This window comes from Exiguobacterium sp. Leaf187 (assembly GCF_001423925.1).
Lineage (GTDB): Bacteria > Bacillota > Bacilli > Exiguobacteriales > Exiguobacteriaceae > Exiguobacterium_A > Exiguobacterium_A indicum.
The window spans coordinates 1627104-1684774 of record NZ_LMPR01000009.1 but is presented as its reverse complement, the minus strand read 5'-3'; the positions used below and the strand labels follow the sequence as shown (position 1 = coordinate 1684774).

Sequence of the window (57671 nt, the reverse complement as noted above, 5' to 3'; positions counted from 1 at the left end):
AAAACACGAGCAGATCCTCTTGAACGAGATGCGCAAGTTGCTCGGATCCGAGATGAAAATCGTCCTTGAGCCTGTCGAACAAGTCAAACAGGAACCGAACGGAAAAACGTTGATCGTCAAACAGTCGATGAAATAGGAGGAACCCACCATGAACAAGGCAGTCAAACACATCGTAGATACGACAGCAGCCCAAACTGGTTCACTTCCCATTGCCAACCGTTCGATTGCCGTCGTTGGACTCGGATACGTCGGTCTTCCCGTCGCTGTCGCCTTCGGCGAAAAAACAGCCGTTGTCGGCTTTGACATCAAGGAACAACGCGTTCAAGAACTGCAAGAAGGAATCGACGCGACACTCGAACTGAGTCCGTTCACGTTGAAGAACGCAACCGTCGACTACGTCTCGGATCCATCAGCACTGCAAGCGAGTGACTTCATCATCATCGCCGTTCCGACACCGATCAATGCGCAGAATCAACCAGACTTGACGCCGCTCTTACGCGCCTCACACCTCGTTGGTCGCCAGCTCAATAAAGGCGATATCGTCGTCTATGAGTCGACGGTCTACCCAGGAGCGACGGAAGAAGATTGTATCCCGGTCCTTGAAGAAGCATCCGGCTTACGCGCTGGTGTCGACTTCTTCGTCGGCTACTCACCGGAGCGGATCAATCCGGGTGACCACGAGCACACGTTCAAGACGATTAAAAAAATCGTCTCGGCTCAGGATGAACAGACACTCGATATCGTCGCGGAAGTTTACGAAGCGGTCGTCGAAGCCGGTGTCCACCGGGCTTCGTCGATCAAGGTTGCAGAAGCCGCAAAAATCATCGAAAACACACAGCGCGACCTCAACATCGCCTTGATGAACGAACTGGCAATCATTTTCGACCGGATGGACATTGATACGCTCGAAGTCCTCGAAGCAGCCGGTACGAAATGGAACTTCCTTCCGTTCCGCCCGGGTCTCGTCGGTGGTCACTGTATCGGCGTCGATCCATTCTATCTAACGATGAAAGCCGAGTCGCTCGGCTATCACCCGGAAGTCATCCTCGCCGGACGCCGGATCAACGATACGATGGGACGCTTCATCGCAACAGCGCTCGTCAAGAACCTGATTAAACAGAACATGCCGGTCCTCGGTGCTCGTGTCACGATCCTCGGCTTATCATTCAAGGAGAACGTCAGCGATATCCGGAACTCGAAAGTCGCGAACCTCGTCCGCGAAATCGAAGAGTTCGGCATTGACGTCCAAGTGACGGATCGACTCGTCGAAAAGAGTGAGGCGAAACGCGAGTACGGCATCGACTTGCTCGAGATGAGCGAACTCAAACCAGCCGACGTCGTCATCTTCGCCGTCTCACACGAAGAATACGTCGAAGGCGGTTGGAATCTAGCGCAACACTTACTGAAGGTCGGACGCGGAATCGTCGTCGACATCAAAGGCATGTTGCCACGGTCAGAACAGCCAGAGGGGGTCCACGTATGGCGCCTTTAAAAATTCTTCAGGTCTGTGCCCTTGATACGACGGCAGAGACGATGTTACAGCCGCTCTTACTCGCTTTACAAAACGCCGGGCACGACGTCGGCATTGCTTGTGCCGACACCGGTGCCTCGGTGAAACTGGTTGCAAAGGGATTCCGGATGCACGACATCCCGATCGAGCGCCGGATCGACTGGACGAGTAACTGGCGGACGATCCAAGAAATCACACGAATCTTGAAGGAGGACGGCTACGACGCCGTCCATGTCCACACACCAGTCGCTGCCGCCCTCGGACGCGTCGCCGCAAAACGGGCCGGAACGAAGCATATCGTCTACACGGCACACGGCTTTTACTTCCACGAGAAGATGGGGCGGGTGACGTACCAGCTGACGTATTCCGTTGAAAAGTGGCTAGCTCGTTTCGCGACCGATTACCTTCTCCTCCAAAGCGAAGAAGATTATCAACTCGCTCAGCGCAAACGCTTTAAGGCGAATACCCGCCTGATGCACCTTGGAAATGGGATTGACTTGACCCGCTTCTACCCACGACCACGTGAAGCCGGAGCGCCGTTTACGTTCCTCTTCATCGGTCGGATCGTCGAAGAAAAGGGGATTCTCGAACTGCTCGATGCGTTCGAGGACGTCGTCTATCGCCACCCGGAAGCCCGTCTCGTCATCGCTGGTGAGATGATGGCAAGCGAGCGGGATCAGACGACGAAACACTTATTCTTACGACGGATTCGCGAGATTCCGAATGTCGATTACCTTGGGTTCGTCGAAGACATACCGAGCTTGTTCCAACAAGTCGATGCCTTCGTCTTACCGTCGCATCGCGAAGGCGTCCCACGTTCGATCATCGAAGCGATGGCGAGCGCAAAGCCCGTCATTGCAACAAACATCCGCGGCTGCCGCGAAGAGGTCGTCGAGGGGAAAACGGGGTATCTCGTTGAAGTCCACGACATCGCGAAGCTCACCAACCGGATGAATACCCTCGTCGAACAACCGGACCGTGCCAATGAGATGGGACGGAATGGATTTGACCGTGCCATGAAACATTTCAACGAAGCCGACGTCATCAAACGACAACTTGATCTCTTTTCAGCTATGTAAAAGGAGGACGTCATCATGAAACGCACATTTGACTTCACGGTTAGTCTAATCGCCATCCTCATCCTGATTCCTGTCTACGCCGTCGTCACCTTAGTCATCTATACGAAGCTCGGACGACCGATCTTCTTCAATCAAGTCCGCCCTGGCTACAAGGGCGAGCTGTTTAAAATCTATAAATTTCGCACGATGACGAATGAAACGGATGACGAAGGAAAACTCCTTCCGGATGCGGACCGGATTCCAGCATCGCTCGAGTGGATTCGTCGCTTGAGCCTTGATGAGATCCCGCAGTTCTTAAACATCCTCCGCGGACAGATGAGTTTCGTCGGACCGCGTCCGTTACTCGTCAGCTATCTGAACCATTATACGAAGGAGCAGATGGCACGACACGATGTCTTACCTGGTCTGACAGGCTGGGCACAGATTCACGGTCGCAACGCAACGACGTGGCAGCAACGCCTCGAGCAAGATCAATGGTATGCAGCCAATCATACATTCCGACTGGATCTCTACATCCTATTCAAGACGTTCAAAATGGTCATCTCGTCAGAAGGGAACTCGACGGCTCACCAGACCGGCATGGGTGAGTTCAAGGGTCTCGACGGAGGTGTTCCCCATGATGTCGCTAAGCGATGAACGGTTGATTCGGGATCCACGCGAATGGGACGCACTCGTCGCGACCTATCAACTCGATTGTTATTACGAACATGCTTACTTCGAACTTGCGAAGGGGCCCGATGAGATTCCTGAATTATTTTATTATCCGACGGAGTTTGGGACGTTGATCTATCCGTACTTGCGGCGACCGATTCCAGGCACACGCTTTGAGGACATCACGACGCCGTACGGCTATGGTGGTCCTTATTTCATGGGTATCTGGTCACTTGATCAGATTCGCGAAGCCCGCGCGCGATTCGAACAGTACTGTCGTGAAACCGGAATCGTCACCGAGACGGTTCGTTTCCACCCTTTGCTACACAATCAGGAACTCGGTCAACACTGGTGCCATCAAACGGATATCTTGCAGCCGACGGTGACACTTGAGCTGACGGATCCGTTCGAGACGATTGAAGGTGGATTCTCGCAAATGACGCGACGTAACATCCGGAAAGCACGTCGCGAAGGCGTCTCGATTCGCCTCGGACGTCCGGAAGAGTACTCGGACTTCGCCCGTCTCTATCAGATGACGATGGACAAACATCAAGCGGATGCGCGGTATTATTTTGATCAGACCTACTTCGATCACTTCGCTGAAGGACGGATCAAAAATATCCTGTTGCTTGCTGAACAAGAGGGGCGGATCATCGCTGGGTGCATCGTCCTGACGGGTCGCCAGTTCGCACATTATCATCTCGGTGCTTCAGATCCTGCCTACTTGTCGCTTCGCCCGAATCATCTATTATTCGCGGAGATGATTCGCTGGGCAAAACAAGCTGGTCTTCAAGCGTTACATCTCGGTGGCGGAACGACACGATCCGATGCAGATAGCTTACTCGCCTACAAACGATCCTTTGGTGAAGCGAATCGAACATTTTTTGGACTCGGGACATCGATTCTTGATCCGACGATTTATGACCGGCTCGCGCGACAAATCAAACAACAACATCCGGAAATCGAGACAGGACAGTGGTTCCCGATCTACCGGACGCCGCTCCGTCAGCTGTCACCTCGAAGGGAGGAAACATCATGAAACACATCCCGCTCTCCATCCCGCACTTAAGTGGTCAAGAAGCACGTTACGTCACGGAAGCACTCGAGACGAACTGGGTCGCACCGCTTGGACCGAACGTCGACGCCTTCGAACGAGAGATGCAAGCCTACACGGGAGCTCGCGCAATGCTTGCAACGAGCAGTGGTACGGCAGCCATTCACTTGGCACTCGCGACGCTTGGTGTCACGACGGGGGATGACGTCTTCTGTCAGTCCTTGACGTTCATCGCTTCGACGAATCCGATTCGTTACGTCGGTGCTCGTCCCGTCCTGATCGATTCGGAAGAGGAGACATGGAACATGTCACCCGTCGCACTCCGACGCGCGTTGATCCAGGCGGCAACGCGAGGAAAACTTCCGAAAGCCGTCATCGTCGTTCATCTATACGGAGTCGCGGCACAAATCGAGGAGATCGCGGCGCTCTGTGAAGAGTACGATGTTCCGTTGATCGAAGACGCGGCAGAGTCACTTGGAACACGCGTCAACGGGCGGATGACGGGGACATTCGGGACGTTCGGGATCTACTCCTTCAACGGCAACAAGATCATCACGACGTCAGGTGGTGGAATGCTCGTCGCAAATGATCCAGCCTTGATCGAACGTGCCTTCTATCTCGGGACACAGGCGAGACAACCGGTCCCCCATTACGAGCATACGGAAGTCGGCTACAACTACCGGATGAGCAACGTCGCTGCTGGGATCGGACGCGGTCAACTCGAAGTCATCGATCAACGCGTCGATGCGCGGCGGAAGATCTTTGATCGTTATGAACGTGCCTTTGCACCGGGCGGCGTCACGTCGCAAGTCGAGCAGACCGGAACATTCGCCAACCGTTGGCTCAGTGCTTTTCTCTTACCAGGTGGTCAAGTGCAACGCGACGAAATGATCCAGACGCTACAACAGGTGAATGCCGAGTCCCGTCCGGTCTGGAAACCGATGCACTTGCAGCCCGTCTATCGCGACGTACCATTCATCACAGCAGAAGGGATGGATGTCAGCCGTCGTCTGTTTGAAGACGGAATCTGCCTCCCGTCTGCTTCACAAATGACGTTCACCGAACAAGCCGTCGTCATCCGAAACGTTCGTCATACCTTACAGACGAACGTACGCCGGAACGTCCAGTCATGAATATATGGGAAGGGGACATCGTCATGCGCGATATGGAGGAAGCGATCCACGCACTCCGTCTCGCTGCGAACGGGAAGAATGAATTGACGGCCAATACCTATTTCCGCTGGCAATTGAACACCACTCATCCAAGCGTCGCGGAAATCCTGATGCTGTTTGGGTCGTGGCAGATCGCCTTGGAACGAGCTGGCATCGGACAAGCCCGCTTGACGTTCACGAAATCGGAAATCATTGACGCCTTGCGTCAGGCACGGGAGGAACTCGATCCTTTCACGAGCGCGACGTACCGCGAATGGGCGCAACAAAAGCAAGCACCTAGCCTGACGGATATCGTCCATCAATTCAACTCGTGGCAGCAGGCATTGTCAGAAGCGGATATCTTAAAGGAACGCATCCAGGAAATGGAACAACGGATCATCGAGTCATTACTTGAAGCGCAAGGTGCCTTGCCGGTCTTGACGAGCCAGACCTACACGAAGTGGGCGGCTGGTCAAAATCGTCCGACCGTCGCAACGATTGCTCGCCGGTACGGCTCTTGGTCAAACGCCCTTGAAATCATCGGCATCGAATTTCCGCGAAAACGCTGGCGGGAAGAGGAGGTACTCGACGTGCTCGCCGCAGCTGCAAAAGAAACGGAACATCTGACGATCGCAAGTTACCAACGGTTCAGCATCGGACGTGATGCGCCAAGCATCGGCGTCATCACCGCTTTGTTCGGTAGCTGGCGCAATGCGTTGCTCGTACTTGAAGCGCAGAGACCGTCCTGAATTCAGATCGAAGAAAAGGAGAATGGATGATGAAGAAGTGGAAATGGATCGTGTTGACACTGACGGGGATATGCCTGCTCCTTCTCTTCGGTTCAGGCGGGTATGTGTACCATAAAGCGAGCCAGACGATGAAAGAAGTTCAAGTCCAAGTGCCAGTCAAGGCGAGCGTCGAGACAGAGAAAGCCGTCGAACAGAAAAAAGGGCTCTCCTTTTTATTACTCGGCGTCGATCAACGAAAAAACGAGACAGGACGCAGTGATACGATCATCGTCGTAACGATTGATCCGAAGACGAATAAGAGCCAAATGATCAGTATCCCGCGTGATTTGAAAACAGAAATCATCGGCAATGGATCGAACGATAAGATCAATCATGCGTATGCCTTCGGTGGTCCACAGATGGCACTCGACACGGTTAGTCATCTGCTGGATATCCGACTCGACTATTTCGCAGAAATCAATTTAGAAGGGTTCACGGATCTCGTTAATGCCGTCGATGGTGTCACCGTCGAGAACGATATCAATTTCTCATATTATGAGATGCAATTTCCAAAAGGGGAACTGTCGCTGAACGGGAAAGAAGCACTTGCCTATGCGCGGATGCGCTATGATGATCCACGCGGTGACTTTGGACGACAGATCCGTCAACGGCAAGTCGTTCAGGCGGTCACCGATAAGATGACGGAGGACTTCTCGATTCGTCGCTTCAATGCTGTCCTCGACGCACTCGGGAAAAACGTCAAGACGAACGTACCATTTTCCGTTGCCCGGACCGTCGCGACGGATTACCGGGATGCCTTACGAAATGTCGAGACCTTATCACTCGACGGGAAAGGGGGAATCGAATCGGACGGAATCTACTACTGGCATCCGACGGATAAGTCGTTGAAAGAAGTTCAAGCTCAACTAAAGGAAGCATTGGAATGACATGAGGCAAGAACGAGCGTATGCTTTGTTCGTCTCGCATCGTTTTCCTGGGACAAGCATCGTGCCGCTTCGCTTCACTGCAGGGTCACTCTTGCTTGTTTTTCCCTAGGAAGCGATGTCGAGCGAACAAATTATTTTGCTTTTCGTTTGACGTATACTACAAATAAAACAAAAAAAGATGTCCACCTCCGATTCATAACCGAAAATGGACATCTTTTTTTGATGAATCGATGAGCGTATCACGACGACCGGATCGTCCGAAGCATCGAGAATTTCATCATCGTATAGAGGAAATAGACGGTAGTCAGAAGGGCAGCACCGCTCCATAACCATTGATACGCTGAACTGAAGTAGCCGAATCGAAGCCCGATCAGTGCCGGTACGATTAATGTCAACCAGCTCAAGACGAGGGCGACACGGGCAGTGATTGCATCAATCGGGCGATTCATTCCCATTCCGAGAAAGAACAGGCTCCAGAGCAACGCCCAGAACAACCACGTCACACCACCGATGATGTCATTCGTCGTGAAACTGACGAACGCATAAAACAAGGCGGCAATCGCAACGAACAAGGAAAACCAACCGACCCCGCTCCCGTCGAGATTAAACAAGAACGTGATCCCGACGTAAACGTACGTAAAGGCAAACAGATAGATGCTCGCGTATCCGAACGTCAACGCTGGATCGCCAGCGGCACCGATGACGAGATAGGTTGCGATGAACGTCTGCAATAAACCGGTGATGAGACTGAAGACACCCGCGCTACGGAGATCGACTTTTCCGAACAAGGTCAAACTATTTAAAAAGAGCGCGACGCCCCCAAATAACAAACTGACATTTCCCACGTAAAACTCTCCTTCATTAAGACGTCAGACGTCTGATTCTAAACTTAACTCTAAGATGAATTCGTTTTCAGCGCAAGCATAATTTTAGAGACAAAATGAAAAACAACCTGACTCCCGGAAAGGGAATCAGGTTGTTGATTGAGCAATTATTGTTTTAAGACAGAGCGGAGTGTCGTTTCCGTTTGAGTGGGAGTACCTTTGAGTGTGACCAATCCATAACGGACATTCCCCTTTTTAAGGAAAAAGACGCGCGTATTGTTCGCTTCAGGAGTATATCCCGTTTTACTCGCATAAATACGAGGTTCCTTAGGTAAGGTTTTATCCGTGTGATACCACTTTAACGTCCGAGCGTAAGGTCCTTTGATGCTTGCTTTATATGATTTTCGACCGCTTACTGTAATCAGGTAGCTATAATTCGCGTATGTGTTCGCGAGTTTTTGCATATCGGCAGCTGTCGTATAGTGATTCCATTCATGAAAACCATGTGGATTAGAAAAATGACTTGCTGTCATGCCGAGTGCTTGAGCACGACTATTCATTAACGAAACGAACTTTGATTCAGAACCCGCGGTCCGAACGGCAATCGCTTTAGCGGCATCATTACCCGAGCGAATCAACATGCCATTCAAGAGTTGGCGCATCGTGACACGATCTCCCGAGCGTAAACTCGCCACACTGCTACCATACGGTACTGAAATCATGGAATACGTGAGAGTAAAAGGTTGATCCAGTGTACCGTTTCGAGCGGCTACTTCGTATCCGACGATGGCAGTCAACAACTTGGTCGTACTTGCCGGATACCGTCGGACATTACTTTGTTTCGTCGTAATATAGGAAGTAGAACCGAGTTGAAAATAGCGTAAAGAGGCAACCGGGTATTTACTAGCTGCTGTTTTCTTTCGGACGACTTGATTGGAAACGTAGCGTGTCTTTCCTCCGTCTTTAATCTTATACCATCCTTTGGAATAGGAGACTGCTTGTAGCACACTCTTGTAAGCAGCACGCCGAACGATCGTCTTACTAGAGGACGTGCTTGGTTTGGAGCGAATGTTCGCGCCAGACTTAGAGGTGACGACGAGAGCATATGTACTCGGACCGGTCACTTTTTTTGCGACTTGATTGGACAGATAACGGTAGGTGCCGCCATCTTTGATTTTGTACCAACCGTTCGAATACGATACTGCTGTGAATTTCGATTGATACGCAGCGAGGCGAACGATAGTTGCAGAGGAACTCGTACTTGGTTTAGAACGAATATTTCCTCCGGATTTGGATGTGACGACGACTTGATAACTGGCAGCTTGCGCCGGTAAAGCTGGTAGGAAAAGTGTAAACAGGATCAGGAGTATCAGACTCATTCGAAAAAATGGCTTCATAAAAAATCATTCCCTCCTTTTTGAAAATATAGATTCATCATAAAACAAAAAAAGGAAATTCACTTGTTTTCAAAAAAATTGATGCATCCGAATATAATAGTTATGAAAAGGGAATAATGGAGCAGATGAATGGAGGAGATAGTAGATGAAATTAGCCGTAGTAGGTATCGGAGATATCGCACAAAAAGCATACTTACCTGTATATGCCGCAAGAGAAGACGTGGACATTCATTTGATTTCGCGCGAAGAGGAAAAAGCGAAAAAATGGCAATCGATGTATCGTTTTTCAGGTACGTTTCCGACTTTAGAAGCGGCGTTGTCAGAGGGAATGGATGCTGTCATGATTCATTCCGCAACAAAAGCGCATGCAACACAAGCGAAGCAAGCACTTGAAGCAGGGGTGCCTGTATTCGTCGATAAGCCGATTTCGATGAACATCGAGGAAATTCGGGAGCTGGTTCAATTGGCAGAGGAAAAGAAGGTCCCGTTCATTACAGGATTCAATCGACGATTCGCGTCTGCACATCGTCGCCTGTTAGAAGTTGAATCCCCGAATATGATCATCATGCAAAAAAATCGAACGCCTTCTGTTGAGGGCGCGCAACCTTTTTTGTTTGATGATTTCATCCATGTTGCGGATACGCTGCGCTATTTGACGGGACGTGGAAAAATCGAAAACCTGCATATCCGGAGTAAGCAGGATACGAGTGGGTTGCATCACGTTACGATTCAATTCGAATCAAATGGAATTACTGCCATCGGAGTGATGAACCGGAACAATGGTGTCACGGAAGAGCGGGTAGAAGTGATGGGACCGCATGAAAAGCGGATCGCTACAGACGTGACGATGCACGAACGACAAACGAGTGAAGGAACGCTTGTCTATCCGCTAGATAACTGGGAATCGACATTGAGTCGAAGAGGATTCATTGCCTTGATTGATGCATTCTTGAAAACGATAGCGGGTGATCCGTCTGCGTCCGTCACGGCTTCAGATAGTTTAGAAACTCATGAACTCTGTCATCACATCTATCAACATGTGATGAGATGAACGAAAGCCGTACTCTGGAATCAAGAAGAGTACGGCTTTTCTATGGATGGAATCGAGGAATGGGTCTTCTACCATCACGTCACCTCATAAAGCTGATACGTCTTTTTTCCGCCTGGTCCTTCGAAGGTCAGACGAAGCGAAGAACGAACGAATCGATAGGTCACACTTCCTTCTGAAAAGAAAAGGCGAGCTGAAAGGTCAGGCTCGAATCGAATGACCTCTGTATCGTTTCGAAAAGATCCAGCTGTTCCGAAGTGATCGAATTGAAGGGATGCGACAAAGGTATTTCGTGAATCAAACGAAACGTGGATACGACCGCTCCCTTCAAACGGTTCATTTTCGAAAGTACTTCGCTCCACTTCATACGTTCCTTCAAACTGCCGGACTTGCTTGATTTTCTCTTGAGCGGTTTGTTCAATCAACTGAGCCCGTTCACGAATCGGGTGATCCGGCGCTAAATCAGACTGTTCAATCGTACGGGCAGTTCGGATTACTTCTTTGAAATGATAGCTAGCGAACTGTTGCTCCAACTTCACCATCGTTTGAGCCGCTTGACTATCCTGCTCAGTTGTCGCGCGCTCGACGACTTGAGTGTAGGCATCGTTCTCCATTTCCCTTTGAACGTTAGAGGGTGTCTCTTTACAACCTGATAAAATCAAACAGAAAAGAAGCATCCATGTATATCTCATGTTTTCACCTCAGTTCGTGTAGTGTGCGTGATTTGGAGATGATCCGTATGCAGTTGAATACGATACTGCACGCGATAGGTGACAAATGAAGGCTCGTTTCCTTGTGTCGTTTGATACGTTTCTAGCGTACGAAGTTCATAGATGGAACCATCGGATGAAAAATCCTGGAATTCAACTGTGTGAATGCGGGGTGGTGCAGCAGAAGTTGCTTTTTGGCGTAGAGCGGTCAGTGCCTGAAGTTCAGATTTGAATGCGCGAGAAGACATATATTGAATCGAAGAGAATGTCTCGATCGAATCATAACGTGTTGAAAAGGTGATGAGTTCAGGGACGGTTCCTGTATACTGACGGACGAAACGTAATACATCATACGATGTAGGCGGTTTATTTTTCGAATAGGTTTGATTATAGGCAACCTGTTCATCTGACCATTCCGAGAGACTCCATGTCTGGACTGGAGAAGGTACGACCTCTGAAGAAGAGGCATCTTTCGTCATATACCAAAATAAACTCGAGGTCATTAAGACGAAAAAAATGATTATGCATAGTAGAACAGGACGAAATGCAGATGAAGTCGGTTCCGTTTCAGGACGCTTCCGTGCGATGACGGGATGCTGGCAATAGGAGCACGCGTCATCCTCGTAGCCTAGAGGTGTTCCGCAAAGTGAACAACGTTCCATAAGACAAGTCCTCCTAAGTGTATGAAATTCAATTTCTTGTCGGTATCTTATTTATTGAAATCATTTCCATCTTATCATTAATTGAAAACGTAATCAAAGCATGAAAAAGAACTCATCCAGCTTGATAATGGATGAGTTCTTTACTGTTTCATTTACGTACTTTTCAACGGATCCGTTACGAAGATTCCTTCCGCTGTCTCGGACGCTTCGAGTGGAGCATCATCCAAGAAGTAGGTGCGTACTACGCGATTAGCGGCAAGTCCATCCTCTTTCGCACAGAACGTTTCCCGAAAATGATCGAGCTTTATTTGATAATCCTTCGACCAAGACGGAATCGTCGCCAGTGCCTCGTAAAAGGACAGTTCCTCTTCAATGATCGGACCAGGTAAGTCCTTTTGATAGTCCAAGTAGAAACCGCGCAACGTATCGCGATAGAGCTCTAGGTCATAAGCATAGAACAGGACTGGACGATTAAGATTGGCGAAATCAAAAAAGACGGATGAATAGTCAGTGATCAATAAATCAGTTAATAAATAGAGTTCTTGGATGTCGGGATAGTTGGTGACATCGAGGAACTGTTCTCGATACTCACTTGGAATTTTCGGTTTTTTCGTCACGAGTACATGGGTCCGAATGAGGAATACATAGTCATCCCCTAGTGCTTCAGCGACACGACTGAATTCGAACGGGTAATCAAAGAAAAATTTTCCGTTTCCTAATGCATGATGATCTCGGAACGTAGGAGCATATAAAATGACCTTCTTATCCGGCGAAATGTTCAATTGTGCACGCAAGTCGTCGACCTTTTTCGTAGCATCTGCAAAGAATAAGTCATTACGTGGATAGCCGGATTCAAGGATCGTTCCTTCATACTGGAAAGCACTTTTAAAGATCGCTGTCGCATAACTACTCGGCGAAAGAAGCACACTCCATTGTTGGATCGAACGGGTGACGCGGTCGACATACCCGGCGTCTCGACCATGAATTTCCTCTAAATCGAATAACATCTTTTTCAGTGGTGTGCCGTGCCATGTTTGAATATAGGTCGTTTCTTTACGACGGGTCATGTAATGAGGGAAATTTTGATTGTTCACCCAATACTTGGCCGTCGCTAAATGATAAAAGTAGCGAGGTGAAAGACGTTTGATGACGTTAACATGATCATCCCCGAGATAGAGTCGTTTATTATGCACCCAGATGACTTGATGGGTGCTGCCGAGGCGACGCAATTCTTCATAGATATAACGGGGACTATCACCGTACTGTTTACCGAGCCCGCTCTCGAACACGATTTTATTTTCTTGTACCGGTAATTTTTTCATCAAGCGATAGCTGATTTTCATGATTGGGAAATAGAAGCGACTCCGACGGAAAAGTCGGAATAACACGAGTGATGCTTCTTTTGTTTGTATCGTTTCCCAAACATGGCGCTGCTGTTTGTAATCAAGAATCGTTTGGTAGATATCTTCGGAATAAGACTGTTCTGTTGGTTTTAAGAAGACCGCAGCCCGCTCCTTGTAAGACGGAAGCATCGCAAAATCACGTGAGGCCGTCGCTTCGAGGTCAGCGATTAAATCATCGACTGTAGTCGAGATGGGACCGGGTAACTCTTTCGCTAAATCAAGGTGCGAACCGACCGGACCGATGAATCTGCGAGCATCGAATTGGAAATAGTGAACCGGTCGTCCTAAGAAACTAAAATCAAAGGCGACGCTCGAGTAGTCTGTAATGAGTAAGAGACTCTCCTTCAACAAACTTTGGACATCCCGTTCGCCTTGATAGATGACGGTCACTGGGAAACGCTCGAAATGGCTCGCGTACTGTTGCATATTCGGATGTAGACAGAACAGAATCTCCAAATCATGGTCGTGTGCGAGTTCATGGAGGCGCGGGTGTTCTAAAAGAGCGGAGTACTGTGCGAAATAGTCCGATTCCAAGAACTGAATAGGTGTTTGCAACCACGAACGCCACGTCGGAATGATCAAGATTTGCCGTTTGACGGGCGTGTCACCGTTCAAGAGGGCGTCGAAGCGTGAGAGCCCCGTAATTCGAATCTCGTCTTGACGATAGCCCATATCCTGCATGACCAATCGACGTTCCCGTTCAGAACTCACTAAAAAGAGATCGGTATCGAACGATAATGCGAATTTGCCGTACTGATTCTCCATATTTTTAGCGCCCAGTACTCCATGTTGAATGAAGATCCGGTCGGCTTTCATTTTTCGCTTGAATCGCGGTGAGCGAAGGGGATAAAGATAGTCGGCATGATGGGTTCCAACGAATTTACTTGCCATGAACGAATGATAAATATGTTCTTTCGAACGGAAAGGCAAGGTATTTCCAAGAATCGCGACCTTATCATACTCAGGTGAATTTGGATCAATCACGTAGTAAGCAGGATGTTCTGCATGTTGCTCGCGCATGAACCGGAAAAAGTGATACCCGTTATCTTGTGCTTTATAAGGTCTTTCCCCGATCAACCATGTTTTTCGGTCAGCAAAGAGACGATAGAGAGGGGCAAACGTCATCATATGCTCAAGGTAACGATAATTTTCGTTCGTGAACGCACTTAATTCAAACGAGAGGTTCCGATGACCGACAGTGAAATAAGGTGTGACATGCATCGTATGTGTCGCGTTGCGCCCAGTAAGTTCCGTTGTGAGATGACGTGTGATGTAACGAGCTCTTCCGAGTCGGACGAGGCGAGGGATCAGACGATGGTAGTAGGTCAGTTCCATGAAGCTATCGTAGATGCCTTCATGGAGAAGACGCTCCGATTGTAAGGCGGACCAATCAATCTGTGTGCGATACGTATAGCGATATAGACCAAACCGACGTTGACTTGCCTCTTGATCATAGAACCAATCAACAGGCAGTGCGATCCGATCTCCGGTTTCACGATGGACGAGGATGAGCTGTCCTTTCTTTAAAAAAGAATGACGTGAAAAAAGTTTCCCTTCGATATGTGTTTCGTGAGAGTGTTTTTTATCGATCCGATCAATCTGAAGCCGTGACTTAATGACGGGTTCCTTGTTGAGCAATAATCGGATGTTTCCTTTCAAGTCTGTGTATAAAAAGACGCGATGTTGCTTCGCTTCATCAAAAAGAGGCGAGAGTGGTGAAGGAATAGTAGTACGTAAGAAACGACCTAATGTAATTTCTCGTACATATGACTCATTAGTAATGGTCGATCGCGAAGGAAGACCGCTCTCTTGCCACTTCTCAAGTGTTTCCGGTGGAATGACCGCAAGCGGTTTACGATATTTGAGATATAGGGAAAATCGACCATGAGGCAGTAACGTCTCAGGTGTAAGAGCTGATTCTTCTAAAAAATCTTCTTGTTCTAGGTGAGTGTCTTGATGCTGAATGAGGTGGTCGATCAGAAGGTGAATATGGGATGGATTGAATTCGAATCGGAAAAAGGTTGAACGTGCTTGATGATTCACGAGCTCCGTGACGAGGAGCTGATTCCGGTCATAAATACAAAGGGACTCGACGACTAAATCCGGATCGGTCAAATGACCCGATAAGGATAAAGCATGTTCGTCCGACATAAGAGTGATCTGCTGTTTGCTAGTCTTCCGTTCTTTAGAAGAAGAGCGTTTCGGTAAGATCGTTTTACCGGACCGTGCCATTCTCAAAAACAGATGTGATACATTCATAACAAAACCTCCTAAGATGTAAAAAGAAGTAAATGGTATTTTCGACACACAATAACATACCATAAAAGTAAATGTAAGTGGTTACAGAAAAAGTCGGATTAACTTATAAAGAAGGTGTGAAGAATGCGTCATTTGATTTTAATGGACACGTTCAAAGGAAGCCTCGCTTCGAAAGAAGCGGCAGAGGCGGTCGCTGCAGGTATTCTTCAACGGGATCCATCCGCGATCATCGATCAATCGCCTGTCGCTGATGGAGGAGAAGGAACACTCACCGTGTACGCGGCAGGGGTCTATGAGATGCGGACGGAGTGGACGGTGGACTTAGCCGGACGCCCTTGTGAAGTGATGTATGCGCAACATGGACAAGAAGCCGTCATTGAAGTCGCACAGATATGCGGATTATCGATGAGACATGAAACAGACGATCCGTTTTTGCTACACACCAAAGGAGTCGGTCATCTCGTCCAGACGTTACGCCGAAAAGGCATGACAAAGATTCGAGTCGCTCTTGGAGGAACAGGAACGACAGATGGCGGGCTTGGTTTTTTACATGAAATGGGATGTTCTTTACGAGATGCGGAAGATCGTCCGATTCGGTTTCACACGAATCCGCTAGTCGAGACGCAACGGCTGACATGTATAGACGCTTCATTTTCGTTGGAGGCATTGGTCGATGTTCGTTCCCATTACTCTGGTCAAGACGGTCCAGCATATCTATTTGGACCCCAAAAAGGGTTGCGACGAAATGAGATTGAATATTTAGATCAACGATTGAAAGAAATGGAAACGATTCTTAAGCTAGAAAATATTCAAGGTGCAGGAGCCGCAGGTGGACTGGGTGGTGCGATTCATGCTGTCGGGGGAACGATCGTATCCGGTGCCCAGTCCATCCTCACGTATATAGGATTCGAAGAACGATTACGGAAAGCAGATTATGTCTGGACTGGTGAAGGGAAAGTCGATCACCAAAGTCAATTAGGGAAAATAACAGGAGAAATCGTGCGATCTGCTGGAGTTGCTCAAGTTCCATGTCTTATTCTTGCTGGTATCGTCGAAGAAAAGATACCCGGTGCGCTGGATTGTCGATCGATTCATGTCAACCGACCCGTTACGTTAGACAAAGAGCAGACGTTTGCTCGCTTAAAAGAGCAGGCCTCGATCTGGCTAAAAGAACTTTCACGGGAACAGGGATGAAGTCGGAAAAGTTTGGGTAAATAACTGTATATTGCCATACTTTTAGAGAAGGTAGGTCATCGTATGATCAATCAATCGATTCAATTATCGTTTCGCCAAGTCCGAGCACTGGTCGAACATACTCTGCTGTTGTTCAAAGAGCTCGATCAACAATTAGCAAACCGTGGATACGAACCGGTTCTCCCGGAAGTCGTCCAAACGGAGCATGGTCTGAGCATCCATCAGACAAAGGAGAGTGCGGAGTCACTCGTGCCGCACTTTTTAACACGGACGTATGTCCGGCAACAAGAAAAAACGAATCAACATGGATTGCTGATCTCTGTTCAATATACGCATCCGCTCCACGAACGATTCGATCCGGTCGTCCTCGTCGGCGATGTTTCGTTCAAGCAAGCGAAACATGCGCAAAAGATCTTAAGTGAAAAGCCGTGGCTCCTAAAATATGCTGCCTTTGAATCCACAATTGCGCAAGAGTTCGTTGCCGATGGTACACGCTATACGACGCAACCGATTGAAGAAATCGAAGAGCTGATCGTCTGGGGGCATCCGTTCACGGAAATGCGCGATATCGATGACGTCAAACGATTGGCGGAAGAGATGATCAGTCGTCATCTCGAGCCGGGGACAACATGAAAATAAGCTTCCGTTCCTTCAAGAGAGAAGGAGGGAAGCTTATTTTTTAGACTTGAACGAGCAATCGTTCGATCGCTGCCGTCAAATCAGTTGGATTCGTTTTTGGAGAGAACCGCGTCACTTCTCCATCACGGGTCACGAGGAATTTCGTGAAATTCCACTCGATGTCTGTTGCACCGTCTGTCGTTGGTGCTTGTGCTTTTAATTCCTCAAACAGCGGATGTGCTTGCTCACCGTTGACATCGATTTTTGAAAAGACGGGGAACGTCACGCCGTAGTTGATTTGGCAGAACGACTGAATCTCCTCGTCCGTTCCCGGGTCTTGGTTCGCAAACTGATTACATGGGAAACCAAGTACGGTCAATCCTTGCGAACGATAGTCTTGATGCAATTGCTCGAGTCCTTCGAACTGCGGCGTCAAGCCACATTTACTGGCTGTATTGACGATCAGCCATGCTTGAGCTGGGTAGTCAGTTAAAGATGCCGACGTTCCGTCGATGCGTTGAAATGAATGATCTTGTAACATATCGATTCCCCCTTTTTAAGTACTTCTCCAGTGTAACAAATCCGTTTTCTCGTCGTCTTCTCTCGTTACTTATGAGATGACAGAAACATCACAATCGAGTGTCAGCGACGCTTTTTCAACGAATCTTTGTTACGATGAAAAGGAATATGGAAGGAAAGGAGAGATGCCACATGAGAAAAATGTTGAAACAATCGCGGTTCGTCATGATCGCGACGCTTTGTCTCGTCCTGGTCGGAAGTTGTATCACGTTACTGACGCTTGGATTCGAACGCGATATTGTGATTCTTGTTTCTGGAGTGGTTGCCCTATGGGTGACGATGCTAGCTCCTTTGACGGTCCATGCCAAAATGAATCAGCAATCATAATCATTGTTTGTTCATGAAACCGCGGAACGATTCTCGCTAAAATGGAGCTCCTCCATTTTAGATGAAGGAATCGATTTCTGCGGTTTTTTTTCTTCTATAGCATAGGGACGAAAAACACTATTTTTCAAAAGTAAGTCATTAAAAAATCAGACTATTTTTTTTTCAACTTTTCTATTTACAACCTTAAAAAATCGGAGTAATATCCATCTCATCAACGAACACTAACATGTTAATGCTTCGATCTCAAAGTACGCCGAATTCATGATTGAAGCGGGGGACCCAACCGTCACGACATGTGACACGGGGTGAATCCTTTCCGAACGGGAAAGGTAGGGCGAATTCCTAGGTATGCCCGAATCCGACAGCTAACCTCGCAGGCGTTTTTAGGAGGGAACGACTCTTTTTCAGTATGCCAAGTTATCAAGGCGATGCTGGGGCCGTTTTTCGCCTCACATCGTCTTTTTGTCGTGTTTAATTGTAAAAATATTGAATAATATGGGGGTAATTTCATAATGGGAGAGCTGTGGAGTATCGTATTGCTTGCCTTCTTCTTCGGTACGACGTTCGGGATGATTCATCTGATCGAACGCGTCCAGTGGAGAGCAGGTGACCGCAAATGACATGGTTTTTACTAGCGACGGGCTGCCTCGTCTTCTTGTATCTCGGTTATTGTCTGATGTATCCAGAAAAATTCTAATCGCATAGGGAGAAAAGAAAAACATGTGGACTCAATTCATGATCCAATTTTGGATCCTACTCGTCATCGCACTTTGCGCGGCGGTCTTACTTGGTCGCTACATCGGAGTATACTTCGCACCTGTCGCAGAGCGCCGGGTCGATAAAATTGGTAAGGTCGAACGACGACTGTTGTTATTACTCGGTGTCGATGAAAAGAAACACGATCAATCGTGGGTCGGCTATTCGAAGAGCCTCTTGCTCGTTAACCTATTATTTTTCATCGGTGGATATTTGTTACTTCGCTTCCAAGGTAGTCTACCCCTGAATCCGAACGATGCTGTGAATCTCGACTGGTCGACGGCGCTTCATACGACGATCAGCTTCATGACGAATACCGATCAACAACACTATTCGGGTGAGGCACTCTCGTATCTCTCGCAAACGTTCGTCCTCGGAACGATGTTATTCGTCGCTCCGACGATGGCATTCACGGTCTGTATCGCTGTCATTCGTGGTCTTGCGAACAAACCGCTCGGTAACTTCTATGCCGACTTCTTCCGCTTCATCTTCCGAATTCTCTTACCGATTTCGTTCGTCTTCGGTTTAGCGATGATCCTACTCGGTGTACCGCAGACATTTGGAGGAGCAGTCAGCGTCACGACGCTCGAAGGAGCGAAGCAGTTGATCTACCGCGGACCGGTCGCTGCTTTTGAAGTCATCAAACAGCTCGGAAACAATGGTGGTGGTTTCTTTGGTGCCAACGGAGCGCATCCATTCGAGAACCCGAACCAGTTCGTCAACTTCATCCAGATGTTCTTGATGTTGCTGATTCCGATGTCACTTCCGATTGCATACGGTAAAATCATCGGTTCAGCGAAACAAGGGCGACTGTTCCTTGGTGTCATGACGCTTCTTTTCATCATGATGACGGTCGGGATGGCAGGGAGCTTACTTGCGAATCCAACGGCGCATGGTCAGGAATTACGATTTGGTCAAATCGGAACGGCGCTCTACAGTTCGATCACGACGGCAGCTGAAACCGGTGCGGTCAACGCGATGCACGACTCACTGCATCCACTTGCTGGATTGATCCAGCTCGGTAATATGATGCTCAATGTCGTTTACGGTGGAGCAGGTGCAGGATTCCTGAACGTCTTACTTTATGCCTTCGTCGCAGTCTTCCTGACAGGTCTCTTGATCGGTCGGACACCGACCTTCCTCGGGAAGAAAATTGAAACGTTCGAAGTGAAGATGATCGCGATCGCGCTACTCGTGCCACCCTTCCTGATTCTCGTCGGAACGGCAATCTCGATGTACGTTGCACCAGGCGTCGCCGGCATCTCGAACCCAGGCTATCACGGACTGTCACAAGTCTTGTATGAGTTCACGTCCGCGACGGCGAACAACGGATCCGGTTTTGAAGGACTCGGCGACGCAAACGTCTACTGGAACGTCTCGACGTCATTCGCGCTGTTCTTCGGACGCTATATCCCATTGATCTTGATGCTTGCAATCGTAGGTTCGCTTAAAGCGAAGCCATCGGTTCCGCAAGATGAATTTTCGTTTAAGACAGACACACCACTCTTCGGAACAGTCTTCCTCGGTACGGTCGTACTCGTCGGTGCATTGACATTCTTGCCAGTGCTCGTACTTGGACCGGTCGCGGATTGGCTGACGATGTGAACAGGAGATAAAAGCATATGATGGAACGAATCATGCATCCGACGCCCGAGGAACACCAACCGAACGGGGAGCCGGAACACCAATCCAAATCAGCAATCAGTGGCTCGATCGCGCGTCAAGCGACGATCGATGCCTTTAAAAAATTGAATCCCATTAATATGGTCAAACAACCGATCATGTTCGTCGTCTGGATCGGCTGCTTGCTTGCAATCGGCTATACGATCTTCATTGATGAGATGCGTGGCTTTAACTTAACGGTCAGTATCATCCTCTTCCTGACGGTCTTGTTCGCAAACTTCGCGGAATCAATCGCGGAAGGACGCGGGAAAGCCCAGGCGGACTCATTGAAAGCGTCAAAAGCAGATGTCATGGCACGTAAACGTGTCGGACAACTGATTCAAAGCGTTTCGTCCGCGACACTTCGGAAGGGCGATATCGTCTTCGTCCGAGCAGGGGAGTATGTACCGGGTGACGGTGAAATCATCAAAGGACTTGCTTCGATTGATGAATCAGCGATCACGGGTGAATCCGCACCGGTCATCAAGGAAGCGGGCGGTGATTTCTCCTCGGTCATCGGTGGCACACTCGTCGTCAGTGACGAGATCGAAGTCCGGATCACAAGCAATCCAGGTGAGTCATTCCTCGATCAGATGATTGCCCTCGTCGAAGGCGCAAGTCGTCAAAAGACACCGAACGAACTCGCGTTATCAACGCTCTTGACGAGCTTGACATTGATTTTCTTACTTGTCGTCATGACATTACCGGTCTTTACGAACTACCTTGGATTTGATCTATCAGGTCCGATCTTGATCGCCTTACTCGTCTGTTTGATCCCGACGACGATCGGTGGCTTACTGTCAGCAATCGGAATCGCCGGGATGGACCGCGTTACCCGCTTCAACGTCATCGCGATGAGCGGGAAGGCGGTCGAAGCAGCAGGCGATATCCAAACGATCATCTTGGACAAAACAGGAACAATCACGTTCGGTAACCGGATGGCGTCGGAAATCACGCCGGTCGGCGGACGCACTGCCGAGCAGGCGTTTGAGGGGGCAATCCTCGCCTCACTCGCTGATGAGACACCAGAAGGACGTTCCGTTCTTGAACTCGCTGAACTTCGCGCGATGCCGGTGGAACAACACTGGTTAGATGGAGCAGAGATCGTACCGTTCCGCGCAGAGACACGGATGTCCGGACTCGATTTAAGAGATGGTCGCCGTGTACGGAAAGGGGCGGGGCAAGCGATTCAAGAATGGGTCAAGGAACAAGGTGGAACCATTCCGAATGATTTGCAAGAGAAAGTAGATGCGGTCTCTCGTCTTGGTGGCACACCACTTGTCGTAGCGATCGACGTAACGATCCTTGGCGTCATCTATTTAAAAGATACGGTGAAACCGGGCATGCGCGAACGATTCGATCGGTTGCGTGAGATGGGCATCAAAACGGTCATGTGTACGGGTGACAACCCATTGACGGCAGCAACGATTGCCCGCGAAGCAGGCGTCGATGATTTCGTCGCCGAATGTAAGCCGGAAGATAAGATTCGTGTCATTCAGCAGGAACAAGCAGCTGGTCACCTCGTCGCGATGACGGGAGACGGAACGAATGATGCACCAGCGCTCGCTCAAGCCGATGTCGGACTCGCGATGAACAGCGGAACGCAAGCCGCAAAAGAAGCGGCGAACATGATCGATCTCGATTCGAACCCGACGAAAATCATCGAAGTCGTCGAAATCGGGAAACAGCTCTTGATGACACGGGGTGCCTTGACGACGTTCTCGATCGCAAACGATGTCGCGAAATATTTCGCGATCATCCCAGCAATGTTCATGGTCGCAATCCCGCAGATGGAAGTACTCAATATCATGCGTCTTGATTCACCGACGAGTGCGATCTTGTCTGCCTTGATCTTCAATGCGATCATCATTCCGATGTTGATTCCACTCGCGATGCGGGGGGTTACCTACAAACCGATGACGGCGGATCAATTACTCGGTCGTAACTTGCTGATCTACGGTCTTGGCGGTGTCGTCGTTCCATTCATTGGGATTAAAATCATCGATGTCTTGCTTGCAAGCATCCTCTAAGGAGAAAACGAATCATGAAACAAGCCATTCGTGTGACGGTCTTCGTCACGGCGTTATGCGGGATCGTCTTTCCTGCTTTATTGACCCTGTTCGGTCAACTACTCGTACCGGATAAAGCTGAAGGTTCTTTAGTACAAGAAAACGGAAAATTCATCGGATCGGAATTGATTGCCCAGCCGTTCACGTCGAAACAGTATTTTCACGGACGTCCATCAGCGGTCGATCAATTAGCGGGAGCGTCTGCTGGGGATAACCTAGCAGCATCGAACCCGGAGCTTGGCACGAAGATGGCGGAATTACAGAAACAGAACCAAGTGGACGGCGCTTCGCTTCCGGACGATGCCCTCGTGACATCCGGTTCTGGCTTCGATCCGCACATCTCAGTCGATTATGCTTTGGTTCAGGCGAAGCGTATCGCAACCGCGCGCGACCTGTCGCGTGAAGAAGTACGGAAGTTGATCACGAAGGAAGCAGGAACACATGATTACGTCAACGTCCTGCGCTTGAACTTAGCCCTTGATCGGAGTAAATCATGACACGAGGAAAGCTGAAGCTGTACATCGGCTCAGCTCCTGGTGTCGGAAAGACGTATAAGATGCTTGCCGATGCACGAACATTGACGCTTGAGGGTAAGGATGTCGTCATCGGTCTGATTGAGACGCACGGTCGAAAAGAGACGGCGGAGATGGTCGGGCAACTCGAACAAGTCCCGCTACTTGAAGTCGTCTACAAGGACAAGACATTCCCCGAGGTGAACGTGGACGCGATCATTGCCCGTCGCCCGGATATCGTACTGATCGATGAACTGGCGCATACGAATGCGCCAGGATCGGTACGAAAGAAACGCTATCAAGATGTCGCAGCACTTCTTGAAGCAGGAATCAATGTCTATTCGGCCGTCAATATCCAGCATTTCGAAAGCTTGCTCTTTAAAGTCAAGGAAGTGACGGGTGTCGAAGTGCGGGAACGCATCCCGGATCCGTTTCTCGGGGAAGCCGATGAGATTCTACTCGTCGATGTCACACCACAGACGTTACGGGAACGACTCGAGCAAGGAAAGATCTACAAAAAAGAAAAGATTGAACAGAGCTTGAATTCGTTCTTCTCGCTTCAGAATCTTGCGAGCTTACGTGAGCTATCGCTGCGTCAGGTCGCGGACGAAGTCGACGATCAAGTCTATCAATCACGTTTGCTGATCGAAAAAGATCCGGCGTCGCTACAAGAACGAATTCTCGTCTGTATCCAGCTCAACGACAACGCGCGGAAGTTGATCTATCGCGGCTTTCGCATGGCAAGTCGATTGAAGGCAGAACTGTATGTCCTAACGATTTTACCGGCAGCAGAAAATCAATTGAATGCGAAACAGAAAGAAGTCTTAGCGATGGTACGCGAGAGCGGCTCCTTGTTCGGAGCAGAAGTTCTAATCCGAATCCAAGGCGAGCGCTCGATCGCCCAAGCGATCACGGCAGCTGCCAAGCATCATCGCATCACTCAAATCGTCCTCGGTCAATCCGCACGGACCCGTTGGCAGGAAATTCGGCGCGGATCAATCATCAATGAAATCATGCGTCATGTCCGCGGGATTGATATTCAAATCGTTGCCGATGACATGGAACGCTAGGGGAGCCCTTCCGCGTAAATGCAGGGGTTCTCTTCGAAGTTTGTCGTTTCACAAGACGAACGAGTCGGTCATTCTCCCTGTCCTCAGGGCGGGAGGTAAGCCGCGGCATCCCTGCATTTGATGCGGTCTGCCGGGTCTTACCTAACCCTGACGAAAGCGCTGAGCGCGCTTTTTTATCCTGTAGGAGTGGAGGATGACATTTTTCGTTCTACATCAATCAAAAAGGAAAGACCGTTCCAGTGAAGTCACCAGAACGGTCTTTCCTTTTTTTGTTGGAATCATTTCAATGATTTAAAGACTCGGCTTCATCGTTTCCTCAACGAGCGAAGACTGGAATATCGAAGACAGCTGTATAGCTATCCATTTGTTGATATAAATCATAGATGCGAGTCGTTTGTTTCGCTGCCCATCCCATGTCTGTCGCATATTGATGACGACCAGGATTCATTGGGTTCCAGCGCATTTTATAGAGTGTGTTTTGATTGTATGCATGGTGAATATATTGGGTTCCAATAAATTCGGCTCCACCCATGATGGCTGCTTCCGGTGTGAACCATCCTTTTTCGTAAGCTGTTCTTGCTCCACCGTTGATTGGATCTGAATCGATAGCACCGATGCCGTACATGTTGTAGACCATTTTTCCATTCCACATGACTCCATTCGCTAAAGTTGACGTTCCATTTCCTGTCTCAAGTAGCGCGTGGGAGATCAAGTAGATTTCGTTGACGGAAAAGGCTGTACCAGCGTCGATGAATGCTTGTCCACAGCTTCCAGTCGTACATTTACCAAAGATGCCTTTTGTACTGATGATCTTATCTAATGTTGCGGCAGATGCGCCTGTCGTCTTCGATAAATCAAGGAATTGGAAGAATTCCTTTGAAGAGCGGCTGACTTTTAATGGGTCAGCGACGTTCCGGACATCGGACTCGAGTGCATTCAACCAACCGAGTGTCCAGTATCCAGTGGAAGACGTGTAAACACGCGGATACGTCGTATAGAAATCACCGATTCGTTGATAGACCTTAATCATCTGTTTCGGCTGGAATTGTCCATAAATATGGCTATCCGTCGCCGCACCCGATCGGATGTTGAGTGGTGTCGTTGACGATACGGTCGCGAGTGTACCATTGACTGGGTCTTCTGATCCACCGAATCGAACATACATCGAGCTGACATACATCATCTTATTTTTATACAAATCGGTTTGAGGTGAAGGATTTAACTTCATTTGAGTGCTGATGAAGTTATCAAATGTATACGGTGTCGCAATGGAGTTGTAGACATTTAGTTTTGAAGATGTCGTTACAAGTGTTCCATTATACGCATAGCCTGATTTACCTTGATAGGAAATCTTATACCATTGGCCGATTTGTCCGGTGACGTTGACGACGACGTTCGAAGGAATCGTCGTCACGACTTGATAGGAACTACCGACATACGAGCGAAGTGGAGTAGGACTTGTAGCTCGGACGTATAACGAATCTTTCGATACATAGTCAATCTTACTTGTAGATGCGTTCGTATCGACATACCCTGTTTTTCCATTGATCGTTACTTTATGCCACTGTTTATTCGTATGTGACGTAATCAGTGAAGTCGTGTAGTAGACGTTTCCTTTAGCTAGTGTCGTAAGTGCTGTTGCTTCTTCTAAAGGTGAATTTCGAATGATTAAGTTCTCGTTCGCGAGGAAACGAGCGCCACTAATCTTTTTCGTTTCTGTATAAGGTGTTAAAAGAGCGCCATCGATATACCCTGTTTTTCCATTAACACTTACGTTCATCCATGTCCCGATTGAACCATTCACTTGTACGACTGTTCCTTTCGTAAGCGATGAGACTTCGCTGTATGTCGGACCAGCATATGACTTCAGAGAAGTCGTTTGTACCGTCTTATAGCGATGGGCTGAAATCTTACGGTATGAAATCGGACTTCCTTGATTCGCTCGGATGTATCCTGTTTTCCCGTCTACTGAAATACGATGCCACGACTGACCGTGACCGTTCGTGACAAGGCGCGTCGTGTAATAGACATCTCCGCTTTTTAGCGTCTTCCATGTATCGGCATCCGCCTGATACGTCGTTTTGACGTCGATGGATGTATTTAATACATAACGCGCTGCTGAGATCGTAGACGTTACGATATATTCGTTCAAATCATCCTGATGAACATATCCGATTTTTCCTGCATACGTCACACGGTACCACTCATTGATAGACCCTGTTACGGATACCTTCGTACCGCTTGGGATAGACTTGATGGAAGCGTAAGATACGCCAGCATAAGACTTTAATCCTGTAGCGTCGGTTGTTTTCATCGTCACGGCATCCGCTTGATAGGAGACTTTTTCTCCTGTTCCGTAAGCGATGTAACCGGTCTTTCCGTCTTTTTTGATCTGATACCATTTTTTAGAACCAAGTGTGACGAGACGTGTCGTGTAATAGATATCACCCTCTTGAAGCGTAGCGATTTTAAACGCATCTGCTTCAGGAGCGACTAAGATATCGGTGGATGATGTGACGGCGAAACGTGTACCTGAAATGGTTTGGACGAGGGCTGCTGTCTTAAACGTCGAAGCCGACGCATATCCTGTTACACCATCGTACGTGACACGATACCATGTACCGATTCGACCAGAGACGAGCGGTTTCGCACCGGCCGGAATCGACTTGATTCCTGCATACGAACTGCCTGCATAAGAGCGAAGTGTCGTTTTAGCTGTTGTGACGAAAGAGACGTTCTTCAGGCTTTCATAATTCACGATCGTTCCTTGATTCGCTAAAAGATAACCGGTTTGACCGTCTTTTTTAATTTTGTGCCACGTGCTACCTCGAGAATCCGTTGCAAGTGTCGTCGTGTAATACGCATCGCCTGTTTTTAAAGAAGCAATCGTTTTACTCGTCGAAGAGGCAGATGCTTTGATTTCGACGGATTTTTTCAAGAGAACACGTGTAGTAGGAATCGTTTTGACACTTTGTTTAGAGACTTGTAAAAAAGCGTCACGGTGCATGTATCCACTATTTTTGCCGTGACGAACGTTATACCAGCCGTCGATTTTTCCGACTACTTCAACGTTTGTCCCAACTGGAATCGATTCGACTTTTGGATAACCCGTTCCTGCATAAGTATGTAGCGTGTAGGTATCCGTCGTACGTGATGTTTCGTTCGCAATCTTCTGATAGGAAACAGGAGTGGCACCAGATAGGACATATCCTGTTTTTCCTGCGTAGTTCAGGCGATACCACGTTTTGCCGTATGGATCGGTAATCCGTTGTGTCGTATAATACACATCTTTACTTTGCAAGGTACCAATTGTCGTTGCTGTTGTGCGTGCCGCATTTTTAATCGCCGTATTCGTAGAGACGATATAGCGTTGTCCAGAGATCGTTTGCTTTTTCTCATACAACACTAAATATTTTGAAGCGACATATCCCGTTTTTCCGCCATATGTTACTTTTTTGTAGCTTCCGGCATCATATGCGGATGAAACGACCGTTCCGGTCTTGATCGTCAACAAGCGTTTCCGTGAAGATGTCGTCTTATCATACAGATCCGTATCTGCCGATAGACGATAAGCCGTTACTTTCGTTGTTGCTGCGTTCACTATCGGTAGAGATGATAGAATGATGCTAAACACGATAAGAAGACTCGCGAACACCTTCAAAGGTTTCGAGATGGATGTCGTATTCAAAGTATCTTTCCTCCTAGTAGATATTCGTCCAAGCGGACGGAATCGGCTTCTAGGATGTCTGGTCTAAGGTGTACGTACTTATGCCTATTCCTACTATCGACCATATCGGATTTTTATGAAGAAAATATTGGATTTTTTTGAAAAAAGGGATTTAGTTTTTTGAAAAACCCTCCTGTTTGTTTAAACAAGAGGGAATAGGATCAGATAGTGAGACGTGCGAGGATTTCTGTTAAATTCGTCGTCGGGCGTTCACAAGTAAAATCATGACAGAGATACGCCGTTGGCTCTTCTGGTTCTGGATAATCCGCGAGCAAAGAGACGTGCGGCAAAAGGTCACGCTTCGTACCAATTAACAAGGCGACTTCCGGTAAGCGCATCTGTTGCAGTTGCTCGATTTCGACCGGGATGTCTACGTCTTCTGGAATCAAGATAATCAATTCCTTCGGTTCCATCTGCCGGTAGGTGAAGGTACTGACAAGTGAGGCGAATCCGATCGGTTGTTGCTCGACTTCTTCGATTAAAGCTGCGAGCGCCCGTTCGGCACTTTCCTGATAAACGAGACGACCAGTCAGACGACTGAGCGTGAAGAAGGCGTTTAAGGCAATACTATTTCCAGCAGGTGTGACGCCATCATACAGATCGAGTGGACGAACGAGTAGCTCATCGGAGCGTGACGACGTCAGATAAAAATAACCATCTGCTGTTTGAAACTGGTCCTGCAGCACATCTGCGAATGCTAAAGCTTCCTTTAGATGAAGCGCCCGTCGTGTTGATTGGAATAGTTCAAGATGTGCATCGATCAAATATGCATAGTCATCGAGGAATCCGTGTCCGGTTGCTTGTCCGTCTCGGTAATGAACAGCAAGTTGATTCTCCGTGCGGACGAATTGCTCGAGTGATGTCATCGCATGTGTGGCGACACGTGTATAATGCGGTTCACCAAAAACACGACCGGCTTTAGCGAACATCGAGATCATCATCGCGTTCCACGATGTCAGGCGCTTATCATCACAAAATGGTCGCGGGCGTTCACTTCGCGCACGAAGAAGAATTTGTCGCTCGCGTTCGAGTTGCGCCGCTGTCTCAGCAGGTGACAAGTGGATTTCACGTGCGAACATCTCGAGTGTTTGTCCTGTCCGGTAAAAGACATTCCTTCCTTCGAAGTTCCCGGACTGGGAGGCATGGTAAAAGCGCGGGAACAGCGCGTCTGGTCCGAGTAAGTCGGTCAGTTCAGAAGCCGTGAACGTATAATAATGTCCTTCGCCTCCTTCACTATCCGCATCCAAGGCGGCGTAGAAGGTGCCGTCCGGTGCAGACAACTCACGCTCTACGAATGTCAGTACTTCTTCCGCGTAACGTCGGAAGCGTATTTGTCCGGTCACTTGGTACGTCTCGATACATAGGGTTGCAAACCAAGAATTGTCGTACAGCATCTTCTCGAAATGAGGAATCTGCCACTCGGCATCGACCGTATAGCGGAACAGACCGTAGCCGACTTGATCGGTCATCCCACCGTCACGCATCGCGATTAATGAACGCATGACCATAAGGAGCGCCGTTTCGTCTTCCGCGAATTGATAATAATCAAGCAAGAAACGAAGCAGGGCAGGCGACGGAAACTTCGGTGCCTCGCCGAATCCACCGTGTTGACGGTCAAATTGGCGCATCGCTTGATCAAAGGTCTCGTGAATGATGGATTCATTCCAAGTATGGGTAGACGTCGTAGGCTGCAATACGTCGCGAAGTGTCTGCGACATGTTCTGACCGACTTGTGCGATTTTCTCTGGTGAACGCCGGAATTGCTCACTGAGCTGAAGCGTCACCTGACGAAAACTCGGACGATTGAACTGAGGTGTCTTCGGAAAATACGTGCCGATGTAAAATGGTTTCTGATCTGCTGTCATGAAGACGCTTAGTGGCCAGCCGCCTTGTCCGTTCATGACTTGAGCCGCCGTCATGTACAAGTGGTCAATGTCAGGACGTTCTTCCCGGTCGACTTTGATTGCGATATAGCGTTCGTTCAAGAGTCGTGCTGTTTCTTCATCCTCGAAGCTTTCATGAGACAGCACATGGCACCAATGGCACGTCGAATAACCAATTGATAAAAAGATTGGCTTGCCGCTTTCCCGAGCGGCAGTGAAGGCGTCTTCGCCCCACGGGTACCAATCGACAGGCTGATGAGCGTGTTGCAATAGGTAGGGACTCGTTTCATGGATAAGTCGATTCGACATGATGGATTTCCCTCGTTTCTTCTATAATAATAAGTCCTCTTCACGATACTCGGCTTTTACGGCAGGTGCAACTCCAATTCTGAGACAGGAGAAAACGATTTTTAAAAAGAAAGATTGACTTTATAAAAGAAAGTGTGATAGATTAATATAAGTCATGAATCGGGGATGATCACTCATGTGAGAATCTTCAATCCATATCATACAATTAAATCGACAGGTCAGGATTTTTAGACCGCTACTGACAAATGAGTCAGACATAAGTCATCGCTTTTATTTTGTCCTTCTTCATACTACGAGGAGAAGTTGACCCAGCAAGATAAACCTTCCAATCGATACTTTTCCGCTCATTCCCGAGCTATTTCTAAAAATCCCAGTATCATGCGTCCGTTGCAGACGCATCACGATTCTTGCTAAAATGCTTGATTCAGCTGGCGCGGCCAAGGAGCCGTAACAACGAAAGAGAGGTAGGGCTTTCGTCGTTTCAGGTGTTTTGATCACCTGTAATCCTCGATTCTCATGACAACCAAAAACAACGACACGCTGATGAGGCGTTTTTTTTGTGCCTTTTTTCGGGTAATGCTGAAAGAAGGGGGTGACGACATGCCATGGAATGAGAACGACTATCCGGAGTCATTCAAGAACTTTGATCCGCCACTTCGAAAAAAAGCGATCGAGATCGCGAACGCGTTATTAAAAGACGGCTATGAAGAGGGACGCGCCATTCCAATCGCGACATCGCAAGCTGAAAAATGGTACGAAAGTCACAAAGACGAACAATAAAAATTTGTAAGCGATACCATTCCTTTCATTTACGAAGGATGGTATCTTTTTTTACGAAAAATATACACTATTGAGAATATAATCTGATATTATGAAGAAGTGTCAGAAAATTCAATAGGGGGTCTCATCATGAAATACGGCAGTACGTTTGGAAAGTGGGCATTGGCCGGAGTATTAACAGCAGGAATCCTTCCACAAGCGGGTCTTGTCGGGGCAGAAGGCGAAGGCGTCATCTTGTCTGAATACATAGAAGGAACAAGTAATAACAAGGCAATCGAGCTATATAATGGGTCGGGGCAAATCATTGATTTAGCAGACTATACACTCGTTCAATATACGAACGGTGGACCGTCAGAAGCGAAAATCACACTATCGGGGAAAGTGGATCCAGGGAAGACGTTCGTCATCGCGAATTTGAGTGCGAATGCGGACATCAAAGCAAAAGCACAATTGACGACGGGATCATTGAACTTTAACGGAAATGATCCCATCGCACTGAAAAAGGGTGATGTTGTTCTTGATATCATCGGACCACTTGGTTCATCAACGGATTTCGCAAAAGATACGACACTCGTTCGGAATGCCGGCGTCACGTCTGGTGCTAAAACGTACGAACCATCACAGTGGACGAGCTTCCCGGTCGATACACTGACGAATCTCGGCAGTCATCAGACAGAAGCGGGCGACGTTCTTGCAGCACCTACAGCTTCTCCAGTCGGTGAAGTTGAACGTGGAGATCAAGTGACATTATCAGGTGAAGGAACGATTCATTATACGGTCGATGGCACGACACCAACTGTCGACAGTCCGGTGTACACGTCACCGATTACAATCAACGATGAAGTGACGATTCAAGCAGTTGCCGTCAAGGACGGTAAAACGTCAGCGGTTTCGACATTCAAGTACTATATCGCACCACCAATCACGAAAATCAGCAACATCCAAGGTATTGCGCATACGTCGCCTTACGCAGATCAACTCGTCCGAACGACAGGTGTCGTCACGTACGTCGTCGATGCGAACAACTTCTACATGCAAGATCCGAATCCGGATCATGACAGCCGGACATCGGAAGGGATTCTCGTCTATGCGAAAAACCATGGTGCTGCTGTTGGACAACAGATCGCGACGACAGGATATGTCAAAGAGTGGTTACTTGGCGGATACAGCGATAAAGCAGATACAGACCTTGCTGTCACGGAAATCAGTACGGTCAATCTCGTGAAGGGGGCGCTTAATGAAGGCTTACCAGCAAGTATCGTTCTTGGTGATAAAGGGGTCTTGATTCCGACGCAAGTCGTCGACAATGATTCCTTCGCGCAGTTTGATCCAAAAGAAGATGCGATCGATTTATACGAAAGCTTAGAAGGTATGCGTGTCGCTTTACCGAACGCAATCGTCACAGGGCCGCAAGCAAACCGAACAATCCCAGTTCGGACACAAACAGACGCAAACAAGGTCTACACAAAACGTGGCACACCAATCCTGACGAAGGATAATGTCAACCCAGAACGTCTATTTGTCGAGATGGGCAGCTCGTCGTACCGTGCGAAAGCTGGTGATACATTCGATGGAACAATCGAAGGCGTCATGAGCTATAACTATTCGGCCTATAAAGTACTCGCCAAAGCAGCGGACCTTCCGAAACTCGTCACGAGCGAAGTGGAGCGTCAACCGACGAACATCAAGACGGGGGAATCACGCTTGACGGTTGCTTCGTACAACGTCGAGAACTTCGCCTCAACGGCAGACGCTGGAAAAGTCGATCGTGTCTCAGAAGGCATCGCGACATTCCTGAAGACGCCGGACATCGTCGGTTTGACAGAGATGCAGGATAATGATGGTGCGACGGATAGCGGAACAGTCGACGCATCAAAATCATTCGAGACATTGATTGCAGCAATCGAAGCAAAAACAGGTGTCCGCTATGCCTATACGGACATCGCGCCTGAAGATAAGAAAGACGGTGGACAGCCGGGTGGAAACATCCGTGTCGGATTCCTTTACAACCCGGCGCGTGTATCGCTCGCACCAGGTGAAAAAGGTGGTGCAACGGAAGCTGTTGCGGTGGAGAACGGCAAGCTGACGAAAAACCCGGGTCGCATCCAGCCGACGGATCCGAACTTCGCCAGTTCTCGAAAACCACTCGTCGCGGAATTCCTCTTCAACGGTGATTCGTATCACGTCATCGTCAACCACTTCAACTCAAAAGGTGGCGACGGAGCTGACTTCGGTAAGAACCAACCGGTCGTACGTAAGAGTGAAGTCCAGCGTCATGCGATCGCGAACATCGTCCAAGATTTCGTCTCTGAATTGAAAACGGAAGTCAAAGACTCGAACGTCGTCGTTCTCGGTGACTTGAACGACTTCCAGTTCTCAGAAACGCTAAATATCCTGAAAGGGAAAAACCTCTGGAATACAGTCGATGATCTTCCAGAATCCGAGCGATACTCTTACGTCTATAACGGAAATGCTCAAGTGCTCGATCACATCTTGATCTCGAACAACTTAAAACGTTATACGTCTTCTGATATCGTCAACATCAACTCGGAGTATATGGAAGCAGACGGTAGCGCGAGTGACCACGATCCGGCGATCATCTCGATTCAAGGTGCAGAGACAGCCGTTCCGGTCAAAGGCATCGCAGAAATCGGAAAATGGCGTGCCGTTCAAAAAGGAAAACATATCTTCCTCGAATGGAAATTAGGTCGTCATTGGTTAAAAGCGAGCGGAACAACTGGAGAGCAACAAGGTGAGTTGCTCGCACTGCGTGTATCGCAAGATCGACCATATATTCAAGTGAAGACGAAAAAAGGAAAAACAATTTGGTTAGAACTTTCTCATTTCTATCGTTTGAAAGAAACAACGAAATATCAATGATGAAAAGCGGACTTAACGGTCCGCTTTTTTGCGTGACGAGAAAAAGAGAGAAAGAAAAGAAAGTGTGCTAATCGAAAGTGTCGAGATTAACGCGACAGGAAGAGGGATGACGCGGAACATATACGTGAAGTGTACCATGATCAAAAATAGGATAATGGCGAGACCAGGAATGAATTGTTTGCAAAGCAACATACCAGAACCAGGAACGAGTAACTCAAAACCAAGTCGTTGATTCAATCGTACATCTTCGTGTGCATTCGCTAAACTGAATGAAACCGTCAACACGACGAGAATCATCCATCCAGAAAATAAATATTGCTGAATCGGTAAAAAGGCGATGGACTCATAAATGAAATACAGTAAAACCATAGGTCAACTCCTTCATTTCATTATGTTATTTGGAAAAGCATTGAAAGTTTGGCTTACGAATTCTAATGATACCGAGTAAGAATTCCGAGAGCAATCAAAAATCTCGAATGATGAAATAAAAGAATGTTCACACATTTTAAGAAAAGGGAAAGATGGTTTAGTATATGTACTAAATACTTTTAAGAATCCTCTTAACGAAAGCATTTTAATAATATGAGAACGTTCTCATAAAACGTGTCTAATTTGTGAACGGAAAATGTGATTTAGACAATTAAGAGCCAATGACTGTTCGAAAGAATCATTTTCTTTTAAAATAAAGGTAATGATTAAAGGAGGCGAAACGAAGATATGAAAAAATGGTTGATCGTCGGAGTAGCAGCAGTAGCTTTTTTCGGCTACGAGAACATTCCAATGGAACAGGCAGAAGCCGATTATCCGAAAAGTGGCGGCAAGCTGATTGATCGATATAGCAGTGAATATCCAGGTTACGACTGGGAAGTCAGGCGGACGTCCAGCGAAGAATTCGTATCGTTGACGAAGGACGGTAAGGAATACGGAAAGTACCGATTTAAAAATGGTATAACAACGCAAGGGGCAGTCTTGAACAAGGATACGGAATCATCGCTGAAGAAAAAAGGATGGACCGCAGTGAAGTCCTACCGTAAAGGCAACACGAACTACATGTTGAACCTGGATCATGCAGCCGTCTATGAGAAGAAGGGGAATTACGTCACCTATTTCTTCGACCAACATGATGGGAATAAGGTGAAAGCGACACTGTCGATTCCGAAAGACGTCGAAGCGAAGAAAAAGGGTTTCTATGGTACGGCTTCGAATGCGTTACGAACGACGGATGAGAAGCTGATGCTACGATTGATGAACTGGGAACGGGCTGACTACAAGTTAAATCCGTTGGCTCCGTATACGGCACTGAAGCCAGTGACACGCGGTCATAGCGAAAATATGGCGAAGAATAATTTCTTCGCACATACGGATCCGCAAGGGCGTGATCCGTTCGACCGGATGAAGCGTGAAGGAATCAGGTTCAGCTATGCTGGTGAAAATCTATCAATGGGCTATCCGAATGTCTTTGCATCACATTGGGGCTTAATGAATTCAAAAGGGCATCGAGAAAATATTTTGAAAAAAGAGTACAAACAAGCTGACATCGGTGTGGCTTTCCGGAGTAACGCACCATACTTCACGATTAATTTCCGAACACCTTAAAATAGAAGAATGGAGGACGATATTTCACGATGTCGTCCTCTTTTTCATGAAGCGATGTGTTTTACACTAAAGGCAGGAGGTGGGGATGTTGGAAATCCGTCGATTGAATCCAGAAGATGCAGTACTCTATAAAGCGTTGCGATTGGAAGCCTTACGAAACCATCCTGAGGCATTTGGCTCTGATTATGAATCAGAAAAAGATCGATCCGTCGAACGGTACGCAACTCGTCTTGAAAGCGAACAGTCGATGACGTTTGGTGCGTTTCATGAAAATGAACTCGTCGGTGTCGTCACTATCGTCTGCTCCGAGCCGTTCAAGATGCGACATCGAGCGAATGTATTTGCGATGTACGTCACGCCACGCGCCCGAAAACAACAGGTCGGACGACGCCTTGTAGAAGAGGCATTACGTACATTAAAGCAGCATCCTGTAATTGAGCAAGTCCATCTCTCGGTCGTCCGGACGAACGAAGCTGCTAAAGCGTTGTATCGGTCGCTTGGTTTTGAATCATACGCGATTGAACCACGGGCGCTGAAAATCGATGATACCTATCATGATGAAGAACTGATGTGGTATCGGTTCTAACACCAAACGACCGGAATTCAAAGAGATGATCTCTCCTTGAATTCCGGTCATTTTTTGTATCAGTTTGCCCATTCAGGCTTGCTGAAGCCTTTGAATGATTTTTCGATAACTTCATTGAAGGCGTCCGATTCGACGGCTGTTTTTAAGTCTTTTGCGACTTGTTTGTCCGCATCTTTCGTTTGGACAGCGACGAGGTTCCGGTATTGTTCGTCCATCGTCTCAAGTGCTAACGCATCAAGTAAGTCGAATTTCGCAGCAAGTGCGAAGTTCCCTGGAACGGCTGAGATATCGACACTTTCGACAGCGCGTGGCAGTTGAGCCGCTTCGAGTGGTTTGATGACGAGTTTCTTCGGATTCTTGACGATATCTTTTTCTGAAACGGTCAGAGGATCAGCATCCGGCTTGAGTTCAATCCACCCTTGTTCCGCAAGCAAGTTCAGTGCCCGTGCTTGGTTCGTCGGATCATTCGGCGTCGCGACTTCAGCACCTGTCTTGACGTCGTCAAGTGTCTTCGCTGTTTTACTGTATAGTCCCATCGGTGCTGTCGGAACCGTGATCAGTCCTTTTAAGTCGAGATTCTTTTCTTTAGAAAACGTTTTTAGATAGATCGAGTGTTGGAACAAGTTGGCGTCGATATTGCCGCTACCGAGGGCGATGTTCGGTTGAATGTAATCGCTGAACTCGACGATTTCGACTTTATAGCCTTTCTTTTCGAGTTGTGGCTGAATCGCTTGTTTGACCATGTCGCTATACGGACCGCTCGTCGCCCCGATCTTGATCGTCTTGTTTTTTTCATCAGCGCTGCTGTCTCCACATCCTGCGAGGACTCCTGCACCGAGTAAGGCTGTTGCTAAAAAGGCATATCGTTTTTTCATGATTCCACTCTCCCTTTGTATGTGTGATTAGCGTTTATCTGTTTTTCGCGCCAGTTGATTGCCAAGTGCTTGAATACTTTGAACGATGACGATGAGCACGACGATCGTCACGATCATGATGAGATTATCGTAGCGATAGTAACCGAAACGGATCGCGAGGTCACCGACACCACCGCCGCCGACGATACCAGCCATCGCTGAGAAGCCAATCAAGCTGATCGTCGTTAATGTGATGCCCTGAATGATGCCAGGGAGTGCTTCCGGTAAGAGGACACTGACGATGATCCGCAATGGTTTCGCCCCACAGGCTTCCGCTGCTTCGATTAGACCAGGCGGAATTTCACGGAGTGATGTTTCGACGAGTCGCGCGAGAAACGGAATCGCTGCGACACTGAGACTGACAGATGCTGCCGTCGGACCGATCGTATTGTCGAGTAAGAACTTCGTCAACGGAATGAGGGCGACCAACAAGATAATGAACGGTAGCGACCGGACGATGTTGACGACGAAGTCAAGAACACGGCGGACGGCAAGGTTTTGAAAAAATAATCCGCGGTCGGTGACGAACAAGAGAATTCCGAGCGGAATCCCGACGACCAATGCGAAAGCAAGTGAAATTCCGACCATCCATGCTGTCTCGCCGAGTGCCTTCAAGAGCTCAGGTAACATCGTTTGAATACGATCAAGCCACATCCTGAATCACCTCGAGTGCATGAAGTTCCGTCGCGAGCCAGTCGAGGGCAAGAGCGATTTGATTGGATGATCCCGTCAAGCTGACAATGAGGACACCGAAGGCGACGTCTTGAATGTAGTCGACCTTGCCGTGCAAGATGCTGACTGAGATATCGTAACGGCGGATCGCTTCTGATAACGTACTCTCACCGGTCTTTTCGCCCGTGAACTGCAAGCGGATGATCTTGCCTGGGGTTGCCTGTAAAATGCGTTCCGGCAATTCGATTTGTAGTGCCGTATCGACATAATGTTGCGTCACCGGATGCTTAGCTTGACTGAACAAGTCATAGGTTGAGGCGACTTCAACGACTTCACCTTGTGACATGACCGCGACACGATGGCAAATCTGTTTGACGACATCAATCTCATGCGTGATGAGGACGATCGTCAACCCGAGTCGTTCATTCAAATCCTTCAGCAGTTCAAGGATCTGTAGTGTCGTAACGGGGTCAAGAGCGGATGTCGCTTCATCACATAACAAGACGGTCGGATTGTTTGCGAGTGCCCGGGCAATCCCGACGCGCTGTTTCTGCCCACCGCTTAATTGACTCGGGAAGTTCGTCTCAAATCCTTCAAGTCCGACGAGCGAGACGAGTTCGCGGATCCGCTCCGGGAAATCTGCTCGTTTGACGCCAGCGGCCTTGAGCGCAAAAGCGATGTTATCCGCGACGTTGCGCGACTGGATCAATTGGAAATGCTGAAAGATCATTCCTGTCCGCAAGCGAAGTTGACGCAAATCTGCTTTTGACATCCCGCCAAGCGAGACACCGTCGACCTTGACGGTTCCTTGTGTCGGATGCTCGAGCCCATTGATTAGGCGAAGCAACGTACTTTTACCGGCACCAGACTCGCCAATGATTCCGAAGATTTCTCCTTTTTGGATCGTCAAATCGACATCCCGTAAGGCAAAAATCGGGGTCCGGTCTCGGACGAACCGTTTTGTAATGTGTTTGAATTCAATCATCCGCTCATCTCCTCATACAAAAAAAGTCGCTTTTTCCTAGTAGCGGAGCAACCAGAAAAAAGCGACGAAAGTGTAAGATTTCGTAACTTATCTCTCAGAATGAAAATCATTCTGTAGGATGTGGCACCGTTCCTTACAGGTGGTTGCCGGACGTCGTTGGGCCTAATCCCTCGGTCGCTCTCGATAAGTAGTTATGCTGTTGGGACTTACTTTAACGGAAATGATTCCCATCTGTCAAATGTTTTTTCAGAATTATTCCGCAACAGGTGTCCGGAATAGGTTGAGCGTTCCGATTCGATCGACGGCTTCTTCTAGACGTTCGACGTCAGCAATCAAGCTGATCCGGACGTAGCCTTCACCGTGTTCGCCGAAGAAGGATCCAGGGGTCACAGCGACGTGCGCTTCGTCAAGTAGATGATCGGTGAAGCTCTGGGACGTGTAACCTTCAGGAACAGGAAGCCAGACGAAGAAGGAACCGCCCGGGCGTGGTCCACTCCAGCCGATTGCATCAAGTTTTGCGAACAACGCATCGCGTCGTGTTTCATACAAGCGACTTAACTCACGGACGCACGTCTGGTCACTCGTGAGGGCGACGGTCGCCGCATGCTGAATCGGTGTGAAGGCACTGACGTAGAGATGTTCTTGGTACGTTTCGATGCTTGAGATGACGGACGGATTTCCGATGGCAAAGGCAATCCGGAAGCCGGACATGTTGAAGCGTTTTGAGAGTGAGAATAGCTCGATTCCGACGTCTTTCGCCCCTTCCGTCTGCAAGAAACTTCGCGTCGGACCATCGAAACTGATACCGCCGTATGCTAAGTCATGAACGACACAGATATCATGGGCATCGGCGAAAGCGACTGTCTGCTCGAAGGCTTCTGCCGTCGCGGTCGCACCCGTCGGATTACTCGGGTAGTTGAGGAACAACATCCGGGCACGCTCAACGTCCGTCGTATCAAGTAAGTCATAATCCGGCAAGAAATCATTTTTCTCGAGCAACGGAAGCGTAATCGGGTAAGCGCCAGCAAGTGCTGCACCAGACAGGTAATCCGGGTATCCTGGATCCGGGACGATGACACCTTCTCCAGGGTTGACGATCGTCTGCGGTAAGGCGACGATTCCGGCTTTACTGCCGAGGAGAATCGCGACTTCCGTTGCCGGATCGATCGTGACACCGAATTCAGTCGCGTAAAAGTTTGAGACAGCTTGTTTTAGAAAATCATGTCCACGAAATGGTGGATATTGAAGGTTCGTTGGCTCGTCGATAGCTTGTTTTAAGGCATCGAGAATATGTACAGGCGTCGTTTGGTCGGGTGTTCCTTGACCAAGTGTGATGACATCATGTCCGGCAGCTTTTACAGCACCGATTCGGTTCGCAAGTTCAGCGAAGACGGGAGCAGGAAGCCGATCAATGGCGATGGATGGAGCGAAATGTTTCATGGATGAATGCCTCCTTCGTGGTATTGTCGTCAAGGATAACGAATATTCAGTCAAAAGAAAAGAACTTTTTCGAAATTTAAAAAAATTTTCGGATAAACAGGTACAGATAAGTGGAGCGGGAATAAAGAGTAGGGAGAGGAGTGGGAAGATGAAGCGAGCTAACTGGAAAGAGGCAGTCGTCTATCAAGTCTACTGGCGTAGCTTTAAAGATTCGAACGGGGATGGGATCGGTGATTTAAGAGGTGTCATCGAGAAGCTTGATTACATCGCTTCACTTGGTGTCGATGTCGTGTGGCTGAATCCATGTTATCGTTCCCCGGACGTCGATAACGGCTATGATATTGCCGATTATTACGAGATCATGAAAAAAGCGGGAACGATGGGAGATCTCCAGGAGTTGATCACGGCTGCTCATGCCCGTGGATTAAAGATCATTCTCGATTTAGTCGTGAACCATACGAGTGACCAGCATGACTGGTTCCGTCAGTCATGTGAGCGGATCAACGATAAGGATGACTGGTACATCTGGAAAGACGGCACGAAAGAGACGCCTCCGAACAACTGGCGCTCGTACTTTGCGCCAAGTCCGTGGACGTGGAGTGAAGAGCGCGGGCAGTATTATTTTCATTCCTTCGCCAAAGAACAACCGGACTTGAACTGGGAGCACCCAGCTGTGAGGCAAGCAATCTACGATATGATGAACTGGTGGATTGCTCAAGGGATCGACGGCTTCCGGATGGATGTCATCAACTTGATCAAAAAACGGTCGTTCGAGGATGTCGCCAATCCGTTTGATCTCTCGTACCTTGGGAATCAGCCAGGTGTGCATGACTTCTTGCAGGAGATGCATGCGAATGTTCTCGCTGGTAAAGACTTGTTTACAGTTGGTGAGATTCCGTTCGTCGGTCCAGAAGATGGACTGTTATATGTCAGTGACGAACGAAAAGAACTCCGGACACTGTTTCACTTCGAAATCGCGGACGACATGGAAGCGATGGATCTCTTACGATTCAAGGAGATTCAAAAACGCTGGTACGACGTCTTATACCCATTAGGTGTCAATTCACAGTTCCTCAACAACCATGATCATACACGACAAGTGACGCGCTTCGGCAGTGAACGATACCGGGTTGAGAGTGCGAAACTACTCGGTTTGATGTTGCATACGTTACCGGGCATTCCATACGTGTATCAAGGAGAAGAGATCGGGATGACGGGGATTCGCTTCTCGGATCCGTCGCTTTATCAGGACGTCGCCTTTCGAAATCGATACGCGGAGCGCGTCGCTGGCGGAGAGGACCCAGAGGTCGTGCTCTCATCGATGCAGTTACTCGCGCGCGATAATTCCCGTACACCGATGCAGTGGGACGATACACATGCAGCTGGCTTTACGAGTGGTAAACCATGGTTAGCGGTCAATCCGAATTATACGGACATCAATGTCGCGCAAGCAGAAGCAGATCCATCGTCCGTGCTTGCTTTTTACAAGTCGCTGATTCAGATGCGAAAGGATCATCCGATTATGGTCTACGGTACATACCGAGACTTAGCGCTTCATGATCCGTATCTCTATATCTATGAGCGGGAATTAGAGGGAGAAGTCTGGCGGATCGTCCTCAACGTACATGATGAACCGATGCAGACCGCCCTCGTCTTACCACAGGAAAAGTTGCTCATATCAAACTATCCGGATAGCCCGGATATCTTGCGTCCTTACGAAGCACGCGTCTATCGTTATGCTGTTACAGAACAGACGTGAGTCGTCTGTTGAAAAGAAAAACATCCGCGGACATGTCAGGAACACGTTCGCGGATGTTTTTTCAAATGCGTACATTACTTGAAAGGTGATGTTTTTTTCGTCTGTAAGACGTGAGAGAATCGATCGACGGCTTGGCGCATCTCATAACTCGGTCCGAGAAAGAGCGGACCATGTCCGACAGCGAGTATATCCGGAGACAGTTCCGTCAGTTGATCAGCCGAGCGAAGGGCGACGTCCGGATCCCATGTTGCGAGTGCAGGGAACGGGAATTGCCAGCGGACGTCACCGGAGACGGCGAGTCCTCCTTGCGTCTGAAAAGCATCTCCGGCGATCAACGTCCGGCTTCCTTCATGCCAAAGTGAGATCGAACCAGGTGTATGACCGGGTGAGGCGATGACACTGAGACTTCCGACTTGTTGACCACTCTCGAGCAAGCGATCCGGACGTGTTTTGATGTTTTTCGGAATACCACCTTTTAAAGGTGTCGTTTCGCCTTCGCGTAGCGTCTCGTCCCCACTGAGCAATGCAGCATCGCGATAACTGATACAGACTTGAGCGAGAGGAAAGGCGTTCGCAAGGAAATCAAGCGAACCGACATGATCGGCATGCGCATGAGTCAGGATGATTGCACCAAGCGGTTTCTCTTGCTTTCGAATATAGTGATAGAGCGCCTTTGCGTTGATCCCGAGGCCGGCATCAATCAATGTCAAACTGTCTGCTTCTTCAAACAGGTAGCAGTTGACCGGGAAAAAGGATGGGGTCGTCTGCAGTTGGTGTAAACGTTCGATTGTCGTGACACGCATCGGCTTCACTCCTTCAAAAAAATGAATAGTCTTCTTCTTTAGTATCGTCTGTTTTTTTAGATGCGTCTAGACGCATTATGTGGAAAAAGAGGCATCATCTGTAAAAAGATGATCCCTCTTCTATGAATCATTCAAATGTCACAGCGAAGACGGCACCGGCATGTGGTGCATCATCTCCGTCGGCAGCCGTCGTGACGAGCAATCGATCTTCATAGAAAATCGGGCACGTCGGATTCGAAACAGGGAAGTCGACATGATCGAGTTTTTCACCAGTCGCAAGATTCCAACGGGTGATGCATGATCCAGCATAATGCGCGATCCAAGCATGACCTTCCGCGTCCTTCGTCATACCATCCGGGAACCCTTCTTCTTCTTCAAGGTCAACGGCGACACGTTTATTGGAAAGTGGTGCGTCCGGAGCGTAGTCAAAGGCATAGATTTTTTTTGTCGGTGTATCGATGTGATAGAGCGTCTTGCCATCTTCTGACCAGACGAGTCCATTCGAGTTCGTCAAGTCTTCGTGCAAGACATCGATGGAACCGTCATGACGCAGACGGAACAATCCAGCAGTCTTACCGTCTTCTTCATTAATGCTACCAGCGACATATTGTCCAGTCGGATCGAGCTTTCCGTCATTCATTCGGTCAGAATCGGGCAGTGACAGTTGATGCTCAAGAGACAGATGACCTTCCTTGAGATCAAACGTCCCAAATCCGTGTTCAGCCGTGACACGTAATAAGTCTGGAGCGTCCGTCAAGGCAATTGATGTGATGGCGCTTGGTAACGTGTACGGCTTGAGTGCTTCTGTGGCAAGGTCATATGAAAAAAGAAGTTGATTCGGAATGTCGACAAAATAAAAGCGTTTTGTTTTCGCATCGTAGACAGGAGATTCACCTGTCTTACACGCGACATCAATAAATACAGATACACTCATGAAAAGGCCTCCTACATCATGTATGAATAGATTCATATGTTGATTGCAACATATGTGGCTTAAAAGGAATCAGTTAACTACTTTCTATACCTGTTATGAATAAAAATAAACCTCTCCTAAATTAATTATGTCATTTATTTACTAAAAAAGGCATAATATATAACGGAGGTGTGTTATGTTCAAGAAAATTTGTATTTTATTAACAACTTTTTGTCTTTTTCAATCTGTCTCTACCACTCAGGCAGAAACGATTTCAAAAGGTGTGACCTATACGACAAAATCAGAAACACTTTCGGGTACACCACAGTTATTTCGACATATAACGGTTCAGCCCGATACCGGTAACTACTGGATGACGACGAAAGGACGAGATCGTGTATTAGCAACAGAATCTTTACCTTCTCAAGTTAGTCGCGTGACAGCGAGCGGGGGGCGTGTCGTAACAGCGATCAATGCCGATATGTATCGAGTAGCTTCGGGGTTACCGATTGGACTTCAAATTCAGCAAAATCAAGTACTGGTTAGTCATAGTGTAAAAGATTCTGCGACAAAATTCCCATCATTCATGATCAACGGACAAGGGAAACCAGAGATCGGGTCGTTCGGTATCATCGGATCTGCGACGACTGATACGAAGCGGGTAACGATCCACTCAGTTAACCGTAACGAGAACTTAGCGAATCGAATCGGTATCTTTAGTTCAGCTCATCATGCTTCAAAAATGCTGAAGCTAATTGAGCCGTCAGAAGCGATGAAAAAAGAAATTGCTATCGTCTATTTAAAAGGAACAGCGACATCGGCGTTTACACTCGGGAAGAACTATCAATGGACCGTTGAATCGGTAGATACGACATTCCGTAAAGAAATTCGCTTACCCGATGCTGGAGTTGTCCTCGTCGGTCTCGGAAAACAAAAAGCGGCACTACTCGCACTTGTGAAAGCAGCAGAAGAAAAATCAAATGGTCTGTTATCAACACAATTAAATCTAGTTCAATTATCGAATCTTCAAATGCGTAACGATATTCAAGAAGCTGTATCTGGATATAACTGGTTGATTCAAAATGGAGTTGGATATAGTTTAGACAGCCTAGCATTGAACCATGACCGCTTTTTGATGCTCGCTCGTAAGGCGCGGACACTTATCGGTACAACATCAAACGGGACAGTTCAAATTATTACGGTGGACCAAGCTCGTCTTGATTCAAAAGGGATTACGATGCTTGAGGCAGTGGAGCAAATGAAGCGTTTAGGTGTAACGTCGGCCCTCGCATTTGATGGTGGGGGATCGACAGAGATAATGGTCAGACGCGCTGGAGAGTTTTTACCTAAAACAGCGAATGTACCGGCAGATGGAAGAAGTCGCTCTATTACGAACGGTTTAATATTAGCCACTCATTATGTTCCATCGAATGTAGCGACAACGATTTTATTGACTGCCCCTAAAGAATTATATGTAGGTGAAAAAGGTGGATTTGGATTAAAGCTGACGGATGCAAATGGACAGCCTGTAGATGCAACGAAGAAATCGATTATTTGGAAAGGGACAGGTGTCAAAGGCTTACAAGTCACGGCACCGCTGACTCCTGGAAAATGGACAGGTACGATGCAAGTTGATCGTGCTAAACGAACCGTATCGATTCCAGTCACGAATCGCTTGACCGGTCTTACAGTCAATGGAGGGCGTCCGATCTTGTTAAAAGTAGGACAACGCCTCGCGATTTCATCAGAAGGATGGCTAAACGGACGACGTGTCGTAATCCCTGCTTCGCAACTCAATTACCAGGTTGCAAACGGAGCGACCGCATCGATTACAAAAGGGAATATTCTTGCAAAGAAAATCGGGAAGACAGAACTAACTGTCTCATCTGGAGGGAAGACGGTTCGACTACCGGTCACCGTCTCTGCTATGAAAAAAGAGGAAGTCATCGATTCCTTCGAACAGGGAGTCTACGAAGCGAAATCTCCTTATGTTTCGAGTTATGCTGTCCGTCTCAGTTCCTTACAGAAATCCAGTGGCAAACAATCGCTTGAAATGACATATGATTATTCAGGATGGAAGAAACAAAACGGAGCCATGTACATTAAAAAAGCATCCTGGATCATTCCTTCTCCTGCTCGTGGATTGACGATGGATGTGTATGGAGATGGACGCGCGCCTTGGCTTCGCTCAGAAGTCAAAGATGCTGCAGGAAATCGACATGTCGTGGATTTCGTCAAGAAGGTAGATTGGAAAGGATTTAAAACGGTACAAGCGACACTCGATCCGACGTGGCCAACACCTCTTAAAATCGAATCGTTGTATTTTGTTGAAACGGATACATCGAAAAAAGGAACAACCATTAAGAGTAAGGTGTACTTGGATCAACTCAAAGTTTTATACTAAACCTAAAAAAACAGGGAATCGGATTTCAATGAAATCTTGACCCTGTTTTTTTAATCAGATAAAAATTACTCTGACGGATGGTCTATAGTAATTAGCGACTTTTGACAAGAAGATTTACAGCTTCCTTCACAAGCTCTTCTGTCTGACCGTCACCATTTTGTTCGGCGTCTTTTACGCACTCAATTAAATTGGAGCTTACGACGACACCAATCGTACGATCAATCGCGGAGCGAGCAGCGGAAAGTTGAGTAATGACATCTCGACAGTCTTGCCCTTCTTCCATCATACGAAGGATACCACGTAATTGCCCTTCGATTCGGCTGACGCGATTTTTCATTTTGCGATCATAATCCATATATGTTCCTCCGTTTCATAGTAGAACTAACGTCTGAGTAATACCTTTATGCTATGCCCATAACGGTATTACTGTCAATTCTATCGAATTTTAAGATATACTTTTCTTGAAATCAGGGAATATGGATGTGGTGAGGAATTTACTTAGAAAATTGATGAAAACTAAAACGATTTGGTGTTAGCTCTCGTATACTATATGATGAAGCTGATATCAGGAGGAGGAAAAGGATGCATACTCAATCCGATGAATCGCTTTATCATCTGATGCGTAGCGGTGATGAACAGGCACTCGAGACTTTGTATGAGAAGTACGAGCGATTGTTATTTTCATTCGCCTATCGCTTTACGAATAATGATCGATTGTCTGAAGAAGTCATTCAAGAAGTATGGATGAAAATTTGGAATGGTCGTGTTGATTTTGATACACAAAAAGGAAAGTTTTCATCTTGGATTTTGACGATCACGCGTAATGCGGCTCTTGATTGTTTACGTCGTGAAAAACGACAACCGACGATTGAAGTTGAAGAACGAGATGGCGGATATGATGAACCTGTTGAGCGGACCGTCATGCAACGCGAAACTGCAGCGGAAGTGCGGGGCGCCGTAAGTGAACTAAAATCAGAACAACAGGATTTGATCGAACTAGTCTATTTTCAGGGACTAACTCAACAACAAATCGCAGATCAACTTGACTTACCACTCGGAACAGTCAAAACACGTATCAGAAGTGCGATTCAAGCATTAAGAAAACGATTAGATGGGAGGGAACGAGATGGAAGAACGTTGTCATGACTTGATCAATTACTTCAATGGAACACTCTCTTCAGCAGATCGCGACGCGTTCGAAGCGCATCTTGCGACGTGCGAAGAATGTCGCGAAGCACTTTTAGAAATGGAAGAACTCATGCTTCCCATCGCTGAATCGCTTCCGGAGCGTCCTGTTCCTGTAGGAATGAAAGCACGTATTCTTGGAGAAGTTCTTGGTTCAACAGAGACGGAGTCTCCTAAAGAAGAACCGATGACTACTCCAGTAGACATTAAACAAGCACGTCAGCAACAAACGAAGAAAAAGAGTGTCCCACTTGGCTGGTTGATGAGCATTGCTGCCGCCCTTATTCTTTCACTTGGTGCGAATGCCTACTTTTTGTCACAGGAAGAAAGTACAGATACACCGGAAACACTGGCGATGGATGAAATTAAAGGAATGGGAAACTTTGAAAGCAACGAGTCGATCAAGGGATCAAGCATGGTATTTACACAAAACGATAAGTCGTATATGCTCGTTCAATTGAAAGATCTGCCTCCATTGAAAAAAGGAGAATTGTATCAATTATGGACCATCAAAGGTGAGACACCGACTGCGAACGGTATTATTGAAAAAGACGGCGAAGCAGCAGCGGTATTTCAACTCAAAGGTAATGGTGACGTCGATGCTGTAGCGATCACTGTCGAACCAGAGCCGGATTTAGCGAAACCTACGGGAGAAATCGTGGCCTCAGTTGCACTTTAACTTAAAAAATACGAACGGATTCGTCTACGACGAATTCGTTTTTTTTTGTGCGTTTTACATTAAGAAAAAAAGACTAAAAAATAGAAAATATCAATTAAATCGCATGAAATGCAAGTTTCGACTGAAAATATACTTCATAACCGTCGATACTAAGAAGAAAGTCAGTTCTATAAGGAGAGGCCACATACAATGAATGAATGGATTATTTTAACAAAGCACTATGAAGTGGGCTTAGTTGTACTGTCGGTACTCGTCGCGATCATTGGATCGTATGGATCGCTTGAATTAAATCGACGTTTGGCTAAGGCGACTTCTTTGAAAAAACGAGCGTTATTCTTATCTTCTTTGACGATGGGACTATCGATTTGGGGGATGCATTTCGTTGGTATGGGTGCTTTCGCTTTACCCGTCACGGTTCGTTATGACTGGATTTTAATGTTCCTATCCGTCATTCCAGCTATTTTAGCTGCCTTCATCGCCTTTTATCTACTCTACTCATCAGCGATTACACGAAACAAAGTCATTTTAGCAGGTTCTTTGATGGGCGTAGGTATTGCGATGATGCATTATCTTGGGATGATGGCAATGGATTTTGGTGGCGCGATTCGTTATGAAACAGGGTTGTTCGCTCTATCCATCCTAATTGCGATCACTGTAGCATATGTTGCCTTGTTACTCTTACATCGTCTACGACATGTTGATAAGAAAAGAATTCTTATTCCCATTGCGATTGTAATGGGCTTTGCTATCTCTTCCATGCATTATGTAGGTATGTTAGGAACATCTTTTTGTATCCCGATTGATCAAGCAGGACGTATTGGTGATGGTCCTATTACATCGAATATTTTAAACGATGTAGCCATTCCGGTATTTTTGATTTTGATCTTAATCGCTGGACTCTATATTCATTTAGAACGACGTGCCTTACAGATGATGGCATATACTGATCATTTGACCGGTTTGCATAACCGTAGATGGTTAGATCACCATATGATAAAAGTAGATGCGCATTACGGAAAGTCTAAAGACGAGATGGCGATGGCTATACTTGACCTGGACGGGTACAAATGGGTCAATGATACGTTTGGTTTTGATAAAGGAGATGCCGTCATTCGTGAGTTTGCAGATCGGATGCGTGCGTCCTTATCGGAAGATGAAGCATGTATTCGTTATAATGGAACGCAGTTTTTTCTTATCAAAAAAGTACCTACTGATGCATTACTTCGTACTTTCGAACAAATTTTAGAAGATATTCGACAACCGATTCACTTAGATGATCAACCAATCCATTTGACAGCAACGATGGGTGTCATCTTACCGGATATGGGAGAAACGTTAGAAATGCGAATTGGTCAAATGGAAAGTGCTCTCCGGGTCGGCAAAAACGAAGGAAGAGATCGATTCATCGTGTACGATGATTCCCTGCATTCCGACAAAAGAGAGCAATTGATCGTCGGTTCCTTACGCCGGGCGATGACGGATTTCAAGGAGTTCGCTCTCGTCTACCAACCGAAGATCGCACTCGCGACAGGCAAGGTGGATCAGGCGGAAGTTCTAATTCGCTGGAATCATCCGAAGTTCGGTTTCATCTCACCGGCGGAATTCATTCCACTTGCTGAAAAGTATAGTTTAATTCATCGTTTGACCGAGTGGGTGTTGAAGGAGACCGTTGCACAGATGGAGATTTGGAAGAAAGAAGATTATTTCATTCGCCAAGTCTCGGTGAACTTATCCGCGATGCATTTCCGATCGGAGTCGCATAATATGATGATTAAAGAAATCGTTCATCATTCCTTGAAGAACGGAAGTGAATTGCAACTACAACTCGAAATAACGGAAACGTCCGTTATGGAGAATCTGGACCGGGCGATGACGATGCTTGGTGAATTGAAACAGCTTAGTCTGACAATCGCTCTCGATGATTTTGGAACGGGTCTATCGTCGCTAACGCACTTGAAGCATTTGCCGATCGATATCTTAAAGATCGACAAGTCGTTCATCGATGAAGTCCCACATGACGAACGGGGAACAGCGATTACGGAAATGATCATCCAGCTTGCGAAGAGTCTTGGGATCGAAGTCGTCGCAGAAGGTGTCGAAACGCTCGAACAGCATCTCTTCTTGAAACGCCTCGGTTGTGATTATGGACAAGGCTATTACTATAGTAGACCGATGCATGTGAAGGATTTAAATCAGCAAGCGATCGAAGAGACCGTTCTAAATGTCGGATAAGGCAATCCAAACATGACTTTCGTTCGTATACTAGATAAGCATGCGAGGATGATGCATGCGACGTCTGGGGGGACGCAAAGCGCTGGGATATTACCAGCTCGTGCACGACGCAGACAGACATCTAGTACATTCAATCATACTCAGACCATCTAGCTTTCGACGCAGCACCTGTCTGTTCGAACACAAACAAAGGCAACTTCCACGACGGAAGTTGCCTTTTTCATTTGCGCTTATGAGCGAACCGTCAGGACGCAGCCTGTTTGATCCGTCACGAGCACATTCGTATTGAAGTATTGGCCATCACTTTTTAAGATGAGCGCTTTTTTCTCCTCGTTGTAATCGAGTGTCATTTCTTGATCGAGGAAATGACTCGACCACCGCTTGACGAGAACAGGACCGACGTTTGAATCAATCGTCATGTCTTCCGGTGTCGCTTCATCGACGATGCGAATACTGAAAATACCAGAGTTTCCGCAACCACAACCCTCTGTATCGTAATAGAGATGCAGTTGACCGGATACTTCACCGCGTAATTGGCGGATTCGCTCCTGAGCAGACGGTGTAAATGTGATGTTCATGGTCATTCACTCCTTTCTTTTAGTATACGCCGTTTGAACGAGAAAGGAACGTCACTTGCTCACGCTGACTTGGCGGCGCATCCGAACGAGAAGGAAGATATAACCGGCTAACAATAAGACGACGCTACCGAGAACCGTCGTATCGACGAGACCATTATCGGACTCGAAGTTGATCGCGATATACGCCCAGACGAAGACAAGCGGATAAATCGGATCACGGTTCGCAAACATGAAGAGAAGAGCGATGATGACTCCGACGACGAGTATAATCATCGTCCAGCCCGCATCTCCAATTCCAAGCCAAGATGTTACACCTTCTGCATTGATCGTCAGGAAGATGTCGGCAATCGTCGCGACCGATACCCAGCCGAGGTAAAGCGAGAACGGTAGCTTAAAGCGTAATCCTTTCGTCTCACGGTCAATTTTTGAGTAGATGACGATCAAGGACAACAAGAGACCAACGATGACGACAACGGAGACAACGAACAGTTCAAACGTGAAGGAAACGATCCAGCCAGCATTAAACAGACAGCTGATCAAGAACCACGGTCCGATTTTCTTCGCCAGTTCGTGTTCCTTGAACTTCGGAATCGATTGTAAAATCAACCAGATGAGTAGAATCGTATAAATTAATCCCCAAATCGAGAACGCATACCCAGCCGGTTTGAACAATGTGATGATCGAATCAGAGATTCGTCCTGTCTTTCCACCATCAAGGGCGTTCACGGCAATCGTGAAGATGAAGCCGACCCAGTTGAGCCAAATCCATTTATTATTTTTCAAACAAAAACCTCCTTTATTCTCTAAAGAAGGTTTACCCAAAAATCAAATTCATTAGTCATCACGGTCGGCGCGTCGGGTTCAAAAAGGACATCCCGATCGCTGGATTTCCTGTATGCGAACCGAGAACCGGTGTCAAGTCATCGATCCGGACACGCACATCGTATTGCGATTCGAGGCGTTGTTTCCACTCGAGTGCCAGGTCATACGCTGTCGCGTGGAATAGTGAAATATCCGTGACCTGTCCCCGTTCAATGATTGCGACAAGGTGATCAAAAATCTTCGAATGCGCTTTTTTGAACGTCCGGACGGTTTGATAAGGAACGATCTTTCCTTCCTCGAAGTGGAACAACGGACGAAGTTGCAACAAGTTACCGACGAATGCCTTCGTCGAAGAGATCCGTCCACCTGCTTGTAATTGATCGAGGTTTGCGACCGTGAATTCAATGTGATGATCGAAACGACGCTCGAGAATGATCTGTTCGACGGATTCGATCGAGTGTCCCGCTTCGACGAGTTCGATCGCTTCTGCTAGGAGTTGACCAGCCGGGTAAATGCCACAACGGGAATCAATCGCAATCAGACGAAAGCCAGCAATCTCTGCCCCTTGAACGGAAGCGTTGTACGTTCCGCTCAGTTCGCTCGATAAGTGAACAGCGAAGCCGACGTCGTAATCCTCTTTCAACCGTTCATAATGCTCGGTGAAGCTTCCGATTGAAGGTTGGCTCGTCGTTACCTTGTGTTTTGAGTCAATCCAGCTATAGACGGTCTCCGCATCAACGTCGACACCATCGACGAAACTTTCTCCATCCTTCATGACAAGTAAAGGGACGACCGAAAGATCATCGCGCTGAGCGATCGTATCCGGTAAAATCGTTGTACTATCAGTGATCCAAGCGATCCGCATAACAAGTTCCTCCTTAAATTAGTACCTGATATTAATTGTAGGTGTAAGCGTTCTCGCTGTCAAATGAACATTAAAAAATATCGAACGTTTTAGTTGATTAAATAATGAAATACGCTATAATCGGTACGTGATTAGTAAACTTTTAGTCATCTTATACTAAACTAAGCCGATGAGAGGAGGACGTCGATTGTACTCAATCGGTCAAAAAATCAAGAACCTCCGTCTTCAAAAGGGATTGACGCAAGAGGAACTAGGGGAAAGAACAGACCTGAGTAAAGGGTACATCTCGCAACTCGAACGGGAAATCAGTTCACCGTCGATCGAGACGCTGTTTCATCTCCTCGAAGTCCTTGGCATCTCACCGAAGGATTTCTTTGATGAGGATACACTCAATCAAAAAGTCGTCTATGGGGAAGAGGATGTCACGACATATGCCGATGAGGAACAGGGGTATCATGTCACGTGGCTCATTCCGGAATCGAATGAAAAAGAGATGGAACCGGTCCTGCTCACACTCGCGCCAGGGGGAGCATTCAAGACGTATGAACCATCAGGTGCCGAGACGTTCGTCTATGTGCTCGCAGGAAACGTCACGCTGACGCTCGGACGTCAGTCTTTTGTAGCGAAACAAGGAGAGACACTTTACTATAAGGCTTCAGAAATCCATCAACTACGCAATGAGTCAACACAAGAGACGAAGGTCCTCGTGACTGCGACTGACTCATACTTATAAAGGAGGAACTAGATTGGCAGATACTACGATCATTCAATTCAAGGACGTTACGAAACGATACGACGATCAGACCGTCCTCGACCAAGTCAGCTTCGAAATCGAACGCGGGAAGTTCTATACGTTACTCGGACCATCGGGTTGTGGGAAAACGACGATCTTACGACTGATTGCTGGCTTTTCGGAAGCAACAGAAGGGGACATCATCTTCAACGGAAAACGGATCAACGATGTACCGGCGAACAAACGTCAAGTCAATACGGTTTTCCAAGACTATGCACTCTTCCCGCACTTGAACGTTTTCGAGAACATCGCCTTCGGTCTTCGCATCAAGAAGGTGAAAGAAGCAGAAATCGCTAAACGTGTGACGGACGCGTTGAAGTTCGTCAACTTGTCCGGTTATGAGAAACGAGAAATCACCGAGATGTCAGGTGGACAGCGGCAACGTGTCGCGATTGCTCGGGCAATCGTCAATGAGCCGGAAGTCATCTTGCTCGATGAGCCACTGTCAGCGCTCGACTTGAAATTACGGACAGAGATGCAGTATGAGCTCCGCGACTTGCAACGTCGTCTTGGCATCACGTTCATCTTCGTCACGCACGACCAAGAAGAGGCACTGGCGATGTCAGATGAAATCTTCGTCCTCAATCACGGTGTCATTCAACAATCGGGCACACCGACGGATATCTATGATGAACCGATCAACCGCTTCGTCGCGGACTTCATCGGTGAGTCGAACATCATTCCAGGGCGCATGGTGGAAGACTATCGGGTCTGGTTCGCAGAAAAGGAATTCGAATGTGTCGACCGTGGTCTTGAATTGAACGAACCGGTCGAGATCGTCATCCGTCCGGAGGATCTCGAAATCACGAACGTGACCCAAGGGAAACTACAAGTCACCGTCGATTCGCAACTTTTCCGTGGCGTGCATTACGAGATCGCTTGTATGGATGAAGTCGGTAACGAATGGCTCGTCCACAGTACGAAAAAAGCGACGGTTGGTGAGCAGATCGGACTGACATTTGATCCGGAAGCGATTCACGTCATGCGACTGAACGAGACGGAAGAAGAATTCGATAAGCGCCTGGAATCCTACGACGGGGTGTTATGATGCAAAAATCACGTAACTGGTATCTCATCCCGTATCTATTCTGGATTGCCTTGTTCGTCATCGCACCGATCGTACTCGTCGTCTACTATTCATTCCTTGATTTGGACGGCAACTTCTCATTTGAGAACTACCAGAACTTCTTTACGTCGACCTATTTGACGATGACACTCAGCTCGTTCTGGTATGCCTTTTTGATTACAGTGTTTTCGCTCTTGATCGGTTATCCGACCGCTTACTTGTTGACGAAAACGAAGCATAAACAGCTGTGGCTACTTTTGATCATCTTACCGACGTGGATCAACTTGTTGTTGAAAGCTTATGCCTTCATCGGGTTGTTCAGTACGTATGGTCTTGCGAACCAAACGCTTGAAGCGATTGGAATTGGACGACAACAGATTCTCTTTACCGATTTTAGTTTCGTCTTCGTCTCGGTGTACATCTTCATTCCGTTCATGATCCTGCCGATCTTCAATGCGATTGAAAAACTGAGTCCGTCACTCGTCTTCGCTGCACGTGATCTTGGGGCGTCGAACTTCACGACGTTTCGGCGTGTCGTCTTCCCGCTGACGCTCGATGGTGTGAAGTCAGGCTGTCAGCTCGTCTTCATTCCGGCGTTATCGCTGTTCATGATTACGCGTCTGATTGCCGGGAACCGCGTCATCACGCTCGGTACAGCGATTGAACAGCAGTTCCTCGTGACACAGAACTGGGGCATGGGAGCGACGATCGCTGTCTTCCTCATCATCGCGATGGCGATCATCCTTGCCTTGACGAGTACGAAACGGAAGAAAGGAGCGACGACTTGATGAAACGTCTGAAACTAGCAAATCTTTATCTGATCGGAGTCTTCATCATTTTGTATGCTCCGATATTCTACTTGGCATTCTATTCGTTCAACAGTGCTGACAACATGACGAACTTCGATTCGTTCACGTGGGATTGGTACAAGGAAGTCTTCCAAGATTCACGTTTGTTGATCATCGTATTGAACACACTCGTCATCGCCTTGTTATCAGCTGCAATCTCGACGATTCTTGGCGTATTCGGAGCGATTGGGATTCAAGCCGTCCGTAAGAAACGGGTCGAGACGTCGTTGTTGACGCTCAACAGCATCTTGATCGTCAGTCCGGATGTTATCATTGGGGCATCGTTCTTGATCTTCTTCACGCTACTTGGCATCCAACTCGGCTTTACGTCAGTCTTACTGTCCCACATCGCGTTTTCGGTACCGATCGTCGTCATTCTCGTCCTGCCGAAGTTGCAGGAGATGAGTCCAACGCTCGTTGATGCAGCGCGCGACTTAGGCGCAAGCCGTTGGGATGTTTTGACGAAAGTTATCTTGCCGTATATCACACCGGGGATCTTCGCTGGCTTCTTTACGGCATTGACGTACTCACTGGATGATTTTGCGGTGACGTTCTTCGTGACAGGAAACGGCTTTACGACGTTGTCCGTTGAGATCTACTCACTTGCCCGTCAAGGGATTTCGATGAAGATCAACGCCTTGTCGACCGTCATCTTCTTGTTTACGTTCTTACTCGTCATCGGCTACTACTTCTTGAACCAACGAGCTGCTACGAAGCTTTCGCGACCGGAGGTGAAATGACCGTTGAAAAAATTGATTCAATTATTTGCTGCGATTTTCCTGATCTCGGGTGTCATTTTATTCACCTTGAATCAGTTAAATGAGACACAAGGGTATTCAGGGAAAAATGTCCTGAACATCTACAACTGGGGCGATTACATCGACCCAGCACTGATCAAACAGTTTGAGAAGGAGAGCGGCATCAAAGTCGTCTATCAGACGTTCGATTCAAACGAAGCAATGCTGACGAAGATCGAACAGGGAGGAACGACGTACGATATCGCTGTTCCGTCCGACTATGCGATTGCGAAGATGATCGATGAGAAGCTCGTCGTTCCGATCGATCATCAAAAAATCCCGAATCTCAAAAACATCGATTCGCGCTTTTTAGATTTATCGTTCGATCCGAACAACAAGTACTCGATTCCGTATTTCTGGGGAACGGTCGGTATCGTCTACAATAAAGACTTGATTGATGGGAAGAAACCGACGAGCTGGAAGGATCTCTGGGATCCGAAGCTAAAGAATCAGATTCTACTCGCTGACGGTGCCCGTGAAGTGATGGGGATGAGCTTGAATAGTCTCGGTTATTCGTTAAATGAAACGGATGAGTCGAAACTACAGGAAGCAAAAGCGAACTTGATGCGCCTGACACCAAACGTCAAGGCAATCGTCGGAGACGAGATTAAGTTATTGCTCGCGAATGAAGAAGCGGGGCTCGGTGTCGTCTGGTCAGGTGATGCAAACGAGATCATGAGCGAGAATGAAAATCTTGACTACGTCATTCCAAAAGAAGGATCAAACGTCTGGTTCGATAATGTCGTCATTCCGAAGACCGCGAAAAACGTCGAGGGGGCACATGAGTTCATCAACTTCATGCTGCGTCCAGATGTTTCAGCGAAAAATGCGGATTACGTCGGTTATTCGACACCAAACAAAGAAGGCTTAAAACTGCTCGACAAATCGGTTCGGACCGATGAGCGATTCTATCCTGATAAACAAGTCACCGATACACTTGAAGTTTATGAGAACCTCGGGAAGAAGATGCTCGCACATTACAATGAGTTGTTCCTAGAGTTTAAGATGCATAAGAAATGAGGAAGAACCTAGTGTCCCGCCGACACTAGGTTCTTTTTGTTTGCATGTATAAAAAATAAAAATAAACTTCCATAAAAAAACTATAAAAACTGAATAATTTTTTGAAATAGGGGAATCAGTTTATTATCAACGCTTTATATAGGCGCCGAGGAGGACATTAGCATGAAACAAGTCTTAGGAATCATCTTAACTGCCGCACTCACTGTCAGCATCGTGTCAGGCACTTCATATAATCAATCGGTCGAAGCAACAAAACAAACTGATGTAAAATGGCTTCAAGAAATTCAGACGCAAGCAAAACAAGCACATTCCCTCGATGGAAAAGTTGTTCTTGAAAAAACGACACTTGCGCAAGTACATAAAGCGTACAAAGGCGAAAAGAGCTCGAACTGGTGTCAAAGTGGAAATGGTCTTGCTTCAGCAGATCGTGCCCTTCACTACTGTTCAACGTATGGTGTGAAGGATGCAAAAGCGAAAGTCAGTGCCATCGTTTATGATCCGAAACAAGTCAAACGGACGGTTACAGTCAAGGAAGTCAAACAAGCCTATCCGACAGCTAAACTCGATAAAACGTTCAATGTCATGACCGTTTCCTCAAAACAGGTCAACATTTATCTAAATTTAAACTCTGACCGTACACAAGTCATGTCAATTCTAGTAAAATATAACTAATGAAAGGATGACCGATTCGGCCATCCTTTTTATTTAATCGTTTTATAGAGTGGTACGAGATGCGAATAGGTATTTCGAATCACATCTAACAACTCCTCGCGTGTCAATTCGCTCACTTGTTGTGCTGAAATGTGACGACCGACGAGGAATTCTGCTTTTTTGACATCATGGAAGCGTTCTAACCCTGAATGGATGTCGGTCTCGTGTACGGGAACAGCATCTTTTTTCATATGATCATATGAAATGACGAAGT

51 protein-coding genes and 2 riboswitches (2 of these 53 cut by a window edge) are annotated in these 57671 nt (G+C 47.5%); of the genes, 31 read left to right on the top strand and 20 right to left on the bottom strand.

Going from position 1 to position 57671, the window contains the following annotated elements:
* The 8 genes in view from ASF99_RS12870 to ASF99_RS12835 are tightly spaced (at most 29 nt apart) and all read left to right on the top strand, a layout consistent with a single transcriptional unit that may run on beyond the window.
* A protein-coding gene (locus ASF99_RS12870; protein ID WP_055969129.1) for a phenylacetate--CoA ligase family protein crosses the window boundary here: on the top strand, positions 1–136 show its 3' end. Its footprint begins 1214 nt before the window's first position; only the last 136 of its 1350 coding nucleotides appear in the window; the start codon falls outside the window, past its left edge; it ends in the stop codon at positions 134–136.
* Positions 137–148: 12 nt separating this feature from the next.
* A complete protein-coding gene (locus ASF99_RS12865; RefSeq protein ID WP_023469395.1) occupies positions 149–1492 on the top strand; it encodes a nucleotide sugar dehydrogenase in 1344 nt (447 codons plus the stop codon).
* The gene (locus tag ASF99_RS12860; protein WP_055969127.1) at positions 1480–2589 is read left to right on the top strand and encodes a glycosyltransferase family 4 protein; all 1110 of its coding nucleotides are present in this window, start codon (positions 1480–1482) and stop codon (positions 2587–2589) included. The genes ASF99_RS12865 and ASF99_RS12860 overlap by 13 nt, the downstream gene beginning before the upstream one ends.
* Before the next feature lie 15 nt (positions 2590–2604).
* A complete protein-coding gene (locus ASF99_RS12855; RefSeq protein ID WP_055969124.1) occupies positions 2605–3225 on the top strand; it encodes a sugar transferase in 621 nt (206 codons plus the stop codon).
* Positions 3206–4279, top strand: coding sequence for a lipid II:glycine glycyltransferase FemX (locus ASF99_RS12850; RefSeq protein ID WP_055969121.1), 1074 nt, complete (start codon positions 3206–3208; stop codon positions 4277–4279). The genes ASF99_RS12855 and ASF99_RS12850 overlap by 20 nt, the downstream gene beginning before the upstream one ends.
* Positions 4276–5427, top strand: a complete 1152-nt coding sequence (locus tag ASF99_RS12845; RefSeq protein ID WP_055969118.1) for an aminotransferase class I/II-fold pyridoxal phosphate-dependent enzyme — start codon at positions 4276–4278, stop codon at positions 5425–5427. The genes ASF99_RS12850 and ASF99_RS12845 overlap by 4 nt, the downstream gene beginning before the upstream one ends.
* A gap of 23 nt (positions 5428–5450) precedes the next feature.
* Positions 5451–6194, top strand: coding sequence for a hypothetical protein (locus ASF99_RS12840; RefSeq protein ID WP_035396081.1), 744 nt, complete (start codon positions 5451–5453; stop codon positions 6192–6194).
* A gap of 29 nt (positions 6195–6223) precedes the next feature.
* A complete protein-coding gene (locus ASF99_RS12835; RefSeq protein WP_023469389.1) occupies positions 6224–7120 on the top strand; it encodes an LCP family glycopolymer transferase in 897 nt (298 codons plus the stop codon).
* Positions 7121–7359: 239 nt separating this feature from the next.
* Here the strand turns inward: ASF99_RS12835 and ASF99_RS12830 are convergent, their stop codons facing one another.
* Together ASF99_RS12830 and ASF99_RS12825 are read right to left on the bottom strand one after the other, a co-directional pair.
* Positions 7360–7965 (bottom strand): AmiS/UreI family transporter, encoded by a 606-nt coding sequence (locus tag ASF99_RS12830; protein WP_035396083.1) that lies wholly within the window; start codon positions 7963–7965, stop codon positions 7360–7362.
* 146 nt (positions 7966–8111) lie between these two features.
* Positions 8112–9341, bottom strand: coding sequence for an SH3 domain-containing protein (locus ASF99_RS12825; protein ID WP_023469387.1), 1230 nt, complete (start codon positions 9339–9341; stop codon positions 8112–8114).
* Positions 9342–9486: 145 nt separating this feature from the next.
* Between ASF99_RS12825 and ASF99_RS12820 the strand changes: the two genes are divergently transcribed.
* Positions 9487–10392 (top strand): Gfo/Idh/MocA family protein, encoded by a 906-nt coding sequence (locus ASF99_RS12820; protein WP_055969115.1) that lies wholly within the window; start codon positions 9487–9489, stop codon positions 10390–10392.
* A gap of 74 nt (positions 10393–10466) precedes the next feature.
* Here ASF99_RS12820 and ASF99_RS12815 read toward each other — a convergent pair whose 3' ends face one another.
* The 3 genes from ASF99_RS12815 to ASF99_RS12805 all read right to left on the bottom strand — a co-directional run bounded on the left by ASF99_RS12815 (position 10467) and on the right by ASF99_RS12805 (position 15423).
* Positions 10467–11081: a hypothetical protein gene (locus tag ASF99_RS12815; protein WP_152995325.1), complete on the bottom strand. Its 615-nt coding sequence runs from the start codon at positions 11079–11081 to the stop codon at positions 10467–10469.
* Positions 11078–11761, bottom strand: coding sequence for a hypothetical protein (locus ASF99_RS12810; RefSeq protein ID WP_035396091.1), 684 nt, complete (start codon positions 11759–11761; stop codon positions 11078–11080). Before ASF99_RS12810 ends, ASF99_RS12815 begins: the two co-directional genes overlap by 4 nt.
* A 152-nt stretch (positions 11762–11913) precedes the next feature.
* Complete coding sequence (locus ASF99_RS12805) at positions 11914–15423, bottom strand: CDP-glycerol glycerophosphotransferase family protein (RefSeq protein ID WP_055969113.1); 3510 nt, start codon at positions 15421–15423, stop codon at positions 11914–11916.
* A gap of 123 nt (positions 15424–15546) precedes the next feature.
* Here ASF99_RS12805 and ASF99_RS12800 point away from each other — a divergent pair, with 123 nt between their 5' ends.
* Together ASF99_RS12800 and ASF99_RS12795 are read left to right on the top strand one after the other, a co-directional pair.
* The gene (locus ASF99_RS12800) at positions 15547–16617 is read left to right on the top strand and encodes a glycerate kinase (protein ID WP_055969110.1); all 1071 of its coding nucleotides are present in this window, start codon (positions 15547–15549) and stop codon (positions 16615–16617) included.
* A gap of 63 nt (positions 16618–16680) precedes the next feature.
* Entirely contained in the window at positions 16681–17250 is a 570-nt protein-coding gene (locus tag ASF99_RS12795; RefSeq protein WP_023469381.1) for a hypothetical protein, read from the top strand.
* 46 nt (positions 17251–17296) lie between these two features.
* On the opposite strand, the gene ASF99_RS12790 is transcribed toward ASF99_RS12795, so the two are convergent.
* Positions 17297–17776, bottom strand: a complete 480-nt coding sequence (locus ASF99_RS12790) for a glutathione peroxidase (protein WP_055969107.1) — start codon at positions 17774–17776, stop codon at positions 17297–17299.
* Positions 17777–17946: 170 nt separating this feature from the next.
* Between ASF99_RS12790 and ASF99_RS12785 the strand changes: the two genes are divergently transcribed.
* The 5 genes from ASF99_RS12785 to ASF99_RS12765 all read left to right on the top strand — a co-directional run bounded on the left by ASF99_RS12785 (position 17947) and on the right by ASF99_RS12765 (position 24210).
* Entirely contained in the window at positions 17947–18141 is a 195-nt protein-coding gene (locus ASF99_RS12785; protein WP_023469379.1) for a hypothetical protein, read from the top strand.
* A 241-nt stretch (positions 18142–18382) separates the two neighbouring features.
* Positions 18383–18536: riboswitch (cyclic di-AMP (ydaO/yuaA leader) on the top strand.
* Between the two features lie 325 nt (positions 18537–18861).
* A complete protein-coding gene (kdpA, locus tag ASF99_RS12780; protein ID WP_055969104.1) occupies positions 18862–20502 on the top strand; it encodes a potassium-transporting ATPase subunit KdpA in 1641 nt (546 codons plus the stop codon).
* A 20-nt stretch (positions 20503–20522) separates the two neighbouring features.
* Positions 20523–22589 carry a potassium-transporting ATPase subunit KdpB gene (gene kdpB / locus ASF99_RS12775; protein WP_442855975.1) on the top strand — a complete coding sequence of 689 codons (2067 nt, stop codon included), beginning with the start codon at positions 20523–20525 and terminating at the stop codon, positions 22587–22589.
* Between the two features lie 14 nt (positions 22590–22603).
* Positions 22604–23125, top strand: a complete 522-nt coding sequence (gene kdpC, locus ASF99_RS12770) for a K(+)-transporting ATPase subunit C (RefSeq protein WP_023469375.1) — start codon at positions 22604–22606, stop codon at positions 23123–23125.
* Complete coding sequence (locus ASF99_RS12765) at positions 23122–24210, top strand: universal stress protein (protein WP_023469374.1); 1089 nt, start codon at positions 23122–23124, stop codon at positions 24208–24210. The genes kdpC and ASF99_RS12765 overlap by 4 nt, the downstream gene beginning before the upstream one ends.
* A 316-nt stretch (positions 24211–24526) precedes the next feature.
* On the opposite strand, the gene ASF99_RS12760 is transcribed toward ASF99_RS12765, so the two are convergent.
* A complete protein-coding gene (locus ASF99_RS12760; protein WP_055969098.1) occupies positions 24527–27898 on the bottom strand; it encodes an SH3 domain-containing protein in 3372 nt (1123 codons plus the stop codon).
* 200 nt (positions 27899–28098) lie between these two features.
* Positions 28099–30129 (bottom strand): thioredoxin domain-containing protein, encoded by a 2031-nt coding sequence (locus ASF99_RS12755; RefSeq protein WP_055969095.1) that lies wholly within the window; start codon positions 30127–30129, stop codon positions 28099–28101.
* A gap of 600 nt (positions 30130–30729) precedes the next feature.
* On the opposite strand from ASF99_RS12755, the gene ASF99_RS12750 reads away from it, so the two are divergent.
* The gene (locus ASF99_RS12750; RefSeq protein WP_035396111.1) at positions 30730–30909 is read left to right on the top strand and encodes a hypothetical protein; all 180 of its coding nucleotides are present in this window, start codon (positions 30730–30732) and stop codon (positions 30907–30909) included.
* Between the two features lie 129 nt (positions 30910–31038).
* The gene (locus ASF99_RS12745) at positions 31039–33789 is read left to right on the top strand and encodes an FN3 associated domain-containing protein (protein ID WP_055969092.1); all 2751 of its coding nucleotides are present in this window, start codon (positions 31039–31041) and stop codon (positions 33787–33789) included.
* Between the two features lie 12 nt (positions 33790–33801).
* Here the strand turns inward: ASF99_RS12745 and ASF99_RS12740 are convergent, their stop codons facing one another.
* On the bottom strand, positions 33802–34158 hold the full coding sequence (locus ASF99_RS12740) for a hypothetical protein (RefSeq protein WP_023469370.1): 357 nt from the start codon (positions 34156–34158) through the stop codon (positions 33802–33804).
* 348 nt (positions 34159–34506) lie between these two features.
* Between ASF99_RS12740 and ASF99_RS12735 the strand changes: the two genes are divergently transcribed.
* Together ASF99_RS12735 and ASF99_RS12730 are read left to right on the top strand one after the other, a co-directional pair.
* Entirely contained in the window at positions 34507–35385 is an 879-nt protein-coding gene (locus ASF99_RS12735; RefSeq protein WP_023469369.1) for a CAP domain-containing protein, read from the top strand.
* Between the two features lie 85 nt (positions 35386–35470).
* Positions 35471–35971 (top strand): GNAT family N-acetyltransferase, encoded by a 501-nt coding sequence (locus tag ASF99_RS12730; protein WP_235515940.1) that lies wholly within the window; start codon positions 35471–35473, stop codon positions 35969–35971.
* A 59-nt stretch (positions 35972–36030) separates the two neighbouring features.
* Here the strand turns inward: ASF99_RS12730 and ASF99_RS12725 are convergent, their stop codons facing one another.
* From ASF99_RS12725 to ASF99_RS12710, 4 genes are all read right to left on the bottom strand, one after another.
* On the bottom strand, positions 36031–36846 hold the full coding sequence (locus tag ASF99_RS12725) for a MetQ/NlpA family ABC transporter substrate-binding protein (protein WP_055969088.1): 816 nt from the start codon (positions 36844–36846) through the stop codon (positions 36031–36033).
* 27 nt (positions 36847–36873) lie between these two features.
* Positions 36874–37539 carry a methionine ABC transporter permease gene (locus ASF99_RS12720; RefSeq protein ID WP_023469366.1) on the bottom strand — a complete coding sequence of 222 codons (666 nt, stop codon included), beginning with the start codon at positions 37537–37539 and terminating at the stop codon, positions 36874–36876.
* Entirely contained in the window at positions 37529–38542 is a 1014-nt protein-coding gene (locus ASF99_RS12715; RefSeq protein WP_023469365.1) for a methionine ABC transporter ATP-binding protein, read from the bottom strand. Before ASF99_RS12715 ends, ASF99_RS12720 begins: the two co-directional genes overlap by 11 nt.
* Positions 38543–38626: 84 nt before the next feature.
* Positions 38627–38732, bottom strand: a riboswitch (SAM riboswitch).
* Positions 38733–38794: 62 nt separating this feature from the next.
* Positions 38795–39982, bottom strand: coding sequence for an aminotransferase class I/II-fold pyridoxal phosphate-dependent enzyme (locus ASF99_RS12710; RefSeq protein WP_035396120.1), 1188 nt, complete (start codon positions 39980–39982; stop codon positions 38795–38797).
* Between the two features lie 148 nt (positions 39983–40130).
* Between ASF99_RS12710 and ASF99_RS12705 the strand changes: the two genes are divergently transcribed.
* On the top strand, positions 40131–41741 hold the full coding sequence (locus tag ASF99_RS12705; RefSeq protein WP_055969085.1) for an alpha-glucosidase: 1611 nt from the start codon (positions 40131–40133) through the stop codon (positions 41739–41741).
* A gap of 74 nt (positions 41742–41815) precedes the next feature.
* Here the strand turns inward: ASF99_RS12705 and ASF99_RS12700 are convergent, their stop codons facing one another.
* Both ASF99_RS12700 and ASF99_RS12695 read right to left on the bottom strand, forming a co-directional pair.
* Positions 41816–42544 carry an MBL fold metallo-hydrolase gene (locus ASF99_RS12700; RefSeq protein WP_023469362.1) on the bottom strand — a complete coding sequence of 243 codons (729 nt, stop codon included), beginning with the start codon at positions 42542–42544 and terminating at the stop codon, positions 41816–41818.
* 127 nt (positions 42545–42671) lie between these two features.
* On the bottom strand, positions 42672–43478 hold the full coding sequence (locus ASF99_RS12695; RefSeq protein WP_055969082.1) for an SMP-30/gluconolactonase/LRE family protein: 807 nt from the start codon (positions 43476–43478) through the stop codon (positions 42672–42674).
* Positions 43479–43653: 175 nt separating this feature from the next.
* Here ASF99_RS12695 and ASF99_RS12690 point away from each other — a divergent pair, with 175 nt between their 5' ends.
* Positions 43654–45861, top strand: a complete 2208-nt coding sequence (locus ASF99_RS12690) for a phosphodiester glycosidase family protein (protein WP_055969079.1) — start codon at positions 43654–43656, stop codon at positions 45859–45861.
* 91 nt (positions 45862–45952) lie between these two features.
* Here the strand turns inward: ASF99_RS12690 and ASF99_RS12685 are convergent, their stop codons facing one another.
* Positions 45953–46216 (bottom strand): metal-sensitive transcriptional regulator, encoded by a 264-nt coding sequence (locus ASF99_RS12685; RefSeq protein ID WP_023469359.1) that lies wholly within the window; start codon positions 46214–46216, stop codon positions 45953–45955.
* A gap of 227 nt (positions 46217–46443) precedes the next feature.
* Here ASF99_RS12685 and ASF99_RS12680 point away from each other — a divergent pair, with 227 nt between their 5' ends.
* The 3 genes from ASF99_RS12680 to ASF99_RS12670 all read left to right on the top strand — a co-directional run bounded on the left by ASF99_RS12680 (position 46444) and on the right by ASF99_RS12670 (position 49957).
* The gene (locus tag ASF99_RS12680; RefSeq protein WP_023469358.1) at positions 46444–47007 is read left to right on the top strand and encodes an RNA polymerase sigma factor; all 564 of its coding nucleotides are present in this window, start codon (positions 46444–46446) and stop codon (positions 47005–47007) included.
* Entirely contained in the window at positions 46988–47725 is a 738-nt protein-coding gene (locus tag ASF99_RS12675) for an anti-sigma factor (RefSeq protein WP_035396129.1), read from the top strand. Before ASF99_RS12680 ends, ASF99_RS12675 begins: the two co-directional genes overlap by 20 nt.
* Before the next feature lie 189 nt (positions 47726–47914).
* Positions 47915–49957, top strand: a complete 2043-nt coding sequence (locus ASF99_RS12670; RefSeq protein WP_023469356.1) for a putative bifunctional diguanylate cyclase/phosphodiesterase — start codon at positions 47915–47917, stop codon at positions 49955–49957.
* Positions 49958–50187: 230 nt separating this feature from the next.
* Here the strand turns inward: ASF99_RS12670 and ASF99_RS12665 are convergent, their stop codons facing one another.
* Genes ASF99_RS12665 through ASF99_RS12655 form a run of 3 tightly spaced genes read right to left on the bottom strand, consistent with a single transcriptional unit; the run spans position 50188 to position 52222 of the window.
* Positions 50188–50535 carry an iron-sulfur cluster biosynthesis family protein gene (locus tag ASF99_RS12665; protein WP_055969076.1) on the bottom strand — a complete coding sequence of 116 codons (348 nt, stop codon included), beginning with the start codon at positions 50533–50535 and terminating at the stop codon, positions 50188–50190.
* 51 nt (positions 50536–50586) lie between these two features.
* On the bottom strand, positions 50587–51318 hold the full coding sequence (locus ASF99_RS12660) for a tryptophan-rich sensory protein (RefSeq protein ID WP_023469354.1): 732 nt from the start codon (positions 51316–51318) through the stop codon (positions 50587–50589).
* 58 nt (positions 51319–51376) lie between these two features.
* The gene (locus tag ASF99_RS12655; RefSeq protein WP_023469353.1) at positions 51377–52222 is read right to left on the bottom strand and encodes a DegV family protein; all 846 of its coding nucleotides are present in this window, start codon (positions 52220–52222) and stop codon (positions 51377–51379) included.
* A gap of 187 nt (positions 52223–52409) precedes the next feature.
* On the opposite strand from ASF99_RS12655, the gene ASF99_RS12650 reads away from it, so the two are divergent.
* The 6 genes from ASF99_RS12650 to ASF99_RS12625 all read left to right on the top strand — a co-directional run bounded on the left by ASF99_RS12650 (position 52410) and on the right by ASF99_RS12625 (position 57418).
* Positions 52410–52955, top strand: a complete 546-nt coding sequence (locus ASF99_RS12650) for a helix-turn-helix domain-containing protein (protein ID WP_023469352.1) — start codon at positions 52410–52412, stop codon at positions 52953–52955.
* A gap of 13 nt (positions 52956–52968) precedes the next feature.
* Positions 52969–54063 (top strand): ABC transporter ATP-binding protein, encoded by a 1095-nt coding sequence (locus ASF99_RS12645; RefSeq protein WP_023469351.1) that lies wholly within the window; start codon positions 52969–52971, stop codon positions 54061–54063.
* The gene (locus ASF99_RS12640) at positions 54060–54869 is read left to right on the top strand and encodes an ABC transporter permease (protein ID WP_029342588.1); all 810 of its coding nucleotides are present in this window, start codon (positions 54060–54062) and stop codon (positions 54867–54869) included. Before ASF99_RS12645 ends, ASF99_RS12640 begins: the two co-directional genes overlap by 4 nt.
* Positions 54869–55669, top strand: coding sequence for an ABC transporter permease (locus ASF99_RS12635; protein WP_029342587.1), 801 nt, complete (start codon positions 54869–54871; stop codon positions 55667–55669). The genes ASF99_RS12640 and ASF99_RS12635 overlap by 1 nt, the downstream gene beginning before the upstream one ends.
* A gap of 3 nt (positions 55670–55672) precedes the next feature.
* Positions 55673–56746, top strand: coding sequence for an ABC transporter substrate-binding protein (locus ASF99_RS12630; RefSeq protein WP_023469348.1), 1074 nt, complete (start codon positions 55673–55675; stop codon positions 56744–56746).
* Between the two features lie 162 nt (positions 56747–56908).
* The gene (locus tag ASF99_RS12625; protein ID WP_023469347.1) at positions 56909–57418 is read left to right on the top strand and encodes a hypothetical protein; all 510 of its coding nucleotides are present in this window, start codon (positions 56909–56911) and stop codon (positions 57416–57418) included.
* Between the two features lie 29 nt (positions 57419–57447).
* Here the strand turns inward: ASF99_RS12625 and ASF99_RS12620 are convergent, their stop codons facing one another.
* A protein-coding gene (locus ASF99_RS12620; RefSeq protein WP_023469346.1) for a YktB family protein crosses the window boundary here: on the bottom strand, positions 57448–57671 show its 3' portion. 385 nt of this gene lie beyond the right edge of the window; only the last 224 of its 609 coding nucleotides appear in the window; its start codon lies off the right edge, out of view — the gene reads right to left on this strand; the stop codon is at positions 57448–57450.

Bases quoted from the DNA above. Each gene is read 5' to 3' on its own strand.
- ASF99_RS12865 (WP_023469395.1), top strand. From the start codon at position 149: ATGAACAAGGCAGTCAAACACATCGTAGATACGACAGCAGCCCAAACT.
- ASF99_RS12860 (WP_055969127.1), top strand. From the start codon at position 1,480: ATGGCGCCTTTAAAAATTCTTCAGGTCTGTGCCCTTGATACGACGGCA.
- ASF99_RS12855 (WP_055969124.1), top strand. From the start codon at position 2,605: ATGAAACGCACATTTGACTTCACGGTTAGTCTAATCGCCATCCTCATC.
- ASF99_RS12850 (WP_055969121.1), top strand. From the start codon at position 3,206: ATGATGTCGCTAAGCGATGAACGGTTGATTCGGGATCCACGCGAATGG.
- ASF99_RS12845 (WP_055969118.1), top strand. From the start codon at position 4,276: ATGAAACACATCCCGCTCTCCATCCCGCACTTAAGTGGTCAAGAAGCA.
- ASF99_RS12840 (WP_035396081.1), top strand. From the start codon at position 5,451: ATGCGCGATATGGAGGAAGCGATCCACGCACTCCGTCTCGCTGCGAAC.
- ASF99_RS12835 (WP_023469389.1), top strand. From the start codon at position 6,224: ATGAAGAAGTGGAAATGGATCGTGTTGACACTGACGGGGATATGCCTG.
- ASF99_RS12825 (WP_023469387.1), bottom strand. From the start codon at position 9,341: ATGAAGCCATTTTTTCGAATGAGTCTGATACTCCTGATCCTGTTTACA.
- ASF99_RS12820 (WP_055969115.1), top strand. From the start codon at position 9,487: ATGAAATTAGCCGTAGTAGGTATCGGAGATATCGCACAAAAAGCATAC.
- ASF99_RS12815 (WP_152995325.1), bottom strand. From the start codon at position 11,081: ATGAGATATACATGGATGCTTCTTTTCTGTTTGATTTTATCAGGTTGT.
- ASF99_RS12810 (WP_035396091.1), bottom strand. From the start codon at position 11,761: ATGGAACGTTGTTCACTTTGCGGAACACCTCTAGGCTACGAGGATGAC.
- ASF99_RS12805 (WP_055969113.1), bottom strand. From the start codon at position 15,423: ATGAATGTATCACATCTGTTTTTGAGAATGGCACGGTCCGGTAAAACG.
- ASF99_RS12800 (WP_055969110.1), top strand. From the start codon at position 15,547: ATGCGTCATTTGATTTTAATGGACACGTTCAAAGGAAGCCTCGCTTCG.
- ASF99_RS12795 (WP_023469381.1), top strand. From the start codon at position 16,681: ATGATCAATCAATCGATTCAATTATCGTTTCGCCAAGTCCGAGCACTG.
- ASF99_RS12790 (WP_055969107.1), bottom strand. From the start codon at position 17,776: ATGTTACAAGATCATTCATTTCAACGCATCGACGGAACGTCGGCATCT.
- ASF99_RS12785 (WP_023469379.1), top strand. From the start codon at position 17,947: ATGAGAAAAATGTTGAAACAATCGCGGTTCGTCATGATCGCGACGCTT.
- kdpA (WP_055969104.1), top strand. From the start codon at position 18,862: ATGTGGACTCAATTCATGATCCAATTTTGGATCCTACTCGTCATCGCA.
- kdpB (WP_442855975.1), top strand. From the start codon at position 20,523: ATGGAACGAATCATGCATCCGACGCCCGAGGAACACCAACCGAACGGG.
- kdpC (WP_023469375.1), top strand. From the start codon at position 22,604: ATGAAACAAGCCATTCGTGTGACGGTCTTCGTCACGGCGTTATGCGGG.
- ASF99_RS12765 (WP_023469374.1), top strand. From the start codon at position 23,122: ATGACACGAGGAAAGCTGAAGCTGTACATCGGCTCAGCTCCTGGTGTC.
- ASF99_RS12755 (WP_055969095.1), bottom strand. From the start codon at position 30,129: ATGTCGAATCGACTTATCCATGAAACGAGTCCCTACCTATTGCAACAC.
- ASF99_RS12750 (WP_035396111.1), top strand. From the start codon at position 30,730: ATGCCATGGAATGAGAACGACTATCCGGAGTCATTCAAGAACTTTGAT.
- ASF99_RS12745 (WP_055969092.1), top strand. From the start codon at position 31,039: ATGAAATACGGCAGTACGTTTGGAAAGTGGGCATTGGCCGGAGTATTA.
- ASF99_RS12740 (WP_023469370.1), bottom strand. From the start codon at position 34,158: ATGGTTTTACTGTATTTCATTTATGAGTCCATCGCCTTTTTACCGATT.
- ASF99_RS12735 (WP_023469369.1), top strand. From the start codon at position 34,507: ATGAAAAAATGGTTGATCGTCGGAGTAGCAGCAGTAGCTTTTTTCGGC.
- ASF99_RS12730 (WP_235515940.1), top strand. From the start codon at position 35,471: ATGTTGGAAATCCGTCGATTGAATCCAGAAGATGCAGTACTCTATAAA.
- ASF99_RS12725 (WP_055969088.1), bottom strand. From the start codon at position 36,846: ATGAAAAAACGATATGCCTTTTTAGCAACAGCCTTACTCGGTGCAGGA.
- ASF99_RS12720 (WP_023469366.1), bottom strand. From the start codon at position 37,539: ATGTGGCTTGATCGTATTCAAACGATGTTACCTGAGCTCTTGAAGGCA.
- ASF99_RS12715 (WP_023469365.1), bottom strand. From the start codon at position 38,542: ATGATTGAATTCAAACACATTACAAAACGGTTCGTCCGAGACCGGACC.
- ASF99_RS12710 (WP_035396120.1), bottom strand. From the start codon at position 39,982: ATGAAACATTTCGCTCCATCCATCGCCATTGATCGGCTTCCTGCTCCC.
- ASF99_RS12705 (WP_055969085.1), top strand. From the start codon at position 40,131: ATGAAGCGAGCTAACTGGAAAGAGGCAGTCGTCTATCAAGTCTACTGG.
- ASF99_RS12700 (WP_023469362.1), bottom strand. From the start codon at position 42,544: ATGCGTGTCACGACAATCGAACGTTTACACCAACTGCAGACGACCCCA.
- ASF99_RS12695 (WP_055969082.1), bottom strand. From the start codon at position 43,478: ATGAGTGTATCTGTATTTATTGATGTCGCGTGTAAGACAGGTGAATCT.
- ASF99_RS12690 (WP_055969079.1), top strand. From the start codon at position 43,654: ATGTTCAAGAAAATTTGTATTTTATTAACAACTTTTTGTCTTTTTCAA.
- ASF99_RS12685 (WP_023469359.1), bottom strand. From the start codon at position 46,216: ATGGATTATGATCGCAAAATGAAAAATCGCGTCAGCCGAATCGAAGGG.
- ASF99_RS12680 (WP_023469358.1), top strand. From the start codon at position 46,444: ATGCATACTCAATCCGATGAATCGCTTTATCATCTGATGCGTAGCGGT.
- ASF99_RS12675 (WP_035396129.1), top strand. From the start codon at position 46,988: ATGGAAGAACGTTGTCATGACTTGATCAATTACTTCAATGGAACACTC.
- ASF99_RS12670 (WP_023469356.1), top strand. From the start codon at position 47,915: ATGAATGAATGGATTATTTTAACAAAGCACTATGAAGTGGGCTTAGTT.
- ASF99_RS12665 (WP_055969076.1), bottom strand. From the start codon at position 50,535: ATGAACATCACATTTACACCGTCTGCTCAGGAGCGAATCCGCCAATTA.
- ASF99_RS12655 (WP_023469353.1), bottom strand. From the start codon at position 52,222: ATGCGGATCGCTTGGATCACTGATAGTACAACGATTTTACCGGATACG.
- ASF99_RS12640 (WP_029342588.1), top strand. From the start codon at position 54,060: ATGATGCAAAAATCACGTAACTGGTATCTCATCCCGTATCTATTCTGG.
- ASF99_RS12635 (WP_029342587.1), top strand. From the start codon at position 54,869: ATGAAACGTCTGAAACTAGCAAATCTTTATCTGATCGGAGTCTTCATC.
- ASF99_RS12625 (WP_023469347.1), top strand. From the start codon at position 56,909: ATGAAACAAGTCTTAGGAATCATCTTAACTGCCGCACTCACTGTCAGC.